The 57,419-nt window shown below is 65.5% G+C and carries 51 protein-coding genes (1 of these 51 running past the window's edge); 36 read left to right on the top strand and 15 right to left on the bottom strand.

Going from position 1 to position 57,419, the window contains the following annotated elements; translation table 11 throughout:
- A protein-coding gene (locus JQ633_RS20625; protein WP_211986928.1) for a cytochrome c crosses the window boundary here: on the bottom strand, nt 1–169 show its 5' portion. Its footprint begins 1,052 nt before the window's first position; 169 of the gene's 1,221 nt are visible here — the first part of the coding sequence; the start codon lies at nt 167–169; its stop codon lies off the left edge, out of view.
- A 234-nt stretch (nt 170–403) separates the two neighbouring features.
- Here JQ633_RS20625 and JQ633_RS20620 point away from each other — a divergent pair, with 234 nt between their 5' ends.
- From JQ633_RS20620 to JQ633_RS20570, 11 genes are all read left to right on the top strand, one after another.
- Nucleotides 404–3,898, top strand: a complete 3,495-nt coding sequence (locus JQ633_RS20620) for an indolepyruvate ferredoxin oxidoreductase family protein (protein WP_211986927.1) — start codon at nt 404–406, stop codon at nt 3,896–3,898.
- 209 nt (nt 3,899–4,107) lie between these two features.
- Nucleotides 4,108–5,142 (top strand): DUF3592 domain-containing protein, encoded by a 1,035-nt coding sequence (locus JQ633_RS20615; protein ID WP_211986926.1) that lies wholly within the window; start codon nt 4,108–4,110, stop codon nt 5,140–5,142.
- Nucleotides 5,143–5,389: 247 nt separating this feature from the next.
- A complete protein-coding gene (locus JQ633_RS20610; protein WP_211986925.1) occupies nt 5,390–6,547 on the top strand; it encodes a thiolase domain-containing protein in 1,158 nt (385 codons plus the stop codon).
- On the top strand, nt 6,547–6,936 hold the full coding sequence (locus JQ633_RS20605; protein WP_211986924.1) for a Zn-ribbon domain-containing OB-fold protein: 390 nt from the start codon (nt 6,547–6,549) through the stop codon (nt 6,934–6,936). The genes JQ633_RS20610 and JQ633_RS20605 overlap by 1 nt, the downstream gene beginning before the upstream one ends.
- Before the next feature lie 202 nt (nt 6,937–7,138).
- A complete protein-coding gene (locus tag JQ633_RS20600) occupies nt 7,139–7,999 on the top strand; it encodes a MaoC family dehydratase (protein WP_211986923.1) in 861 nt (286 codons plus the stop codon).
- A 183-nt stretch (nt 8,000–8,182) separates the two neighbouring features.
- The gene (locus JQ633_RS20595) at nt 8,183–9,064 is read left to right on the top strand and encodes an SDR family oxidoreductase (RefSeq protein ID WP_211986922.1); all 882 of its coding nucleotides are present in this window, start codon (nt 8,183–8,185) and stop codon (nt 9,062–9,064) included.
- 90 nt (nt 9,065–9,154) lie between these two features.
- Entirely contained in the window at nt 9,155–10,111 is a 957-nt protein-coding gene (locus tag JQ633_RS20590) for a dihydrodipicolinate synthase family protein (RefSeq protein ID WP_211986921.1), read from the top strand.
- Between the two features lie 3 nt (nt 10,112–10,114).
- Nucleotides 10,115–10,909 carry an NUDIX hydrolase gene (locus tag JQ633_RS20585; RefSeq protein ID WP_211986920.1) on the top strand — a complete coding sequence of 265 codons (795 nt, stop codon included), beginning with the start codon at nt 10,115–10,117 and terminating at the stop codon, nt 10,907–10,909.
- A 203-nt stretch (nt 10,910–11,112) separates the two neighbouring features.
- Nucleotides 11,113–12,021 (top strand): DMT family transporter, encoded by a 909-nt coding sequence (locus JQ633_RS20580; RefSeq protein WP_211986919.1) that lies wholly within the window; start codon nt 11,113–11,115, stop codon nt 12,019–12,021.
- 137 nt (nt 12,022–12,158) lie between these two features.
- Nucleotides 12,159–13,130 (top strand): Bug family tripartite tricarboxylate transporter substrate binding protein, encoded by a 972-nt coding sequence (locus JQ633_RS20575; RefSeq protein ID WP_211986918.1) that lies wholly within the window; start codon nt 12,159–12,161, stop codon nt 13,128–13,130.
- A gap of 136 nt (nt 13,131–13,266) precedes the next feature.
- A complete protein-coding gene (locus tag JQ633_RS20570; RefSeq protein ID WP_211986917.1) occupies nt 13,267–15,948 on the top strand; it encodes a PAS domain S-box protein in 2,682 nt (893 codons plus the stop codon).
- A 155-nt stretch (nt 15,949–16,103) separates the two neighbouring features.
- On the opposite strand, the gene JQ633_RS20565 is transcribed toward JQ633_RS20570, so the two are convergent.
- Nucleotides 16,104–16,454 carry a GrlR family regulatory protein gene (locus JQ633_RS20565; RefSeq protein WP_211986916.1) on the bottom strand — a complete coding sequence of 117 codons (351 nt, stop codon included), beginning with the start codon at nt 16,452–16,454 and terminating at the stop codon, nt 16,104–16,106.
- Nucleotides 16,455–16,845: 391 nt separating this feature from the next.
- On the opposite strand from JQ633_RS20565, the gene JQ633_RS20560 reads away from it, so the two are divergent.
- Nucleotides 16,846–17,169 carry a hypothetical protein gene (locus JQ633_RS20560; protein ID WP_211986915.1) on the top strand — a complete coding sequence of 108 codons (324 nt, stop codon included), beginning with the start codon at nt 16,846–16,848 and terminating at the stop codon, nt 17,167–17,169.
- Between the two features lie 17 nt (nt 17,170–17,186).
- On the opposite strand, the gene JQ633_RS20555 is transcribed toward JQ633_RS20560, so the two are convergent.
- On the bottom strand, nt 17,187–17,570 hold the full coding sequence (locus tag JQ633_RS20555) for a VOC family protein (RefSeq protein ID WP_211986914.1): 384 nt from the start codon (nt 17,568–17,570) through the stop codon (nt 17,187–17,189).
- Between the two features lie 250 nt (nt 17,571–17,820).
- Between JQ633_RS20555 and JQ633_RS35225 the strand changes: the two genes are divergently transcribed.
- The gene (locus JQ633_RS35225) at nt 17,821–18,453 is read left to right on the top strand and encodes a hypothetical protein (RefSeq protein ID WP_249159509.1); all 633 of its coding nucleotides are present in this window, start codon (nt 17,821–17,823) and stop codon (nt 18,451–18,453) included.
- Nucleotides 18,454–18,669: 216 nt separating this feature from the next.
- Entirely contained in the window at nt 18,670–19,197 is a 528-nt protein-coding gene (locus JQ633_RS20545; protein WP_211986913.1) for a hypothetical protein, read from the top strand.
- Between the two features lie 104 nt (nt 19,198–19,301).
- Here the strand turns inward: JQ633_RS20545 and JQ633_RS20540 are convergent, their stop codons facing one another.
- The 5 genes from JQ633_RS20540 to JQ633_RS20520 form a co-directional block, all read right to left on the bottom strand.
- A complete protein-coding gene (locus JQ633_RS20540) occupies nt 19,302–19,730 on the bottom strand; it encodes a hypothetical protein (RefSeq protein WP_211986912.1) in 429 nt (142 codons plus the stop codon).
- Nucleotides 19,731–19,889: 159 nt separating this feature from the next.
- Nucleotides 19,890–20,636: an SDR family NAD(P)-dependent oxidoreductase gene (locus JQ633_RS20535; RefSeq protein ID WP_211986911.1), complete on the bottom strand. Its 747-nt coding sequence runs from the start codon at nt 20,634–20,636 to the stop codon at nt 19,890–19,892.
- A gap of 57 nt (nt 20,637–20,693) precedes the next feature.
- The gene (locus JQ633_RS20530; RefSeq protein ID WP_211986910.1) at nt 20,694–21,428 is read right to left on the bottom strand and encodes an SDR family oxidoreductase; all 735 of its coding nucleotides are present in this window, start codon (nt 21,426–21,428) and stop codon (nt 20,694–20,696) included.
- Between the two features lie 105 nt (nt 21,429–21,533).
- The gene (locus tag JQ633_RS20525) at nt 21,534–23,372 is read right to left on the bottom strand and encodes an IlvD/Edd family dehydratase (protein ID WP_211986909.1); all 1,839 of its coding nucleotides are present in this window, start codon (nt 23,370–23,372) and stop codon (nt 21,534–21,536) included.
- A gap of 209 nt (nt 23,373–23,581) precedes the next feature.
- The gene (locus JQ633_RS20520; protein WP_211986908.1) at nt 23,582–24,610 is read right to left on the bottom strand and encodes a LacI family DNA-binding transcriptional regulator; all 1,029 of its coding nucleotides are present in this window, start codon (nt 24,608–24,610) and stop codon (nt 23,582–23,584) included.
- 207 nt (nt 24,611–24,817) lie between these two features.
- Between JQ633_RS20520 and JQ633_RS20515 the strand changes: the two genes are divergently transcribed.
- From JQ633_RS20515 to JQ633_RS20435, 17 genes are all read left to right on the top strand, one after another.
- The gene (locus tag JQ633_RS20515; protein WP_211986907.1) at nt 24,818–25,885 is read left to right on the top strand and encodes an ABC transporter ATP-binding protein; all 1,068 of its coding nucleotides are present in this window, start codon (nt 24,818–24,820) and stop codon (nt 25,883–25,885) included.
- 80 nt (nt 25,886–25,965) lie between these two features.
- Nucleotides 25,966–27,285: an ABC transporter substrate-binding protein gene (locus JQ633_RS20510; RefSeq protein ID WP_211986906.1), complete on the top strand. Its 1,320-nt coding sequence runs from the start codon at nt 25,966–25,968 to the stop codon at nt 27,283–27,285.
- A gap of 107 nt (nt 27,286–27,392) precedes the next feature.
- Complete coding sequence (locus JQ633_RS20505) at nt 27,393–28,352, top strand: carbohydrate ABC transporter permease (protein ID WP_211986905.1); 960 nt, start codon at nt 27,393–27,395, stop codon at nt 28,350–28,352.
- 65 nt (nt 28,353–28,417) lie between these two features.
- A complete protein-coding gene (locus JQ633_RS20500; RefSeq protein ID WP_211986904.1) occupies nt 28,418–29,341 on the top strand; it encodes a carbohydrate ABC transporter permease in 924 nt (307 codons plus the stop codon).
- Between the two features lie 52 nt (nt 29,342–29,393).
- Entirely contained in the window at nt 29,394–30,380 is a 987-nt protein-coding gene (gene denD, locus JQ633_RS20495; protein WP_211986903.1) for a D-erythronate dehydrogenase, read from the top strand.
- A gap of 28 nt (nt 30,381–30,408) precedes the next feature.
- Nucleotides 30,409–31,365, top strand: coding sequence for a sugar kinase (locus JQ633_RS20490; RefSeq protein WP_211986902.1), 957 nt, complete (start codon nt 30,409–30,411; stop codon nt 31,363–31,365).
- The gene (eda, locus tag JQ633_RS20485) at nt 31,362–32,012 is read left to right on the top strand and encodes a bifunctional 4-hydroxy-2-oxoglutarate aldolase/2-dehydro-3-deoxy-phosphogluconate aldolase (protein ID WP_211986901.1); all 651 of its coding nucleotides are present in this window, start codon (nt 31,362–31,364) and stop codon (nt 32,010–32,012) included. The genes JQ633_RS20490 and eda overlap by 4 nt, the downstream gene beginning before the upstream one ends.
- Before the next feature lie 45 nt (nt 32,013–32,057).
- Nucleotides 32,058–33,227: an acetyl-CoA acetyltransferase gene (locus tag JQ633_RS20480; RefSeq protein ID WP_211986900.1), complete on the top strand. Its 1,170-nt coding sequence runs from the start codon at nt 32,058–32,060 to the stop codon at nt 33,225–33,227.
- Nucleotides 33,227–34,759: a class I adenylate-forming enzyme family protein gene (locus JQ633_RS20475; RefSeq protein ID WP_211986899.1), complete on the top strand. Its 1,533-nt coding sequence runs from the start codon at nt 33,227–33,229 to the stop codon at nt 34,757–34,759. The genes JQ633_RS20480 and JQ633_RS20475 overlap by 1 nt, the downstream gene beginning before the upstream one ends.
- A gap of 56 nt (nt 34,760–34,815) precedes the next feature.
- Nucleotides 34,816–35,019, top strand: a complete 204-nt coding sequence (locus tag JQ633_RS20470; protein WP_211986898.1) for a hypothetical protein — start codon at nt 34,816–34,818, stop codon at nt 35,017–35,019.
- 158 nt (nt 35,020–35,177) lie between these two features.
- The gene (locus tag JQ633_RS20465) at nt 35,178–35,498 is read left to right on the top strand and encodes a hypothetical protein (protein WP_211986897.1); all 321 of its coding nucleotides are present in this window, start codon (nt 35,178–35,180) and stop codon (nt 35,496–35,498) included.
- A 197-nt stretch (nt 35,499–35,695) separates the two neighbouring features.
- The gene (locus tag JQ633_RS20460; protein ID WP_211986896.1) at nt 35,696–36,898 is read left to right on the top strand and encodes a CaiB/BaiF CoA transferase family protein; all 1,203 of its coding nucleotides are present in this window, start codon (nt 35,696–35,698) and stop codon (nt 36,896–36,898) included.
- Between the two features lie 24 nt (nt 36,899–36,922).
- Nucleotides 36,923–38,089 carry an acyl-CoA dehydrogenase family protein gene (locus JQ633_RS20455; RefSeq protein ID WP_211986895.1) on the top strand — a complete coding sequence of 389 codons (1,167 nt, stop codon included), beginning with the start codon at nt 36,923–36,925 and terminating at the stop codon, nt 38,087–38,089.
- Between the two features lie 16 nt (nt 38,090–38,105).
- The gene (locus tag JQ633_RS20450) at nt 38,106–39,242 is read left to right on the top strand and encodes a thiolase family protein (RefSeq protein ID WP_211986894.1); all 1,137 of its coding nucleotides are present in this window, start codon (nt 38,106–38,108) and stop codon (nt 39,240–39,242) included.
- Nucleotides 39,239–39,598 carry a Zn-ribbon domain-containing OB-fold protein gene (locus JQ633_RS20445; RefSeq protein WP_211986893.1) on the top strand — a complete coding sequence of 120 codons (360 nt, stop codon included), beginning with the start codon at nt 39,239–39,241 and terminating at the stop codon, nt 39,596–39,598. Before JQ633_RS20450 ends, JQ633_RS20445 begins: the two co-directional genes overlap by 4 nt.
- Before the next feature lie 523 nt (nt 39,599–40,121).
- On the top strand, nt 40,122–40,649 hold the full coding sequence (locus JQ633_RS20440) for a carboxymuconolactone decarboxylase family protein (RefSeq protein WP_211986892.1): 528 nt from the start codon (nt 40,122–40,124) through the stop codon (nt 40,647–40,649).
- Between the two features lie 33 nt (nt 40,650–40,682).
- A complete protein-coding gene (locus tag JQ633_RS20435) occupies nt 40,683–41,396 on the top strand; it encodes a class I SAM-dependent methyltransferase (protein ID WP_211986891.1) in 714 nt (237 codons plus the stop codon).
- A gap of 132 nt (nt 41,397–41,528) precedes the next feature.
- Here JQ633_RS20435 and glsA read toward each other — a convergent pair whose 3' ends face one another.
- The 4 genes from glsA to JQ633_RS20415 form a co-directional block, all read right to left on the bottom strand.
- A complete protein-coding gene (gene glsA / locus JQ633_RS20430; RefSeq protein ID WP_211986890.1) occupies nt 41,529–43,388 on the bottom strand; it encodes a glutaminase A in 1,860 nt (619 codons plus the stop codon).
- Nucleotides 43,389–43,410: 22 nt separating this feature from the next.
- The gene (locus JQ633_RS20425) at nt 43,411–45,474 is read right to left on the bottom strand and encodes a TRAP transporter permease (RefSeq protein ID WP_211986889.1); all 2,064 of its coding nucleotides are present in this window, start codon (nt 45,472–45,474) and stop codon (nt 43,411–43,413) included.
- Nucleotides 45,475–45,524: 50 nt separating this feature from the next.
- Nucleotides 45,525–46,688: a TAXI family TRAP transporter solute-binding subunit gene (locus JQ633_RS20420; RefSeq protein ID WP_211986888.1), complete on the bottom strand. Its 1,164-nt coding sequence runs from the start codon at nt 46,686–46,688 to the stop codon at nt 45,525–45,527.
- 153 nt (nt 46,689–46,841) lie between these two features.
- Nucleotides 46,842–47,063, bottom strand: a complete 222-nt coding sequence (locus JQ633_RS20415; protein ID WP_211986887.1) for an acetyl-CoA carboxylase biotin carboxyl carrier protein subunit — start codon at nt 47,061–47,063, stop codon at nt 46,842–46,844.
- Between the two features lie 148 nt (nt 47,064–47,211).
- Between JQ633_RS20415 and JQ633_RS20410 the strand changes: the two genes are divergently transcribed.
- A complete protein-coding gene (locus JQ633_RS20410) occupies nt 47,212–48,186 on the top strand; it encodes an IclR family transcriptional regulator (RefSeq protein ID WP_211986886.1) in 975 nt (324 codons plus the stop codon).
- The gene (locus tag JQ633_RS20405) at nt 48,116–49,675 is read left to right on the top strand and encodes an acyl-CoA carboxylase subunit beta (protein WP_211986885.1); all 1,560 of its coding nucleotides are present in this window, start codon (nt 48,116–48,118) and stop codon (nt 49,673–49,675) included. The genes JQ633_RS20410 and JQ633_RS20405 overlap by 71 nt, the downstream gene beginning before the upstream one ends.
- A 94-nt stretch (nt 49,676–49,769) precedes the next feature.
- On the opposite strand, the gene JQ633_RS20400 is transcribed toward JQ633_RS20405, so the two are convergent.
- Nucleotides 49,770–50,933 carry a patatin-like phospholipase family protein gene (locus JQ633_RS20400; RefSeq protein WP_211986884.1) on the bottom strand — a complete coding sequence of 388 codons (1,164 nt, stop codon included), beginning with the start codon at nt 50,931–50,933 and terminating at the stop codon, nt 49,770–49,772.
- A 221-nt stretch (nt 50,934–51,154) separates the two neighbouring features.
- Here JQ633_RS20400 and JQ633_RS20395 point away from each other — a divergent pair, with 221 nt between their 5' ends.
- The 3 genes from JQ633_RS20395 (at nt 51,155) to JQ633_RS20385 (ending at nt 54,497) form a co-directional block, all read left to right on the top strand.
- Nucleotides 51,155–51,937 carry an acetoacetate decarboxylase gene (locus JQ633_RS20395; RefSeq protein WP_211986883.1) on the top strand — a complete coding sequence of 261 codons (783 nt, stop codon included), beginning with the start codon at nt 51,155–51,157 and terminating at the stop codon, nt 51,935–51,937.
- Nucleotides 51,938–52,103: 166 nt separating this feature from the next.
- Entirely contained in the window at nt 52,104–53,123 is a 1,020-nt protein-coding gene (locus JQ633_RS20390) for a transporter (protein ID WP_211986882.1), read from the top strand.
- A 24-nt stretch (nt 53,124–53,147) separates the two neighbouring features.
- A complete protein-coding gene (locus JQ633_RS20385) occupies nt 53,148–54,497 on the top strand; it encodes a carbohydrate porin (protein WP_211986881.1) in 1,350 nt (449 codons plus the stop codon).
- Nucleotides 54,498–54,505: 8 nt separating this feature from the next.
- On the opposite strand, the gene JQ633_RS20380 is transcribed toward JQ633_RS20385, so the two are convergent.
- Nucleotides 54,506–55,810 (bottom strand): MFS transporter, encoded by a 1,305-nt coding sequence (locus JQ633_RS20380; protein ID WP_211986880.1) that lies wholly within the window; start codon nt 55,808–55,810, stop codon nt 54,506–54,508.
- A gap of 114 nt (nt 55,811–55,924) precedes the next feature.
- On the bottom strand, nt 55,925–57,121 hold the full coding sequence (locus JQ633_RS20375; protein ID WP_211986879.1) for an acetyl-CoA C-acyltransferase: 1,197 nt from the start codon (nt 57,119–57,121) through the stop codon (nt 55,925–55,927).
- Between the last annotated feature and the right edge of the window lie 298 nt (nt 57,122–57,419).

The raw sequence follows: 57,419 nt of genomic DNA, 5'->3' as shown, positions 1-57,419 counted from the left end.
ACGGTTTTGCTGGATCGGCGGTGTGGCAGCTCGCGCAATCTCCCGCGGTCGTGAGCGCCTTGCCGCGCGCAATCACGTCCTCGGACGATTCGGCGGCGCCTGCGCGAGGCGCCAATACGGCGCATGACAGCAGGGCCGCCAGTGCAACGGTGGCCGCTCGACACCGCATCCTTCCGTCCTCCGCTCCACAGGACGCGTTACGCCATTTCGCCGCAGGCCCGTCCTGCGACAGAAACCGAAACGGCGCTCCGATATTCCCGGCACGATGTTGCGATTTTCGAGGACCGGGCTTCATTGCTCAGAATTGTGCTGCGCGAGGCGGAAAATCCGACATAGACTGGTTCTAACAAGCTCGGATGACTAGCTAAAACTGACTAGTCGCGGCCAACGAACAGAGGGCTAAATGGGTATCAACCAGGGTCCTATCAGTCTCGATCAGAAATACACCCAGGGCAGCGGTCACGTTTTCCTGACCGGCATTCAGGCGCTGGTCCGCCTGCCCATGGCGCAGATCAGGCGCGACCGTGCCGCAGGCCTCAACACCGCGGGCTTCGTCTCCGGCTATCGCGGTTCCCCGCTCGGCGGTTATGACCAGCAGCTGTTCGCAGCGCGCAAGCATCTCGAGCAATACAACGTCAAATTCCAGCCCGGTGTGAACGAGGATCTCGCGGCCACCGCGATCTGGGGCTCGCAGCAGCTCGGCCTGTCGCCCGGCGCCAAATACGACGGCGTGGTCGGCATCTGGTATGGCAAGGGCCCCGGCGTCGACCGCTGCGGCGACGTGTTCCGTCACGGCAATGCCGCCGGCTCCGCCAAGCATGGCGGCGTGCTCTGCCTTGCCGGTGACGATCACGGTGCAAAGTCCTCCACCGTCCCGCATCAGTCCGACCACGCCTTCATCTCCGCACTGATGCCCTACCTCTACCCCTCCAGCATCCATGAAATGATCGAGATGGGCCTCTTGGGTATCGCGATGTCGCGCTATTCGGGCTGCTGGGTCGGTATGAAGGTGATCACCGAGACGGTCGAGACCACGGCCGAGATCGATCTCACCGACGAGATGACGCCGTTCATTATTCCGAGTGATTTTGAGCTGCCGCCGGGCGGCCTCAACATCCGCTGGCCCGACGACCGCTTCGAGCAGGACCGGCGATTGCAGGACTACAAGGGCTTCGCCGCGATCGCCTTCGCGCGCGCGAACAAGGTCAACCGCATCACCATGGATTCGCCGAACGCGCGCTACGGCATCATGGCGTCCGGCAAGAGCTATGAGGATATCCGCCAGGCGCTGCGCGAACTCGGCATCACGCCGGAGATCGCCGCCAAGATCGGCATCCGCCTCTACAAGATCGGCATGCCCTGGCCGCTGGAGCCGGAAGGCGTGCGCAACTTTGCCGTCGGTCTCGAGGAGATCTTCATCGTGGAGGAGCGCCGCGAGATCGTCGAGAACCAGGTCAAGCAGGAGCTGTTCAATTGGCGCGACGACGTGCGCCCGCGCATCGTCGGCAAGATGGACGATCACGACAAGCGCTTCCTGACCTTCGCCGCCGAGCTCAGCGTCGCCTCGCTGGCGAGCTCGCTCACCGAGCGGCTGCTTCGGCTCAATCTCAATCCCGAAATCGCGGAGATGCTGCGCGCCAAGGCCGACTGGTTCAACGGCCGGCAGTCGAGCCAGATGCAGGCGACGGCTCCGGTCAGCCGCACGCCGTATTTCTGCTCGGGTTGTCCGCACAACACCTCGACCAAGGTGCCGGAAGGCAGCCGCGCGCTGGCCGGCATCGGCTGCCACTTCATGGCACTGTGGATGAACCGCTCGACGGAGACGTTCACGCATATGGGCGGCGAGGGCGTGCCGTGGGTCGGCGTGGCCCCGTTCACCAACGAGAACCACATCTTCGCCAATCTCGGCGACGGCACCTACTTCCATTCCGGCATTCTGGCGATCCGCCAGGCGGTCGCCTCCAAGGCCAACATCACCTACAAGATCCTCTACAACGACGCCGTCGCGATGACCGGCGGCCAGCGCCACGACGGCGATCTGTCGCCGCAGCAGATCACGCAACAACTTCACGCCGAAGGCATCCGCGAGATCTACCTGGTCTCGGAAAATCCCGACGCCTATCCGGCCGACACCATCGCGCCGGGCGTGAAGCTGTTCCATCGCGACGAACTCGAGAACGTCCAGAAGATGTGCCGCGACACCAAGGGCACGTCGGCGATCGTGTTCGTGCAGACCTGTGCCGCCGAGAAGCGCCGCCGCCGCAAGCGCGGCCTGATGGAGGATCCGCAGCGCCGCGTAATCATCAATCCAGCGGTCTGCGAGGGCTGCGGCGACTGCTCGGTGCAGTCGAACTGCATCTCGGTCGAGCCGCTGGAGACCGAGCTTGGGCGCAAGCGCACCATCAACCAGTCGACCTGCAACAAGGACTACTCCTGCGTAAAGGGCTTCTGTCCGTCGTTCGTCACGGTCGACGGCGGCAAGCTGCGGCAGCGGGCGCCCGCCGAGCTCGGCGATATCGGCGCCTTGCCGGAGCCGGCCTCGAAGCCCGCGCTCGACCGGCCCTACAACATCGCGGTCGGCGGCGTCGGCGGCACCGGCGTGCTGACGATCGGCGCGCTGCTCGGCATGGCCGCGCATATCGAGGGCAAGGCCTCGATGATCCTCGACATGTCCGGGCTGGCGCAGAAGGGCGGCGCGGTGCTGAGCCACGTCCGGCTCTCCGAGCACACCGCCGACGTGACCTGCTCGCGCATCGTGACCGGTACCGCCGATCTCGTGCTGGCGGCCGATGAGGTGGTGGCGGTCTCCAAGGACACCATCTCGCTCTGTGATGCGAACCGCACCGTCGGCATCATCAACAGCCACGTGATCCCGACCGCGGATTTCATCTTGAACCGCGACTTCAACTTCCAGAGCCGCAAGGTCAACAGCGTGCTGGAGACCGAGCTGCGCAAGGACTCTGCGTTCTTCGACTTCACCAAGCCTGCCGAGACGTTGCTTGGCGACTCCATTGCCACCAACATGATGATGATGGGATTTGCCTACCAGCGCGGCCTGCTGCCGCTGTCGGCCGAGGCGATCGAGAAGGCGATCGAGGTCAACGGGGTCGCCATCAAGATGAACACCGAGGCGTTCCGGCTCGGACGCCTCGCCGCAGTCGATCCGGCGCGGCTGGCTTTGATGATGAAGGGGCAGGATGACGAGGTCGCCCCGCCGAAGTCGCTGGATGCGATGTCGCTCGACGAGATCATCACCCATCGCATGGGGCTATTGACCGACTACCAGAGCTCGCGTCTCGCAAAACGTTATCGCAAGCTGGCCGACCAGGTCCGCGATGCCGCCGGCAAGGGCGGCTATGGCGAGGCGCTGCCGCGCGCGGTCGCGATCAACTACGCCAAGCTGCTCGCCTACAAGGACGAGTACGAGGTGGCGCGGCTGTTCACCGACGGCCGTTTCGAGAAGCAGCTGCGCGACCAGTTCGAGGGCGAGTTCAAGTTCAACTTCAATCTCGCGCCGCCGATCCTCGGCGGCGGACTCGATGCACAGGGCCGGCCGAAGAAGCGCGCGTTCGGCTCGTGGATGATGTCGGCATTCAAGATGCTGGCAAGGTTCCGCTTCCTGCGCGGCACGCCGCTCGACGTGTTCGGCTATCACGCCGACCGCAAGGTCGAGCGCGATCTGATCGCAGGCTACGAGAAGGACGTTGCGACGGTGCTGAACCTGCTGTCGCCGCTCAATCACGACATCGCGGTCGAACTGCTGTCACTGCCCGATCGTATCCGCGGCTACGGTCCGGTGAAGGAAAAGGCGATCGCGGAGGCAAAGGTTCGCTACGCGCAACTCGCCGCCGACCTCGCCAACCCGCCGCCGGCGCCGCGGCAGATGGCGGCGGAGTAGGGGAGCCGCAAATTCGATGTCGTCCCGGCGAAAGCCGGGACCCGTTACCGCGCGGCATGCTGTTGCGTGACGCTGGGGTCACGTCTCACTCTCACAACACAATTTTTGCGAGGAACCAGGTTGTCGTCGGCCAAGCAAAGCAACTTGCGGTAACGTCGCACGGCGGATAGAGATGTGCGCAAGGAGCAACCTTCGGATGCAGGTGCGGCATGACGTTACGTGGCTTTCTGATTCTAGGCTTCATCGTGCCGGCGCTGACGGTGTTGGGCCTTCACTGGAATCAGCGGGACATCGAGCGTGTCATGCGCGATGGCTATGTCACGACAGGGACCATCACGTCGGCGGACGAAACGCCATCCCGGTTTCCGTTTTCGTTCGACCACGGATGGCCCCGCTACGTCGACGAACATTTGTCGATCGGAGTACGGTGGACTGGAAAAGATGGGATTGAACGCACGCGGGCGGGCATTGGGGTGAGCAGTGCGTTTGCGGCGCGCATTTTGGTGGGCAATCAAGTCAGGCTTGTCCCAGTGGCCATTCGTGCCATTGACGAGGATTCGTCGCTCCCGGTGATCATTGAGGATGCGAGCGAGCGGTTACAGCATATCCGGTCGCAGTCCGGCTTCATGGAGCAATTGACGGTGTTGCTCGCCGTCTTGCTGGTGGCGGTAATTGGCTGGCAAAAATGGTCGGCGCGAAGGCACGGCCTCGGCCCTGCGGAAATTGAGGAAAGGCAACGACGCCCATTTCCCGTCTATCTGGCGCTGATGACGGCGATGCTAATTCCGTTTGGAGCCTACATGCTGGTCAGCTCCTATCTGGAGCAGCGGGCCGCCGCAGAGATGCTCGACCACGGCGACGAAGCTACTGCGGATATCACGCGCGCGGTCGCTGAGGTGCACAAGGCCGGAGATGCCCCCAGTTACCTCGTCACGTTGGCGTGGACCGACAAGGCCGGTCAAAGGCAGACGTTCGGACCAACTCATATCAGCGCGGGGTTCTGGCGACAGATTACGCGCAACGACGTCCAGACCGTCACGCAGACGAAGATCCGCTACCTCAACGGCAGGCCGGACGCCCGCCCCCTGATCTTGGGCGACGCGGCCGAGCACCTCGCTCAGGATCGTGTCGGCGTGACCGGCGGGGCGGTTTTCCTTGTCCTTGGTCTGATCCTGGCCGGACTGACCGTGCGGCGTTTTCGCGCGAACCCGAACGCTGTTTCGTTGCCAGCTGGCAGAATGTAACCATGGTCGATACAGACGCGCCTCGCGCCGTGTCCGCGATGAGCACTTCGATTGCAACGGTGATCCACAGCGCCTTGGCCACTCGTCGTTTCCATGCAACCGGGCTCCAATACGATTTCCGATCATAATCGTATCGGTTCTTGCCTCGTCACCCGGTCTCGCCTGACGGAATATTTCCGCGCTTGCCAAGGTCTCGCGGGCGGTTCAGAAAAACGCTGGAGATGAAGAAACGCCAGCGGAGAGCGATTTGACCATCAAGGGCAAGGCCTACATTGCCGGGATCTACGAACATCCCACCCGGCACGCACCCGATAAATCAACAGCACAGCTTCACGCCGAGGTCGCCAAGGGCGCGATCGAGGATGCCGGGCTGACCAAGGACGACGTCGATGGCTATTTCTGCGCCGGCGACGCGCCGGGCGGGCTGTGGCCGATGGTCGATTACCTCGGCCTCAACACCAAGAAGCTGCGCCACGTCGATTCCACCGAGACCGGCGGCTGTTCCTATCTGATCCATCTCGGCCACGCCGCCGAGGCGATCGCCGCCGGCAAGTGCTCGGTCGCGCTGGTCACGCTGGCGGGCAAGCCGCGCACCGGCCCGATGCCGGCGCGCGCGTCCGGCGCCGAGGCTGATTTCGAATTGGCTTACGGGGCTACCACGCACAATGCCTATGGCATGTGTGCCATGCGCCATATGCACGACTACGGCACCACCTCCGAGCAGCTCGCCTGGATCAAGGTCGCCGCCTCGCACCACGCGCAGTACAATCCGCATGCGATGCTCAAGGAAGTCGTCACCGTCGAGGACGTGCTGAACTCGCCAATGATCTCGGATCCGCTGCATCGGATGGATTGCTGCGTCGTCACCGACGGCGGCGGCGCGATGATCGTCACTACGCCGGAGATTGCCAAGAGCCTGAAGAAGCCGCTGGTGCGGCTGATCGGTCATGGCGAGGCGATGAAAGGCCCGCGCGGCGGCAAGGATCTCGACCTGACGTATTCGGCCGGCGTGTGGTCCGGTCCGCGTGCCTTCGAGGAAGCGGGCGTGACGCCGAAGGACATCAAGTACGCCTCGATCTATGACAGCTTCACCATCACCGTGCTGATGCAGCTCGAGGACCTCGGCTTCTGCAAGAAGGGCGAGGGCGGCAAGTTCGTCGCCGACGGCAATCTGATCTCGGGCGTCGGCAAGCTGCCGTTCAACACCGATGGCGGCGGCCTCTGCAGCAACCATCCGGTCAACCGCGGCGGCATGACCAAGATTCTCGAAGCGGTGCGCCAGCTGCGCGGCGAGGCGCATCCCAAGGTGCAGGTGAAGAACTGCGACCTCGCGATCGCCCACGGCACCGGCGGCCTGCTCGGCGTTCGCCACGCCGCCTCAACCTGTATTCTGGAGCGTGCGTGATGTCTGAAGCGAAGAAGTACAATGCCCCGGTGACCAACCCGGAGACCGCGCCGTTCTGGGAAGCGGCCAAGGCGGGCAAGTTCATGATCAAGCGCTGCACCACCTGCGGCGAGGCGCACTATTTTCCGCGCGCGATCTGCCCGTTCTGCTTTTCCGACAAGACGGTGTGGGAGGAATCGAGCGGCGAAGCTGTGGTCTACACCTACAGCCTGATGCGGAAGTCGCCGACCGGTCCTTACGCGATCGCCTATGTGACGCTGAAGGAAGGTCCGTCGCTGCAGACCAACATCGTCGATTGCGATCTGGAGAAGGTGAAGATCGGCCAGAAGGTGAAGGTGGTGTGGAAGCCGACCGACGGCGCCCCGCTGCCGTTCTTCACGCCGGCCTAGAAAGTACCTTCCCCCCTTGTGGGGGAAGGTGGCAGCGAAGCTGCCGGATGAGGGGTATCTCTCCGCGTCAAGAGTTTCTCTGCGGAAGCAACCCCTCACCCAAGTGAGTTCGAGGTGCTGCCGGTGTAGCCCTCTCCCACAAGGGGAGAGGGCGCTGTAACGGGCACCGCGCTGTAAGAAGAAATTCGGGGAGAGAACGACAATGCCGATCGTGTACGAACAGCTGATGGCCCTGAAGAACCTCGGCCAGAAATACAGCTACGCCGACCGTGACGTGATGCTCTACGCCTATGGCATCGGCCTCGGTGCCGATCCGATGGACGAGAAGGAGCTCGCCTTCGTCAACGAGGGCGTGCTGACGCCGCGCCCGCTCAAGGTGGTGCCGACCTTCGCCTCGGTCGCGGCCTGGGGCGCCGGCCCCGGCGAGATGAACCTCAACCGCGTGATGGTCGTCGACGGCGAGCGCGACATCACCTTCCACAAGCCGTTCGCGACCGCGGCCCATATCACCGCCGACTCCACGGTGCTCGACGTGTTCGACAAGGGCAAGGACAAGGGCGCGGTGATCCGCCACCAGACCGTGCTGAAGGACGAGAAGGGCGACAAGCTCGCCACGCTGGTGGCCTCGCGCTTCGCCCGTGGCGACGGCGGTTTTGGTGGCCCGTCGGACGGCCAGCCCGAGCCGCACAAGGTGCCGGAGCGCGCACCGGACCAGATCGTCGACATCACGACGCGGCCGGACCAGGCGCTGGTCTACCGGCTCTGCGGCGACCGCAATCCGCTGCACTCAGATCCGGAGTTCGCCAAGAAGGCCGGCTTCCCGCGGCCGATCCTGCACGGCATGTGCACCTACGGCATCACCTGCCGCGGCGTTCTGCAAACTTACGCTGACTACGATCCGTCCGCCTTCAAGCAGCACGTGGCGCGGTTCTCCTCGCCGGTGTTTCCCGGCGAGACCGTGACCATGGAGTTGTGGAAGGACGGCAACGTGGTGTCGTTCGAAGCCAAGGTGAAGTCGCGCGGCGTGACCGTGATCAAGAGCGGCAAGACGGTGCTGGCGTAGCCACGCGCGGCGGCCGTCGCCTCCCTCGCCCCGCTCTGGCGGGGAGAGGGCGGGGTGAGGGGCTCTCACCGCGAGTGTGATCGTGGAGAGACCTGTACCCCCTCACCCGGATCGCAAGGGCGATCCGACCTCTCCCCGCAGGCGGGGAGAGGTGAAAGAAAAAGAACAACGGAGAAAACGACGATGGGATTACTCGACGGCAAGGTGGCGCTGATCACGGGCGCCGGCGGCGGACTTGGTGAAGCCTACGCGCAGCTGTTCGCGCGCGAGGGCGCGGCGGTCGTCGTCAACGATCTCGGCGGACCGCGCGATGGCTCCGGCTCGGACACGTCGATGGCCCAGAAGGTAGTCGATGCGATCAAGGCCGAGGGCGGCCGTGCCGTTGCCAACGGCGCCGACATCTCGACGCTGGCCGGCGGCCAGTCGGTGTTCGACGACGCCATCAAGCATTTCGGCCGCGCCGACATCCTGGTCAACAATGCCGGCATCCTGCTGGACGAGACCTTCCACAAGGCCAAGGAAGCCAACTGGGACAGGGTGATGAAGGTGCATCTCAAAGGCACCTTCTGCTGCACCCAGCCGGTGTTCAAATGGATGCGCGACAATGGCGGCGGCGTCATCGTCAACACCTCCTCGACCTCGGGGCTGATCGGCAATTTCGGCCAGACCAATTACGGCGCGGCAAAGGGCGGCATCTGGGGCCTCTCCAACGTGCTGGCGATCGAGGGCCGCAAATACAACATCCGGATCTGGACCCTGGCGCCGGGCGCGCTGACCCGCATGACCGCGGACCTGCCGCGCTACAAGGAGAACCCCGGTGCGGCGCTTGGCCCCGACGGCATCGCGCCGGCCGTGCTCTACATGGTCAGTGACCTCTCCGGCGACCAGACCGGCAAGGTGCTCGGCGTCTCCGGCCCGCGTGGCGTCCGCGAGATGCGGATGATGGAAATGGAGGGCTGGACGCCGCCATTCACCGGATGGAAGGCCGAGGACATCGTGACCCACGCCAAGGAGATCTTCTTCTCCGAGGAGGAGATCAAGAAGTCGGCGCGGCGGTTCAAGTAGAGCGCGGATTCCGGGTGCGGCCCATCCCCGGAGCGCAATGGCGCATCGGGGGATGAGGCTGTATAGAGGGCGGGAACAAACGAGGCATCCATGACAAAACTGACCGCCCAGGCCGCTGGAACCTTCGCCATCGCGCCGACCCCGTTCCATGACGACGGCCGTATCGACGAGGCCTCGATCGACCGTCTCACCGATTTCTACACCGATGTCGGCTGCGACGGCGTCACCGTGCTGGGCATCCTGGGCGAAGCGCCGAAGCTCGACGCGGCGGAGGCCGAGCAGGTGGCGCTGCGCTTCGTCAAGCGTGCCAAGAAGCTGCAGGTGATCGTCGGCGTCTCGGCGCCGGGCTTTGCCACGATGCGTTCCCTGGCGAAGAAGTCGATGGATGCGGGCGCCGCCGGCGTCATGATCGCGCCGCCGCCGCATCTGCGCACCGACGACCAGATCACGGGCTATTTCAAGCAGGCGCAGGAAGCGATCGGCGACGACATTCCCTGGGTGCTGCAGGATTATCCGCTGACGCTCACCGTCCAGTTCACGCCCGCCGTGATCCGCAAGATCGTGATGGACTCGCCGTCCTGCGTGATGCTCAAGCACGAGGATTGGCCGGGCTTGGAGAAGATCTCCACGCTGCGCAACTTCCAGAAGGACGGCTCGCTGCGGCCGCTTTCGATCCTGGTCGGCAATGGCGGCCTGTTCCTCGATTTCGAGATGGAGCGCGGCGCCGACGGTGCGATGACCGGCTACGCCTTCCCGGAGCTGCTGATCGACGTCGTCAATCTCTCCAAGGCCGGCAAGCGCGACGCCGCGCATGACCTGTTCGACGCGCATCTGCCGCTGATCCGCTACGAGCAGCAGCCGGGCGTCGGCCTCACGGTGCGCAAATACGTGCTGCAGAAGCGCGGCATCATCTCCTCCAGCGCGCAGCGCAAGCCGGGCGCCGTGATCACGCCGCAGGCGAGGGCGGAGGTTGATTACCTCCTGTCGCGGGTGGCGCGCGTCGACCGCCGCGCCAATCTGCAGCCGCAATCCAGCGCGGCGGGCTAGGTCATGGCCGAGATCGCAGCGACCCGTCCCGCGTCCACCGTGCTGCTGCTGCGCGACGGGACGTCCGAGATCGAAATTTTCATGATGGTCCGCCATCACCAGATCGAGTTCAACTCGGGCGCGCTGGTGTTTCCGGGCGGCAGCGTCGACAAGAACGACAAGGAGATCGCGGCATCGGCCGCGCTCTATTCCGGCGGCGAGGGGCTCGACGCCGATGCGCTCGGCTTCCGCATTGCCGGGATCCGCGAGACGTTCGAGGAGAGCGGCATCCTGCTGGCGCGGCCGAACGGATCGTCCGAGCTGGTCGACGCCAGGCGCGCCGACGAGCTCGCGCTGGCGCACCGCACCGCGCTGAACGAAGGCAAGATCACCTTCCAGCAAATCCTGGCCGACAACAGCCTCGTGCTCGCGCTCGACGCGCTGGTGCCCTATGCGCACTGGATCACGCCGGAGGGCATGCCGAAGCGGTTCGACACCTGGTTCTTCCTCGCCGCCGCACCGCCCGAGCAGCTCGGCGCCCATGACGGCAAGGAATCCACCGACTCGATCTGGGTGTCGGCGCGCGAGGCGCTGGCAGGCGGGGAGACCGGCCGCTTCAAGCTGCCGTTCCCGACCACGCGCAACCTGATCCGGCTCGGCAAGCAGCCAAACGTTGCGGCCGCGCTGGCCGACAGCAAGGGCATGTCGATCGTCACCGTGATGCCGGTGATGACCAAGACCGCCACCGGCCGCCAGCTCCGCATCCCCAAGGAGGCCGGCTACGACGGCGAGGTGTTCGACGTCGGCGCGATGGGCTGACCGCTCCGTCATCCTGAGGTGCGAGCCTCTTCGGCGAGCCTCGAAGGATGCACGGCCCGGCCGGTGGCCGTCGATCCTTCGAGGCTCGCTCCGCTCGCACCTCAGGATGACGGGTCGCTGTCCTCACACTTCGGTCGAGGCCGAAGGATTGTCTTGGACTGGCGATGTAGCTTCCGTCTGACCCATCGAGACGGAATCCCCGCATGTCCACAACCCCACGCCAGCCCGGCATGGCCTTCGAGCTCGCCCTGCTGCTTGCGCTTGCCACCCTCTGGGGCGGCTCCTACACCTTCATCAAGCTCGGCGTCGCCACCATCCCGCCGATCACGCTGATCGCGGCGCGCACCGCGATCGCGGGGCTGCTGCTGCTCGTCATCATGCGCGTGCGCGGCGTCACCATGCCGACTGACAGCGCGACCTGGCGCCGCTTCATCTTCCAGGCCTGCCTCAACAGCGTGATCCCGTGGACGCTGATCGCCTGGGGCGAGCGCTTTGTCGATGCCGGGCTGACCACCATCCTCAATTCGGCGTCGCCGATCTTCACCTTCCTGTTCACCGTCATGATCACCCGCCACGAGGCGGCGAGCCCGCGCAAGCTGTTCGGCGTGGTCGCCGGCATGGCCGGCATCTGCATGATCGTCGGCGTCGATGCGTTCCGCGATCTCGGCACCGGCATCGTGGCCGAGGTCGCGATCGTGGCCGCCACCATCTGCTACGCCTGCGCCGCGATCTTCAGCCGCGGCTTCAAGGGGCTCGATCCGATGGCGCCGGCGGCCGGCTCGCTGCTCGCGGGCGCGGCGATCCTGATCCCGCTCAGCCTCGCCGTCGAGCGGCCGTGGACGCTGTCGCCCTCGACCAGCTCGCTCGCGGCGCTGCTCGCGCTCGCGGTGTTCTCGACCGCGATCGCCTTCGTGATCTACTTCCGCCTGATCCAGACCCTCGGCTCGGTCGGCACCACGGCGCAGGCTTACTTGCGGGTGCCGATCGGGGTTGCGCTCGGCGTCACCTTTCTCGGTGAGCGGCTGAGCCCGACGGCGTGGGTCGGGCTCGCGTGCGTCGTGATCGGGGTTGCCGCGATGACGATTCCCGTGCGTAGGACAATCACAGCCTGAGGTCATCGCCGCGATGACGATTCCGATGCGGAAGACAGCAGCGGCCTGAAGTTTCGTCTGCCGAAACCCGTGCCTTGCTGCCCACGGCCAATCCCTGCATCCTGCCTGCAACGAAAAACAAGGTGGGAAACAGGGCGATGCTTCGGCGGTTCGGACTCATTGTCGGCATGTGCGTGGCCGTGCTGGCCACCACGGGCACGGTGCGCGCGCAGGATTATCCGACCCGGCCGATCCGCATCGTCATTCCCTATGCGCCGGGCAGCGTCGCCGACGTGTTCGCGCGGATCATCGCGCAGGATATGCAGGAGCAGTGGAAGGGCACGATCGTCGTCGAGGCCAAATCCGGCGCCAACGGCTCGATCGCGGCCGAGGAGGTCGCGCGCGCAGCCCCGGACGGTTACACATGGCTGCTGGTGACCACCTTCTTCACCGCGAGCCCGGCGCTGAGCACGCAACTGCGCTGGGACCCGGTCAAGGACTTCATCCCGGTCGGCCAGATCTGCCAGGCGCCGAACTTCTTCATTGTACCGTCCTCGCTGCCGGTGAAGACGGTCGCGGAATATGTCGCGCTGGCGAAAGCAAAACCGGGCACGCTGAACTACAGCCATCCCGGCAAGGGCTCGACCGGGCATCTCGGCTTCGAGCTGTTCAAGCGGCTCGCCGGGATCGACGTCACCGCGATCGGCTATCGCGGCTACCCGCAGATGGTGCCCGATATCGCCAGCGGCCTGATCACCTCGAGCTTCCTGTCGGCCAACCAGGCGCTGGCCCAGGTGCAGTCCGGCACCATCCGGATCATCGGCGCGATCAGCGACGGCCGCTCGAAGTATTTTCCTGACGTGCCGACCATGGCCGAGCAGGGCTATGCCGAGGCGCAGGTCACCCCGTGGTTCGGCTTCGTAGTGCCGGCAGGCACGCCGCAGGCTGTGGTCGAACGCATCAGCGCGGCGCTGGAAACCGCGCTCGCCTCCGCCGCGGTGCGGCAGAAGCTCGACGTCGCCGGCTGCGAGGCCAAGAGCGCCCCGCAGCGGCAATTCGCCGATATCATCAAGGCTGATGTCGCGGTCTGGGCCAAGGTGGTCAAGGAGGCGGGGATTCCGCCCGACTGACGGCGGACCGGGCCTGTCAGATCTCGGGGGGCTGGTGACCTGAATCATACCATCTGTCGCGTTGGCGCTGCAGCATGTTCCCTACGGCCCGTAATTTCCCGTATATTGGCTTCGACAGGAGCCTGGCCTCGATCACATGACCGCTGAATTGCCGCCGAATTCGCCAGAGCCGCGAGCATTTTCCCTCTCGATCGGCCAGCTCACCTTCGGCAGCTTCCTGCTGGTGCTGGCTGTGATCATCATCACATCCACAGCCAGCGTGATCGCGATCCGCCACATCGACACGACCTTCGCCGAGCTGCAGCGGCTGCAGAGCGTCGGCGACATCGCCGAGGATATCGACCGCCGGATGAACGAACTGCGGCTGGCGGCGCGCGACTTCGTCACCGAGCCCGGCACCCAGTCGGCCCAGGTCGCCGAAGCCGCCCAGTCGCTCAGCGAGATCCTGAAGAAAACCCGCATCGAGCTTGCCCCCGAGCAGCAGGACATGATCGACGGCGTCACCCAGCGGCTTGCGACCTATCGCGGCGGCATCGAGCGCATCTCGGCGCTGCTCAGCCGCCGCGCCGAGCTGGTCGCGGCCCTGCCGCCGCTGCGCGATGCCTTCGACAAGGCGGCCGCTGCGAGCACCGATCCAGCGCAGGCGACGGCGCTGCTGCAGACCCAGAGCCGGATCGGCACCGCTCTGCTGGCGCACAACACGTCGGCAGCCGAGCAGGCCGCGCAAAGCATGCGCACGATGACAATAACCGATCCCGCGCTGCGGACCGCGGTCGACAATTATGCCCAGGCGATCGTCGCGATCTCGGTGCGCGAGGGCCAGATCGCCGATATCGACAAGGAGGTGCTCGGCGAGGAGGGCCGGCTGATCCAGCGCGTCACCGAGCTGCTGCGTGAGCTGAGCGACCGCCGCGGTCACGTGCTGGCGCGGGATTTCGCCCGCACGCTGGCCGAGGCGAAATGGCAGAGCATCGTGCTCGGCACCGCCGGCGTGCTGATCGGCCTGTTCGCGGCGGTGCTGGTGGTTCGCCGCACCGTGCGTCCGTTGGCCAAGATCGCGGGCTCGATCCGCAAGGTCGCCGGCGGCGAGAAGAGCGCCTTCATCCCGGGCGCCGACCTCGATAACGAGATCGGCGACATCGCGCGCGCCGCCGAAGTGTTCCGCCAGACCCTGGTCGACGCCGATACGGCGCGCGAGGCCGCGCTGCGCGCGCTCGCCGAGCAGCGGCTCGCCGAGGAGAGCTATCGCAAGCTGTTCGAGGCGTCGGTCGAAGGCATCTACGTCACGACGCCGGGCGGCACGCTGCTCAACGCCAATCCCGCGCTGGCGCGCATGATGGGCTATGCCACGCCGCAGGACCTGATCAAGGGCATCGGCGACATCGCCTCCACCGTCTATGTCGATGCGCGGGCGCGCGAGCGATACCAGCGCTTGATGGAGCGCGACGGCGTGGTGCGCGACTACGAGTATCAGGTGCGCGCGCGCGACGGCACCGCGCTGTGGCTCTCCGATTCCGCCACCGTGGTGCGCAACGACGAAGGCGAAGTGATCCGCTACGAAGGCACGGTCCGTGACATCACCGACCAGAAGCGCGCCGAAGATGCGATCGCCGAAGGCCGCCGCTTGCTGCAGATGGTCATCGACACCGTGCCCGCGGTCATCAACGTCAAGGACAACGACCTGCGCTACGTGCTGATGAACCGCTACATGGCCGGCATCTTCGGCATCGAGCCGCAGGACGCGATCGGCCGGACCACCGCTGATCTGATGTCGCGCTACGGCGCGGCCAAGAGCGACGAGAACGACAAGCGTGTGCTGTCGGCGCGCCGCGAGCTCGGTTTCTACGAGGAGGAGTACAAGGATTCCGCCGGCAACATGCGGCAATGGCTGGTCAACAAGCTGCCGATCCTCGACTTGCAGGGCGACATCGAGAACATCGTCACCGTCGCGCTCGACATCGGCGAGCGCAAGCGCTCCGAGCAGGAGATGCGCAAGGCGAGGGACTCGGCCGAGGCCGCGCTGCGCAATCTGCGCGAGACCCAGAACTCGCTGATCGAGGCCGAGAAGCTCGCCGCGCTCGGCCGTCTGGTGGCGGGCGTCGCGCATGAGGTCAACAACCCCGTCGGCATCAGCCTGACGGTGGCCTCCGCGCTCGAGCGCAAGGCCGCGACCTTCGCCAGCCAGGTCGAGCGCGGCGAGCTGCGCCGCTCCAGCCTGAACGACTTCCTAGCCACGACGCAGGATGCGTCGTCGCAGCTCGTCGCCAATCTCAACCGCGCGGCCGAACTGATCCAGTCGTTCAAGCAGGTCGCCGCCGACCGCAATTATTCGGACCAGCGCAACTTCGATCTCGGCGATCTCACCGAGCAAGTCGTGATGAGCCTGCGGCCCGGGCTGCGCAAGCACAATCTGACGCTCAACGTCGATTGCGAGCCGGGCCTGATCATGAATTCCTATCCGGGCCCGTACGGCCAGGTGCTGACCAATCTGTTCCTCAACGCGGTGGCGCATGCGTTTCCCGACGGCAAGGCCGGCGAGGTCGACATTCAGGTGCGCGCGTCCGGCAGGGACAATGTCGAGGTGATCTTCTCCGACAATGGCTGCGGCATGAGTCTGGACGTGCGCCGCCGCGCCTTCGATCCGTTCTTCACCACACGGCGCGACCAGGGCGGCACCGGCCTCGGGCTGCACATCGTCTACAGCATCATCACCACGCGCCTCGGCGGCCGCCTCGATCTCGATTCCGAACCGGGCCGCGGCACGCGCATCCAGATCATCCTGCCCCGCACCGCGCCGCTGGAGCAGGCGGCGGAGTAGGGTGTCCAAAGAGCGCTTGGTGCGGCACCGTCATCCTGAGGTGCGAGCGCAGCGAGCCTCGAAGGATGAATCGGCCCGGCCGCGGCCTGATTCATCCTTCGAGGCTCGCGAGGGCTCGGATCTCAGGATGACGGGTCTGGCCGCGACGGCATCCGCTAATTGATATCCGCGAGCTTGTGTAGCGTGGCGCCGAAGATCTGGCTTGCCTTGCCGACCAGCGCGGTGCCGCTCATGGTGCCGCGGGTGTCGGTGAAGGTGCCGGTCACGCCGATGCCGACCGGGGCCGGGCCGCCGAACAGCGGGTTCTCGGTGTCGCGCGGCGTGGTGTGGCGCTGCACCAGCACCTCGCCTTTGAAGGTGTCGCCCTTCACCGTGTAGCTGCCGGTGTAATAGAGATAGGCATCGCCGCCCAGGATTTGGCCGTCGCGAAACAGAATGACACCGCTGCCCTTGCCGACGCGCCCGTCGAGCAGGGTGACATGGATTGAATACAGCCCGTTCTTCATAACGTCCCGCTCTGCCGGCCATCCGCGCCCACGGAAAGCCGGTTGGTTTTTTATGCCAAAGCGCGCAACCTCGTGCAATGCGGCAGGTTGATTCCGGGGACGTCCGGAGTTGGTCCGAACCCTCGGTTCCTGCCAGCCGGTGTGACGGCGCGATGACGCGGACCGTGCGCGTGAATCGATTTGGCCCGCGAAATGCATGGCTCTGACTGCACTGGCCGGTGTGTGCTGGAGCAAGAAACAGATGGCAGATCGCATGGAAGCCGGCGGCGCTTCGGCGCGCCCCTGTGACGACCCTCGAACCTTGGCCCGCCCTCGCGCGGGCCGTGTGACGGCCTCACTGAGGCTCGGACCTGGATTTGGACCCGTACTTGGATTCTGGATCGGAGTAGCGATGCTGCTGGTAGCGGCATCGCAACTGGCGCAGGCGCGCGATCTCGATGGCCGCTATGCGAATTCGCCGCTCAAGCAATGGTTCGACGGCCTGCGCAGCGGTAAGGGACCATGCTGTTCGGATGCCGACGGCAGCGCGGTCAGCGACGTCGACTGGGAATCGAAGGACGGACACTATCGTGTCCGCCTCGATGGCCAGTGGATCGACGTGCCGGACGAAGCGGTCGTCACCGAGCCGAACCGCGTCGGCCGCGCGATGGTCTGGCCGATCCACGGTTATACGGGCGTGACGATCCGCTGCTTCATGCCTGGCAGCATGACGTAGCGGGTAGGGATCGCCGCCTACGCGTATTTCGCGTCGCGCTCGAGCAGCTCGATCGAGATGCCCTGCGGGCCGCGGATAAAGCAGATGCGGACGCCGGGACGGATCGTGGTCGGCTCCTTCGTGAACTCGACGCCCTTGGCCTTGATCTCGGCGGCGACCGCGTCGATGTCCTTCACCGTCAGCCCGAAATGGTCGAGGCCCTGATAGGGCGTCACGGGCGGCGCGTTGACGCCGTCGCCGGCCGCAACCTCGGCAATGAACACCTTGGCGCCGCCGAGCGCGACGTCGATGCGGCCGGGGCCGCGAATGATCTCGCCGCCGAGAATGTCGCGAAGCCAGGCGGCCGTCGCTTCGGGATCGGGACTGCGCAGATGAATGTGGTCCCAGGTGACGGTTGGCATCGCGATCTCCTTGACTGTTCTTGTTGGCTGTTGTTGCGCCTTGCAGCGCTCATTCTGAAGCGGCGCAAATCTAGCTGCGAGGTACCGGCAATGCCATCCTCGCCGCAATATTGTTGTCGCGAAATGCAACCATCCTGGCGATCAGCGATTGTCTCGGCGATAGCGCCCGCAGCCGTGTACGGGCGCGGCGCACGCTTGATGGGGTTCTGTGCGCCGTTTGCTGGCGCGGGTGCCGGATGAGGGCACAGCGATGCGGTTCGGCTTGGCGTCGTTTCCAAATCGGCTTCGGGATCGGGGCCGCGCGCGTCTCGGCGCCGCGCGTCCTGGTGCGATGAGCCTTTGCGTCGGCTTTGCGCTGCCCCTGATGGCTATCGCTGGTATCACGGCATGGTTGATGCTCCCGGAGCCGAGTGATGCGGGAGACGACAGCGTCGCACCGGCCTCCGCGATCATCCGGACGGCCCAGAACGTCGAGCCCGCGCGAGCCGCCCCAACCGATGCGCCGCCCGCGGCGGCCGTGCCAGTCGCCGAGCCCGTCACGGTCGGGCTGGCGCCCGCAGCCAGACCTGACGAACCCCTGGTCGAAAAATCGCCGCTCGACGGCTTGCGGATTGCGTCCCAGTCCTGGCGGCGAGGCGGGCTCGGCTCCAAGGCGCTGGTCACCCTGACGCTGCGGAACCGCAACGATTTCGCGGTCAAGGACATCGAGATCGCCTGCGCCTTCGCCCGCCGCGACGGCCGCCATCTGACCGAGCGCAAACGCGTGCTGGCCGACCCCATCGCCATGAAGAGCCGCAAGACCTATTCCCGGATGCTGGTCGGATTCGTCAACGTCAATGCCAGTAAGGCGAAGTGTTCCGTGGTTACCGCCAGCCGCCTCTAATTCCCGCCATCTCGAAAATTTGACCGGTCTAGGTGAACCGGAATGGGCGGGCAGGAACTAACTAGTACATCGCCAGTTACTTGATGGCCCGGCAGCGCCGGATGGCGATTTTTCCGGGTTAATCATGCGCAATCGATGAAATCGGCGCGCGGTGACAGAGGTCATCGTGTGCCAAGAGTGTTGAACCGCGCCTTCGGCGCGGGGGGAGCTACCCAAATGCCAGTGGCGCGTTATTTCCTGTTCGTCGGCGGAGTCCTGCTCGCGCTGCTTTTCGCCGTTGACGCCCTGGTCCCGCAGGGGGCCATCGTCGCCAGCACCTCGCTGTCGTCTCCCGGCATCGACAAGAGCACGGTCCGGATTCACTCGACCCAGAAACTGCCCGAGCGGGTGGTGTATGACACCAGCCTGCCGACCATCGTTCCGACACAGGTCAACGCCATGGCCGCCGCGGCGCCGGCGTCCGCCCAGTCGCGCGTCCGCGACACGTTCGCCCAGTTCATTCCGGGCGACAGGAATGACGCCTCCAACAAGCCCGCCGCAGAGGCCAAGGTCGCGGAAGCCAAGCCCGAGCCGCAGACCCAGCCGGCGCCGAAGAAGCACAAGGTCGCCCGAAGCCGGCCCCACCAGCCGACCCAGCTACAGCCGACGCGCTATGCCCAGCCCGGCTTCTACCAGCAGCCTTACCGGGTCGCCCAGCAGCAGCAGCGCTTCGGCTTCTTCGGCGGCTTCGGCAGCACCTGGTAGGCCGGAACAGCAGATCAAATCGTGAAGAAGCCGCCGCGGCGAGTGCCTGCGGCGGCTTTTTCCGTTTTATTGCGTCCGATCGGATCGGCGCCGGCGAGGGCGCTTTACCGCGGCAGGCGTGGAATCTTGTCGGCAAAGCCGTTGTAGCAGGAGAGGCGCTCGTCCTCTTCCTTCAGGAAGCGGCATTCATTGACGCCCTTGGCGGGGGCGGCTTTCGCCTTGGGCTGCGGCTTGAAGATCTCGTCGTAGCAGTTCAGCCGGTCCTTGGTGGCGTCGTCGATGTCCTGGCAGGCCTGCAGCTTCTGGGCGGCCGATGACGGCGGCTGCTTGCCGGCTGCGGCGGCCTTCTCGCCCTTCTTGGCGGCCGACTTCTTGCCGACCTGGACCAGCGGTTTGTCGCCGACCATGGGCGTCGGCGAGGCTGCTGGGGCCGGCGGTGGGGCGGCCGTTCCACCAGCCGTTCCACCGGCCGTTCCTTGGGCGAATGCGGCGGCCGGAACCAGAAGCGCCAGCGCGAGGAGGATATGTCTCATGTCGAAAATGTCCGAAATGGCGTGATGACCGGAAGGATGGCGCCGGGATTCGGAAAAGCCCGGCAAGCGCCGTGGTTTAGCTCAAGTTTCACGGAAATCCTACCCTTTCCCCCGTTGCGGAGGGGGCGGCCGGGCCACTCGTACACAAGATCGCGGGGGCTAATACGTCGCGCGGCCACCGGAAATGTCGAAAACGGCACCGGTCGAGAAGGCGCAGTCCGCCGACGCCAGCCACGACACCATCGAGGCGAGTTCCTCGACCAGCACGAATCGGCCCTTCGGGATCTTCGACAGCATGAAGTCGATGTGCTGCTGGGTCATCTGGTTGAAGATCGCGGTCTTCGCCGCGGCCGGCGTCACCGCGTTGACCAGGATGTCGTGCTGCGCCAGCTCCTTGCCGAGCGACTTGGTCAGCGCGATCAGGCCGGCCTTCGATGCCGAATAATGTGCGGCATTCGGATTGCCTTCCTTGCCGGCAATCGAGGCGATGTTGACGATGCGGCCGTATTTCTGGCCGATCATGACCGGCACGATCGCCTTGCTGCAGATGAAGGGCCCGTCGAGGTTGATGCGCATCACCTTGCGCCAGTCCTCGAGCTCGGTTTCCCAGACCGGCTTGTTGGCGCCGGTGATGCCCGCATTGTTGACGAGGATGTCGATCCTGCCGAACTCGCGCAGCGTCTGGTCGCGCGCGGCGTCGACCGCGGCGGGATCGGTGACGTCGGTCTTGATCGCGATCACGCCGTCGCCGATCGCCTTCGCGGTCTGCGCGGCCAGCGGCAGGTCGAAATCCCAGATCGCGACCCTGGCGCCGGAAGCGACAAAGCGCTCGGTGATCGCGCGGCCAAATCCCTGCGCGCCTCCGGTGACGACGGCGCAGCGGCCGCCAAGATCGATCTTGTTCATGGGGTGCAATCCTTTGACGTTTTCCTCAGTGCAGCCGCGCGGGCCGGTCGACTCCCGCTAAAGCGTCCAGCCGCCATCGATGACGTGGGCGACGCCGGTTGTGAACGAGCTCTCGTCACTGGCGAGGTAGACGGCGAGTGCGGCGATTTCCTCGGCGGTGCCGAGCCGGCCCATCGGCTGGCGCGCTACGAACATCTCGAGCCCGTTGGGGCCGGCGGTCGCCGCGCGCTGCAGCATCGAGGGTGTCTCGATGGTCCCCGGGCAAATGCAATTGCAGCGGATGCCCTTGGTGATGAAGTCGGCTGCGACCGAACGGGTCAGCGCCGCGACCGCCGCCTTGGTCGCGCTGTAGACGTAGCGGTTCGGCGCCGCCTTCACTGCGCCCGCGGCCGAGGCGATGTTGACGATCGCGCCGCTGCCCTGCGCGAGCATGCCGGGCAGGAAGGCGCGGGTGGTGCGGTGCATCGACTTGACGTTGAGGTCGAACGAGAAGTCCCATGTCTTGTCCGAGCATTCGAGCAGGGTGCCGTGATGCACGAAGCCGGCGGCATTGAGCAGGATGTCGGTCTTGCCGGCGCGCTTGGCCACCGCTTCAACGGCGGCGGTGTCGCGCACGTCGAGCTTGGCGACCTCGGCGACACCTTCGCTCTTGAGCAGCGCGAGCTTGCCTTCGTCGATGTCGGTCGCGAACACGCTCGCGCCCTCGCGGGCAAAGGCCAGTGCGCAGGCGCGGCCGATGCCGACTGCCGCGGCCGTGACGAATGCGCGTTTGCCCTTCAGGCGGTCTGACATTCTCTTTCCTTTCTGGTCATTCCGCGGCGCGCGCAGCGCGAGCCCGGAATCTCGAGATTCCGGGCTCGGCCCTGCGGACCGCCCCGGAATGACGGTGGTGATGGCTTAGTGGTTATCCCGGGCGACGCCGACCTTGCCGGCGATGTCCTGGTAGCGCGTCGCGAGTTCGAGGCAGGCGCCGGTCGATTGCTGGCCGACGGTCTGGCGGTAGAGCTCCTGCCACGGCGTCTGGTTGGCCGGGTAGGGGAAGCCGCCCTTGGCCTTCAGCTCGGCGCGGCGGGTGCGCAGCTCGTCCTCCGAGATCATGATGTTGGCAGAGCCCTTGTTGAGATCGATGCGCACCTTGTCGCCGGTCTTCAGGATCGCGAGCCCGCCATCGGCGGCGGCCTCGGGCGAAGCGTTGAGGATCGACGGCGAGCCCGAGGTGCCGGACTGCCGGCCGTCGCCGATGCAGGGCAGGGAGAGGATGCCGCGTTTGATCAGCGCCGCCGGCGGCTGCATGTTCACCACCTCGGCGCCGCCGGGATAGCCGATCGGGCCGGTGCCGCGGATGAACAGCACGCAGTGCTCGTCGATGCCGAGCGCGGGATCCTCGATCCGCTCGTGATAATCCTCCGGTCCCTCGAACACGATGGCGCGGCCCTCGAAAGCGTTGAGGTCCTTCGGGTTGGACAGATAGCGGTCGCGGAATTCCTTGGAGATGACGCTGGTCTTCATGATCGCGGAATCGAACAGATTGCCGCGCAGCACGATGAAGCCGGCGTCCTTCACCAGCGGTTTGTCGTAGCCCCAGATCACGTCGCCGTCGGGCGCGGGCGCATCCTTGCAGTTCTCGCCCATGCTGCGGCCGTTGACGGTGAGCGCGCCCTCGTGGATGCGCTTGTGCTTGATCAATTCGCGCACCACGGACGGCACGCCGCCGGCGCGGTGATATTCCTCGCCGAGATAGAAGCCGGCCGGCTGCATGTTGACCAGCAGCGGCACGTCGTGGCCGTATTTCTGCCAGTCATCGATCGACAGCTCGACGCCGACATGGCGCGCCAGTGCGTTGATGTGGATCGGCGCGTTGGTCGAGCCGCCGATCGCCGAGTTGACCACGATGCAGTTCTCGAATGCCTGGCGGGTCAGGAAGTCCGAGGGCTTGAGGTCCTCCCAGACCATGTCGACGATGCGCTTGCCGGTCTCGTAGGCGATCTGGCCGCGCTCGCGATAGGGCGCCGGGATCGCCGCGCAGCCCGGCAGCGAGAAGCCGAGCGCTTCCGCCAGCGAGTTCATGGTCGAGGCGGTGCCCATGGTGTTGCAATGACCGACCGACGGTGCGGACGAGGCCACGATCTCGATGAACTGCTCATAGTCGATCTCGCCCGCGGCGAGCCGCTCGCGCGCCTTCCACACCACGGTGCCGGAGCCGGTGCGCTGGCCTTCGTGCCAGCCGTTCAGCATCGGGCCGCCCGACAGTACGATCGCGGGCATATTGACGGTCGCCGCCGCCATCATGCAGGCCGGCGTGGTCTTGTCGCAGCCGGTGGTCAGCACCACGCCGTCGAGCGGATAGCCGAACAGCACCTCGACCAGGCTGAGATAGGCGAGGTTGCGGTCGAGCGCCGCGGTCGGCCGCTTGCCGGTTTCCTGGATCGGGTGGGTCGGAAACTCCATCGCGATGCCGCCGGCGGCGCGGATGCCCTCGCGGACCCGGTGCGCAAGCTCGAGGTGATGGCGGTTGCAGGGCGACAGGTCATTGCCGGTCTGGGCGATGCCGATGATCGGCTTGCCGGCCTGCAGCTCCTCGCGCGTCAGGCCGTAATTCAGGTAGCGCTCGAGATAGAGCGCGGTCATGCCCGGATTGTGCGGGTTGTTGAACCACTCCTGGGAGCGGAGCTTGCGGCCGCGGCCCCTGGTGTTCTGGCCCGCGCCGTCGTGCCCGTTGGTGTGGGGTTTTGTCATTGGTTTCTCCCGCAATGCGAAGTCGCATCGGCCCGTTCAAGGGCTCTGATTTCTGCCTGTTCTACCTCGCGCAAATCGTTGCGCATTACAAACCTGTTCGATCACGCACTGGTGTGCTGATTGAGGAATTGGACCTTAGTTGAACGACTTTGGTTGCGCTATCATTTTGTCATTTCCATTTCGTCTTGATGGGTTGCTGCCGGCGCATGTCAGACGCGTCGCGTCGAGCTTTGCCGCTCCATGACACTGAAGCCGAGATCGACCACGGGCTCGGCCGGGCGGCGTCCCGCCAGCGTCTCGAGCACCATCATGGCAGCGTTCCTGCCCATTTCGTAGCGGTTGGTGCGCACGCTGGTCAGCGTCGGCACGCTCGAGGCCATGAATTCGAGGTCGTTGAAGCCGACGATCGCCATCTGGTCGGGCACCACCATGTGCCGCCGCTTGCACTCGAACAGCGCGCCGAGCGCGAGGTCGTCATTGACGCAGAACACGGCCTCGATGTCCGGCGCCTTGGCGAGCAGGTCGGCGAACAGCGTGCCGCCGAGCGTCATCGAGGTCGGCACCGCCGTCGTGACGATGAGTCGTTCGTCGAACAGCCCGGCCTCGGTCATCGCGGAGCGGTAGCCTTCAAGCCGCCGCTGCACCCGCGGATCCATGCGCGCGCCGAGGAAGCCGATCCGGCGGTAGCCCTGGTCGAGCAGGTGGGCGATGGCGGCCCTTCCTGCGTCAAAATGCGAGAATCCGATCATCATGTCGACCGGGGCGGGGCCGATCTCCATGATCTGGACGATCGGACAGTCGACCGACTCCATGATGACGCGCGAATCCGCGGTCTGGTTGATGCCGGTGACGATCAGGCCGGCCGGCTTCTGTGCCAGAAACAGACGCAGCAGGCGTTCTTCCTGCAGGATGCTGTAGCGGGTGTTGGCGAGCTGGATGCTGTAGCGGCTGCCGTCGAGCGCGTCATAGATGCCGCGCAGCACGTCGGCGAACACGTTGTTGGTCAGGGACGGGATCAGGACACCGATCACCTCGGTGCGCTGCGAGGCGAGCGCCCGCGCGGCGAGGTTGGGGACATAGCCGAGTTCTTTTGCCGCACTTTCGACCCGCGCGCGCTTGCCGACGGAGAGGGCCTCGGGATTCCTGAAGAAGCGCGACGCCGTGATCGGGCTGACGCCGGCGAGTTTGGCGACCTCGGTCAGCCGGATCTTGCCTGGCGTGATGCGCTTTCGGGCCATTTGCCGCTCATATCACAGGCAGGCCGGCGGACAAACTGATATTGACAGCGCTACCAAGCCGTTGCTAATCGAACGATTGCCAAAACCGTGTAAACTGCGGACAATAACAACAGTCCAACAGTGCCGTGCGCGCAAGCGCGGCAGAAACAAAACAGAGCGGTCGCGGCATCCGTCGTACGCCGCCGGGAACTTGAGGGAGGGAAGTGGATGTCGTCGGTCCAGATTCGCGACGTGCGGAAATCGTTCGGCAATTTTGAGGTCCTGCACGGCGTGACGATCCCGATCGAGGACGGCGAGTTCGTCGTTCTGGTCGGCCCCTCCGGCTGCGGCAAGTCGACCCTGCTGCGTATGCTGGCCGGGCTCGAGAACATCACCTCCGGCACGATCTCGATCGGCGAACGCGTCGTCAACAATGTCCAGCCCAAGGAGCGCGACATTGCGATGGTGTTCCAGAACTATGCGCTCTACCCGCACATGACGGTTGCGGACAATATGGGCTTCTCGCTGAAGCTGCGCGGCGCCAAGGCCGAGGAGATCTCGACCGGCGTCAAGCGCGCCGCGGAAATCCTGGCACTGACGCCGCTGCTCGATCGTTATCCACGCCAGCTCTCCGGCGGCCAGCGCCAGCGCGTTGCGATGGGCCGCGCCATCGTCCGCGATCCGCAGGTGTTCCTGTTCGACGAGCCGCTCTCCAACCTCGACGCCAAGCTGCGCGTCGCGATGCGCACCGAGATCAAGGAACTGCATCAGCGGCTGCGCACCACCACGGTCTACGTCACCCACGACCAGATCGAGGCCATGACCATGGCCGACAAGATCGTGGTGATGCATGACGGCATCGTCGAGCAGATGGGCTCGCCGCTCGAGCTCTACGACAAGCCGGAGAACCAGTTCGTGGCCGGCTTCATCGGCTCGCCGGCGATGAATTTCCTCAAGGGCCAGGTCAAGGTCAACGGCGCCGCCTATTTCGAGGGGCCGAACGGCGTCAAGCTGCCGCTGGCATCGGCGCCGGCCAATTCCGACGGCAAGCCCGCGGTCTATGGCGTGCGTCCCGAGCATTTCACCATCGCCGATGACGGCGCGGAGGCGGAGATCGTGGTGGTCGAGCCGACCGGCTCGGAGACCCAGGTGTTCGCCAAGCTCGGCGGCGAGCAGGTCGTCGCCGTGTTCCGCGAGCGGCATCTGTTCAATCCCGGCGACAAGGTTCGGCTGAAGCCGGATCCGTCGCTGGTTCATCTGTTCGACGACTCGACGGGGAAGCGACTCAACAGCTGACTGATTGACTGCTGCAACGGCTGACCAACAAGCCGGGCTTCAAAAAAATAATAAAAACCATTCATAGGGAGGGAAGGACGATGCACGACTTGACTCGCCGCTCGCTGCTTCAGGGCGGCACTGCGCTGGCCGCAACCGGCATGCTCACCGGGCCCGCGCTGCTTGATTTTGCCAAGGCCTGGGCGCAGAGCGCGCCGTGGAAGGCCGAGCCCGGTGCCAAGCTCACCGTGATGCGCTGGAAGCGCTTCGTGCCGGCGGAAGACGATGCGTTCAATGCGATGGTCGCAGCCTTCAAGACGGCGACCGGCACCGAGATGAACGTGTTCAGCGAGTCGTTCGAGGACGTGCAGCCGAAGGCCTCCGTCGCCGCCAACACCGGCTCGGGCCTCGACCTCGCATGGGGCCTGCACACGCTGCCGCAGCTGTTCCCGACCAAGGTTCTCAAGATGAACGACGTTGCCGACTATCTCGGCAACAAATATGGCGGCTGGACCGACGCCGCGGCCAAGACCTGCAAGCAGGGCAATGACTGGCTCGGCATCCCCGTCGCCACCGTCGGCGGTTATCTGACCTATCGCAAGTCAGCGGTGGAGAAGGCGGGCTTCAAGCAGGTGCCGTCCGACTTCCCGGCCTATCTCGAGCTCTGCAAGGCGCTCAAGAAGAACAACACGCCGGCCGGCTTCGCGCTTGGCCACGCCACCGGCGACGCCAATGCCTGGGTGCACAACATCCTGTGGGGCTTCAACGCCTGGACCGTCGACAAGGACGACAAGGTCATCATCAACTCGCCGGAGACGATGAAGGCGCTGGACTACGCCAAGCAGCTGTCGGAGACCTTCATTCCCGGCGTCGCGTCCTGGAACGATTCCTCCAACAACAAGGCCTTCCTGTCGGGCGAATTGTACCTGACCTCGAACGGCATCTCGATCTATGTCGCGGCCAAGGACGACCCGAGCAAGAAGGAGCTCGCCGAGGACATCGGCCACGCGCTGTGGCCGGTCGGCCCGATCGGCAAGCCGACCGAGCTGCAGCTCGCGGTTCCGATCCTGGCCTTCAACTTCACCAAATATCCGAATGCGTCGAAGGCGTTCATCGCCTTCATGCTGGAGAAGGAAAACTTCGAGAAGTGGCTGTCCGGCGCGCGGGGTTATCTCACCCAGACGCTGAACGCCTACGACTCGGCGCCGGTATGGACCGCCGATCCGAACAATGCGGTGTTCGGCCAGGCCTCCAAGCGCGCGCTGCCGGCCTCCGGCATCGGCACGCCCGGCGAGAAGGCGGCGACCGCGATCGCCGACTTCATCGTGGTCGACATGTTCGCGAACTACTGCACCGGCGCCAAGGACGGCAAGGCCGCGATGGCCGAAGCCGAACGGCAGCTGAAGCGGATCTATCGCTGATGTGATCGGCGCGGGCGGCATACCGCCGCCCGCGCGCGATCATTGGAATGCCATCATTGGACTTTTGCGTAGTCATGCTCATCATATGAGCAATCGGGACATCGCCTATGGCTGACATCGCCCTTGCGCCGCGACGTGCGAAAACCGAAATCCGCGAAGCGACCGCCTGGGAGCAGCTGCGCCACAACAGGAACTGGCTCGGCTTCTGGTTCATGCTGCCGGCGTTGGCGTTCCTGATCTTCTTCCTGGCTTATCCGCTGGGGCTCGGGATCTGGCTGTCCTTCACCGACACCCGTATCGGCCGCGTCGGCCATTTCATCGGAACCGAGAACTATGAGTGGCTATGGGACGACGCCATCTTCTGGCTGTCGGTGTTCAACACGCTGATCTACACCTTCATCGCCAGCGCGATAAAATTCGCGGTCGGGCTCTATCTTGCGCTGCTGCTCAACGAGCGCATGCCGTTCAAGGCGCTGCTGCGCGCCGCGGTGCTGATCCCGTTCATCGTCCCGACCGTGCTGTCGGCGCTGGCGTTCTGGTGGATCTTCGACTCCCAGTTCTCGATCATCTCCTGGTCGCTGAAGCATCTCGGGCTGATCACCCAGAACATCAATTTCCTCGGCGACACCACGTGGGCTCGCATCTGCGTAATCTTCGCCAACATCTGGCGCGGCGTGCCGTTCGTGGCGATCACGCTGCTGGCGGGCCTGCAGACCGTGCAGCCGTCGCTCTATGAAGCGGCAACGCTCGACGGCGCCTCGCGGTGGCAGATGTTCCGCTTCATCACCTATCCGTTGCTGACGCCGATCATCGCCGTGGTGATGACCTTCTCGGTGCTGTTTACCTTTACCGACTTCCAGCTGATCTGGGCGATGACCCGCGGCGGCCCGGTCAACGCCACCCATTTGATGGCGACGCTGTCCTATCAGCGCGCGATCATCGCCGGCCAGCTCGGCGAGGGCGCCGCGATCTCGAGCGCGATGATCCCGTTCCTGCTCGCTGCGATCATGGTGTCCTGGTTCGGTCTGCAGCGCCGCAAGTGGCAACAGGGAGAGAGCAATGACTGATCCCTGCTGCGTCGCTTTTTTGTTGGCGCGAACGGGGCAGGCCCCGCGCGCGCAGGGAGAGAGCAATGACTGATCTTCCTGCTCAGAAAGTCGATCTCAAGTCCATCCTGTCGACGCCGGCGCGCGTCGACAACAGCGAGGGCATGAGCTACCTGCAGTCGGTGCCGCGACGGATCGTGACGCTGTACATCCCGCTGTCGATCATCGTCGTGATCCTGCTGTTCCCGTTCTATTGGATGGGGCTGACGGCGATCAAGCCGGACGAACAGCTGCTCGACCTCGACAAGTACAATCCGTTCTGGACCTGGAATCCGACCTTCAAGCACATCCACAAGCTCTTGTTCGAGAGCTACTATCCGCACTGGCTGTGGAACACGATGTATGTCGCGGTCGGCGCTACCGTGCTCTCGATCATCGCCAGCGTGCTCGCGGCCTATGCGATCGTGCGGCTGCGCTACAAGGGCGCCAATCTGGTCGGCGGTCTGATCTTCCTGGCCTACCTGGTGCCGCCGTCGATCCTGTTCATTCCGCTGGCGACCGTCGTGTTCCAGTACGGCCTGTTCGATTCGCCGCTGGCGCTGATCCTGACCTATCCGACCATCCTGATCCCGTTCTCGACTTGGCTGTTGATGGGCTACTTCAAGACCATCCCGTTCGAGCTCGAGGAATGCGCGCTGATCGACGGCGCCAGCCGCTGGCAGATCCTGATCAAGATCGTGCTGCCGCTCGCCATTCCCGGCCTGATCTCGGCCTTCATCTTCTGCTTCACGCTGTGCTGGAACGAGTTCATCTACGCGCTGACGTTCCTGCAATCGACCCCGAACAAGACGGTGCCGGTCGCCATCGTCAACGAGTTCGTTGACGGCGACATCTATCGCTGGGGTTCGCTGATGGCAGGGGCGCTATGCGGCTCGCTGCCGCTGGTTATTCTTTACGCCTTCTTCGTGGAGCATTATGTCTCGGCGATGACGGGCGCCGTGAAGGAATAGCGCGCAAGGCCCCGCGTCTGAATTCGAAGAAGAGAAGAAAAGGAGCAGGGTCGTGCACATTCTGATTCTGGGCGCCGCCGGCATGGTCGGCCGCAAGCTGACCGAACGCTTGCTGCGCGAGGGCCGGCTCGGCAACCGCGACATCGGCACGATGACCCTGCAGGACGTGGTCGAGCCGCAGAAGCCCGCGGGCGCGAAGATCCCGGTCAAGGTGGTCGCCTCCGATTTCGCCGATGCCGGCGCCGCCGCGCCGCTGATCGCCGAGCGCCCGGACGTCATCTTCCATCTCGCCGCGATCGTGTCGGGCGAGGCGGAGGCCGAGTTCGACAAGGGCTACCGCATCAACCTCGACGGTACCCGCTATCTGATCGACGCGATCCGCGCGGTCGGCGGCGGCTACAAGCCGCGCCTGGTGTTCACGTCCTCGATCGCGGTGTTCGGCGCGCCGTTCCCGGAAAAGATCGGCGACGAATTCTTCCACACGCCGCTGACCAGCTACGGCACCCAGAAGTCGATCTGCGAGCTCCTGATCAACGACTACACCCGCAAGGGCCTGCTCGACGGCATCAGCATTCGCCTGCCCACGATCTGCGTGCGGCCGGGCAAGCCGAACAAGGCGGCGTCCGGCTTCTTCTCCAACATCATCCGCGAACCGCTCGCCGGCGAGGAGGCGATCCTGCCGGTGTCCGAGGACGTGCGGCACTGGCACGCCTCGCCGAAATCGGCGGTCGGCTTCCTGGTCCACGCCGGCACGATGGACCTCAACGCGATGGGCCCGCGCCGCAATCTCAGCATGCCCGGAATGTCGGTCACCGTCGGCGAGCAGATCGCAGCGCTGGAGCGCGTCGCCGGCAAGAACGTCGTGGCGCGCATCAAGCGGGTGCCCGATCCGACCATCATCGGCATCGTCTCGGGCTGGCCGCGCGATTTCGTCGCCGACCGCGCGCTGAAGCTCGGCTTCACCACGGCCGAGAAGACCTTCGACGACATCATCCGTATCCACATCGAGGACGAGCTCGGCGGCAAATTCGCCGCCTGAGCGTGATCCGGCGAGCGCGGCACTTGAAATGACCCGGGTTGCCTGCATCGGCGAGTGTATGATCGAGCTGCGCCAGGGGCCCGGTGCGCAGCCCGGCGGTCTGTACTCGCGCGGCTACGGCGGCGACACGCTCAACACCGCGGTCTACCTGTCGCGGCTCGGCGTCGACGTCGATTACATCACCGCGCTCGGCGACGATGCGCTGAGCGACGAGATGATCGCTGGCTGGGCCGCGGAAGGCATCGGCACCAAGCGGGTCGCGCGGCTGCCCGGCAAGCTGCCGGGGCTCTACATGATCCAGACCGACGACAAGGGCGAGCGGCAGTTCTTCCACTGGCGCGACAGCGCGGCGGCGCGCAGCCTGATGGATCTGCCCGAGACGGATGTGATCCTCAACTCGCTCGCGACCTATGACCTCGTCTATCTCTCGGCCATCACGCTCTCGATCCTGCAAGAGGAGGGACGCGAGCGGCTGATGGCGGCGCTGACGCGGGCGCGGCTGCTCGGGACCCGGTTTGCGTTCGACACCAATTTCCGCGCCCGCGGCTGGCCCGACCTGAGCGTGGCACGGAAGGTATTCAGCAGTGCGTTCGAAACCGCCGATATCGTGCTCGCCTCTACCGAGGATCTGGGGCCGCTCTATCCCGGCGAGAGCAAGACCGCTCTGCTGGCCGGCATCTCCAGCCCCGAGGTGGTGCTGAAGCTCGCCCAACCCGTCTGCATCCTGCGCCATGCCGGCGGCTCGAGCGAGGTGAGGGCGGAGCCGCTGACGAAGCCGGTGGTCGATACCACGGCGGCCGGCGACAGCTTTGCCGCGGCCTACCTTGCCGCGCGGGTCGGCGGCGCCGAGCCGGAGGACGCGGCGCGCGCGGGCCACCGGCTTGCCGGCGTCGTCGTGTGCTATCCCGGCGCGATCATTCCACGCTACGCCATGCCGCCGAAGAAGACGCTGCGGCCGGCAAACTCCCGCAAGGCTTCGCAATGACCGAGACCGTGAAACAGCAGCACATGGCCGACCTGATCCGGCAAGCCGTCGTGATCCCGGTGCTGACCATCGAGCGGTTGGAGGACGCCGTGCCGCTCGCCAAGGCGCTGGTCGCCGGCGGCGTGCGCACGCTGGAGGTGACATTGCGCACCGCGGTCGCGGCCGAGGCGGCCAAGGCCGTCATTGCCGAGGTGCCGGAGGCCATCGTCGGGATCGGCACCATCCTCAACGGCGACGATCTGGCGCGCGCCGAGGCGCTCGGCGCCAAATTCGGTATCAGCCCCGGTGCGACGCCCGAGCTGCTGAAGGCCGCCGCGTCGAGCCGGCTGCCGTTCGCGCCGGGCATCGCGACTGCCTCCGAACTGATGCAGGCGCTGGCGTACGGCTTCGACGTCGTGAAATTCTTTCCGGCCGAGCAGGCCGGCGGTATCAAGGCACTGCGGGCGCTCGCCGGGCCGTTCCCGAACGTCAGGGTGTGCCCGACCGGCGGCATCGGTGAGGCCAACGCGGCAACCTGGCTCGCCGAGCCGAATGTGCTGGCGGTCGGCGGCTCCTGGCTGTGCCCGGCCGCCGATATCCGCGCCGGCAATTGGGCGGGCATAACCGCCATGTGCGCACAGGCGATGAAATCGCTGAAATCGGCCTGAAGGTGGGTTACATAACTCCCCGAACAGGAACAGGGAGATATGTCCATGACAGCCAGCATCGTCGGTTGGGCGCACACGCCTTTCGGTAAGTTCGACGCGGAGACCGTCGAGGGACTCGTCGTCAAGGTCGCCAACGAGGCGCTGGCTGATGCCGGGATTGCGGCCTCCGACGTCGACGAGATCATGCTCGGCCATTTCAACGCCGGCTTCTCGCCGCAGGATTTTACCGCCTCGCTGGTGCTGCAGGCCAATCCTGCGCTGCGCTTCAAGCCGACCACGCGCGTCGAGAACGCCTGCGCCACCGGTTCCGCCGCCGTGCACCAGGGCATTCGCGCCATCGAGGCCGGCGCCGCCAAGGTCGTGCTGGTGGTCGGCGTCGAGCAGATGACCCGGACGCCGGGCCCGGAGATCGGCAAGAACCTGCTGAAAGCGTCGTATCTGCCTGAGGACGGCGACACGGTCGGCGGCTTTGCCGGCGTGTTCGGCAAGATCGCGCAGGCCTATTTCCAGAAATACGGCGACCAGTCGGACGCGCTGGCGATGATCGCCGCCAAGAACCACAAGAACGGCGTCGCCAATCCCTATGCGCAGATGCGGAAGGATTTCGGCTTCGAGTTCTGCCGCGCCGAGAGCGAGAAGAACCCGTTCGTCGCCGGCCCGCTGAAGCGCACCGACTGCTCGCTGGTGTCCGACGGCGCCGCCGCGCTGGTGCTGACCGACGCCGAGACCGCGAAGACCATGGGCAAGGCGGTGAACATCCGCGCCACCGCGCATGCGCAGGATTTCCTGCCGATGTCGAAGCGCGACATCCTGCAGTTCGAAGGCTGCACCACGGCCTGGCAGCGCGCGCTGCAGAAGGCCGGCCTGCAGCTCTCCGACCTCTCCTTCGTCGAGACTCATGACTGCTTCACCGTCGCCGAGCTGATCGAATATGAAGCGATGGGCCTGACGCCGAAGGGGCAGGGCGCGCGCGCGGTCATGGAAGGCTGGACCCAGAAGGACGGCAAGCTGCCGGTCAATCCGTCCGGCGGCCTCAAGGCCAAGGGCCATCCGATCGGCGCCACCGGCGTCTCGATGCACGTCATGACCGCGATGCAGCTCACCGGGCAGGCGCCTGAGGGCATGCAGCTCAAGGACGCGCAGATCGGCGGCATCTTCAACATGGGCGGCGCCGCCGTCGCCAACTACGTCTCGATCCTCGAGCCGGCGAAGTAGTGAACATTGCCGAATGGCTGGCAGCGACGGCGCGGGCGCGTCCCGACGCACCGGCGCTGCTGACCGGCTTCGACCTCGACGCCGACTACGCGACTTTCGCCCGCCGCGCCGCCTCGATCGGGGCGGCGCTGGCGCGTGATCACGGTATCGGCGCCGGCGACCGCGTCGCGCTGTTCGCGTCGAACTGCACGCAATATCTCGAATGCCTGTACGGCATCTGGTGGATCGGCGCCGCGGCGATCCCGATCAACGCAAAGCTGCACGGCCGCGAGGCGGCGTGGATTTGCGGCAATGGCGGCGCCAAGCTCGCCTTCGTGTCCGATGACACGATCGGCGCGCTGACCGAAGCCGGCGACGATAGTCCCGCCGGCATGACGATGCTGTCGGTCGACAGCGATGCGTACAACACCATGCGAAACGGCGAGGGCGTGCCGTCGCCGCTGCCGCGCGAGACCGATGATCTCGCCTGGCTGTTCTACACCTCGGGCACGACAGGCCGGCCCAAGGGCGTGATGCTCAGCCACGGCAATCTGCTTGCCATGTCGCTGTGCTATCTCGCCGACGTCGATCCGGCGACGCCGAGCGACGCCTCGCTCTACGCCGCGCCGATTTCGCACGGCGCTGGCCTCTACAATTTCCCGCATGTCCGGATGGGCGGCCGGCACGTGGTGCCGGATTCCGGCGGCTTCGATCCGGACGAGGTGCTCAATCTCGGCCGCCAGCTCGACAATGTCGTGATGTTCGCCGCGCCTACCATGGTGCGCCGGCTGGTCGACGCCGCGAAGAAACGCGGCGTGAACGGCGAGGGGCTGCGCACCATCATCTATGGCGGCGGGCCGATGTATACGGCCGACATCAAGGACGCGATCGCGACCATGGGCCAGCGCTTCGTGCAGATCTATGGCCAGGGCGAGTCGCCGATGACCATCACCGCGCTGTCGCGCGACTGGCACCGCCGCAGCGATCACCCGCGCTATCTGGAACGGCTGGCTTCGGTCGGCACGGCGCAGAGCGTGGTCACCGTGCGGATCACGGACAAGGACGGCAGGCCCTTGCCGGCAGGCGAGGCCGGCGAGATCGAGGTCAAGGGCGCAACCGTGATGCTCGGCTACTGGAATAATCCGAAGGCCAATGCGGAGACGCTGAAGGACGGCTGGCTGCGCACCGGCGATGTCGGCCGGCTCGACGCGAACGGTTTTCTGACGCTGTCGGACCGCTCCAAGGACGTCATCATCTCCGGCGGCACCAACATCTATCCGCGCGAGGTCGAGGAAGCACTGCTGACCCATCCCGACGTCCGCGAGGTTTCGGCCATCGGTGTGCCGGATCCGGAATGGGGCGAGATCGTCGTCGCCTGCATCGTTCTGGAGCAGGGCGCGAGCGCCGACGACGGCAAGCTCGACGCGCATTGCCTCGGCTCGATCGCTCGGTTCAAGCGGCCGAAGCAGTATGTCTATCTCGATGCATTGCCGAAGAACAATTACGGCAAGGTGCTGAAAACCACGCTGCGCGAGATGATGGCGAAGGGATAGGCCGCAGAGCCCGGCCGCGCTAGTCTTGCGAATGCCTGCCACCCGGAGAATGGACCATGGGTATCGAAACCTCGCTGTCGCTGTCCGAACTGAACGATCGCATCGCGATCCTGCGGGACAATATCAGGCAGCTGATCGAGCAGGCCGCGGGTGCCTCCGGAGCCGAAGTCGAGGAGCGGATCTCCGAACGCCTCGAGCAGCAGAACGCGGAGCTGGAGAAGTTGCTGAACGCGCGCGAGGCGATGACGGGCGGCGGGTAGTGCCGTAGGTCAGTAATCAGCACGGGGTGCCGCCGTTGCGGCAGGCTATGCATCGGAAAACGAGTCCGTCGAATGGTGCAACTTTAGATTGTGATTTCCGAATGTTTGCGCTTTACTCTCCTTGCCGGCGTTTGCCGGTATTTTGAGGGGAGTGTTTCATGGCGAGTAATTCCGACGAAGGCGAATTCAAAGCCTGGCTCGACAAGATGCCGGGCGCGGACAACACCTTGCATGTGACGGGCAGCGTCACCGTCCCGACTGGCGGATACAGGGTGTCGCTCGTCGAGGCGGTGCCGCAAGGGATCAACCCGAAGATACTGATCCTGGAGGTGAAGAAGGTGCCGCCGACCGGTGCCGTCATCCAGGTGATTACTCACGTCCCCGTCCGATACGACAAGCCGCGCAGTCCGGAATATACCGACGTGACGATCCGCGGCGACGGCGACGAATTCACCATTCCGGTGGAGATTGTCCAATAATCCATGCCACCGCGATTCCTGGCGGGCGGAGCGCGCAGGCGCTCTGCCCGCGCGGATTGCGGGAGCCGGAATGCCGGCCGGAACAATCTGATCGTGGACGTTCTGCGCATGCGGCCATACCCCGGCCGCCCTTGATCTTCCCGAAGGCCTCCCGTTACTAGGTCCATAACCAGAACCATTCGGGAGCGAACAGGACGATGGGACCTCTGCAGGGCATCAAAGTCGTTGATATGACGACCGTGCTGATGGGACCCTATGCGACCCAGATGCTGGGCGACTACGGCGCCGACGTCATCAAGGTGGAGTCGCCCGACGGCGACGTGACCCGGCAGATCGGGCCGACGCGGCATCCCGGCATGGGGCCGGTGTTCCTCAACACCAACCGCAGCAAGCGCTCGGTCTGTCTCGACCTGAAGAAGCCGGCGGGGCGCGAGGCCGTGCTGCGGCTGATCGCGAAGGCCGACGTGCTGGTCTACAACGTCCGCCCGCAGGCGATGGCGCGGCTGCAACTCGGCTACGATGTGGTCGCGCAGATCAATCCGCGCCTGATCTATGCCGGCGTGTTCGGCTTCGGCCAGGCGGGACCGTATGCCGCAAAGCCGGCCTATGACGATCTGATCCAGGGCGCCACCGCGCTGCCGGCGCTGATGGCGCAAACCGCGGATGGCGTGCCGCGCTACGTGCCGAACGCGCTGGTCGACCGCATCGTCGGCCTCACTGCCGTCGGCGCGATCTGCGCCAGCCTCGTGCATCGCGACCGCACCGGGCAGGGCCAGCGCGTCGACATTCCGATGTTCGAGACCATGGCCGGCTTCGTCATGGGCGACCACATGGGCGGGCTGACCTACGACCCGCCGCTCGACAAGGGCGGCTACGCGCGGCACCTGTCGCCGGACCGGCGGCCGTACAAGACGCTGGACGGCTACATCTGCGTGATCGTCTACAACGACAAGCAGTGGGAGAATTTCTTCAAGGCCACCGGCCGCGACGACCTGCGCAGCGATCCGAAATTCTCGACCTTCGCCGGCCGCGCCAACAATATCGACGTCGTCTACGCCGAGCTCGCGCGCATCCTGCAGACCAAAACCACGGCCGAGTGGAACGAGATTCTGGAAAAGGCCGACGTGCCGGTCATGCCGATGCACGATCTCGAAAGCCTGCTGCAGGATCCGCATATGGTCGCGACCGGCATGTTTCCCGTCGTCGAGCACCCGACCGAGGGCCGCATCCGCAGCATGAAGGCGTCCGCACGCTGGTCGGAGACCGAGGTGGAGCCGAGCCGGCTGGCGCCGCGGCTCGGCGAGCACAGCGCGGAGATCTTGCGGGAGGCCGGTTTCTCCGACGACGAGATCGCGGCGATGGTCCGCGACGGTGTCGTCAAGTCCGCTGCCGGCGCGTAAAGTTACGGCATAGGAGCACGACAGATGGATTTTGCACTCTCGGCCAACCAGGAATCGATCCGCGATGCCGTCGCCAAGATCTGCACGCGTTTCGACGACACCTACTGGCTGAAGAAGGACAAGGAGGGCGGTTTCCCGGCCGACTTCCACCGCGCGCTGGCGGACGCCGGCTGGCTCGGCATCTGCATCCCCGAGGAATACGGCGGCGCCGGTCTCGGCATCACCGATGCGGCGATCATGATGCGCACGATTTCCGAATCCGGCGCCGGGATGTCCGGCGCCTCCGCCGTGCACATGAACGTGTTCGGGCTCAATCCGGTCGTCGTGTTCGGCACCAAGGAACAGTGCCAGCGCATGCTGCCGCCGATCATCGACGGCCGCGACAAGTCCTGCTTTGCCGTTACCGAGCCGAACACCGGCCTCAATACCACCCAGCTCAAGACCCGCGCGGTGCGCCAGGGCGACAAATACATCGTCAACGGCCAGAAGGTGTGGATCTCGACCGCGCAGGTCGCCAACAAGATCCTGCTGCTGGCGCGCACCACGCCGCTGGAAGAGGTGCGGAGCCCGACCCACGGCCTCAGCCTGTTCTACACTGACTTCGACCGCAAGCGCGTCACCGTGCACGAGATCGAGAAGATGGGCCGCAAGCCCGTCGATTCCAACGAGCTGTTCTTCGAGAACTTCGAGATCCCGGTCGAGGACCGCATCGGCGAGGAAGGTCGCGGCTTCGAATACATCCTGCACGGCATGAACCCCGAGCGCATCCTGATCGCCGCGGAAGCCGTCGGCCTCGGCCAGATCGCGCTGAAGAAGGCGTCGGACTACGCCAAGGGCCGCATCGTGTTCAACCGCCCGATCGGCATGAACCAGGCGATCCAGCATCCGCTGGCGAAATGCTGGATGGAGCTCGAGGCCGCCTGGCTGATGGTGCTGCGCGCGGGCTGGCAATACGACCAGAACCTGCCCTGCGGTCCGGCGGCGAACGCGGCAAAATATCTCGCGGCGGAAGCCGGCTTCCATGCCTGCGAGCAGGCGGTGATGACCCATGGCGGCTTCGGCTACGCCAAGGAGTACCATGTCGAGCGCTACTTAAGGGAATCGCTGATCCCGCGCATCGCCCCGATCAGCCCGCAGCTGATCCTCAGCTTCATCGGCGAGAAGGTGCTCGGCCTTCCGAAGTCGTATTGATGATGGTTGTAGCACCATGAGCTTCGTCACCGGCGTCGGCCTCACGTCTTATGGCAAGCACGAGGGTCTGTCCTCGCTCGACCTGATGAGCAAGGCGGCCGAGCTTGCGATCGCCGATGCCGGGCTGAAGCGCGCCGACATCGACGGCATCCTCTGCGGCTATTCCACGGTGTCGCCGCACATCATGCTCGCCACCGTGTTCGCCGAGCATTTCGGCATCCGCCCCGCCTATGCCCATGCCGTGCAGGTCGGCGGCGCCACCGGGCTTGCGATGACCATGCTGGCGCATCACCTCGTCGATGCCGGGGTCGCCAAACACGTGCTGGTGGTCGGCGGCGAGAACCGGCTCACCGGGCAGAGTCGTGATGCCTCGATCCAGGCGCTGGCCCAGGTCGGCCATCCCGATTACGAGGTGACGCTCGGCCCGACCATCCCGGCCTATTACGGCCTGGTCGCGACCCGCTACATGCATGAATACGGCCTCACGCAGGAGGACCTTGCCGAGTTCGCCGTGCTGATGCGCAAGCACTCGCTGACGCATCCCGGCGCGCAGTTCCACGATCCGATCACGGTGGCCGACGTGATGGCCTCCAAGCCGGTGGCGATGCCGCTGAAACTGCTCGACTGCTGTCCGGTGTCCGACGGCGGCGCGGCCTGCGTGATCAGCCGCGAGCCGACCGGCGAGAAGCAGGTCCGCGTGCGCGGCTGCGCCCAGGCGCACACGCATCAGCACATTACGGCGGCGCCGGCGTTGAGCGAGCTTGGCGCCGAGATTTCGATCGCCAAGGCGAAGCAAGCCTCGGGGATCGCGATCCCGGACGTGCGTTACGCGGCGGTCTACGACAGCTTCACGATCACGCTCGCGATGCTGCTTGAGGATCTCGGTCTCGCCGAGCGTGGCGAGGCGGCGGCGCGCGTGCGCGCCGGCTATTTCAACGGCGATGGCGAGATGCCGCTCAACACGCATGGCGGATTGCTCAGCTACGGCCATTGCGGCGTCGGCGGCGCGATGGCGCATCTGGTCGAGACCCATCTGCAGATGACCGGCCGCGCCGAGAACCGTCAGGTCCGCGACGCCTCGGTTGCGCTGCTGCATGGCGACGGCGGCGTGCTGTCGTCGCATGTCAGCATGTTCCTGGAGCGCGTGCGATGAGCGGAATGATCGCCGACTGGACCAAGGGCGCGGAAGCCATCGTCTACCAGACCTGCAACGCCTGCGGCGCGCGGCAATATTTCCGCCGCAGCTTCTGCGCTGCCTGCGGCGCGGCCGAGCTCGCCGAGCACCGCGCCAGCGGGGCAGGGACGGTCTATGCGACCTCGCTGGTGTGCCGCGCAGCGACGCCGGAGACGCGGGCGCATGTGCCCTACAACATCGTGCTGGTCGATACCGACGAGGGCTTTCGCATGATGGCACATGGCGACAACGATCTTGCTATCGGCGACAAGGTCGCTGCGCGTTTCACGCAATTCGCGGGACGGCTGGTGCCGTATTTCGCAAAGGTGAAATAGCCGAAACGGTTGCGAGCCATCCGGCCGGCGCAAGGCGCGGCCGGATGGCAGGCTGCGCGAAGCAATCCATGACTGAACGGGGGAGCATGGATCGCCTCGCCGCGTCAGCGCAGAATTGCCTGGCAATTCTGTCGCTGAACTCTTGCAATGACGGAATTTACGCGTAACCGGGCGGCCGTCACCGCCAATAGAGCACGACGCTGGCGATGACGAGCATTGCCGTCACCGCCAGCGCTTGCGCAAGCGCTTCCGAGGCCGCCCTCTTGGTGGCTTCCTTCATGCGTTTCCCCTAGACTTGGGCGTGACTCATCGTTGCGCGTACAGCGCGCAAGACGGCCAGATTTTTCTACTCGGAACACCCCGCGACGAGTATTCGCTTTGATGAGTCCCCACTCAGCGAATATCGACGGTAGCAGGGTCGTCTGCGATTGCGGCGGCAATTTGACTCGCGTGTGTTGCTCCCGCGACGGCCGGCGGATACTGTCCCAATCCGAAAGAACAACAGCAACATCAAGGTTGGGAAATGGCCCGCATCGACTACTCCGATCCCGCAGCGGCAAGCCCGCGCACCCGCGAGATCCTCGACAAGAACCGCAACGCCAACATCTTTCGCATGATGGCGCATTCGCCGAGTTACTTTGAACAGTACTGCCGGCTCGGCGGCGCGATCCGCCACAAGGGCGAGCTCGATCCCGTCGTGCGCGAGCTTGCGATCACGCGCACCGGCATTCTCTGCGAGGCGCCGTACGAGATCGTCGCGCACAAGCGGATCGGCAAGAATGTCGGCGTCACCGACGAGCAGAATGCGGCGCTGGAGAACTGGCAAGCCGCCACCTGCTTCGACGAGGTGCAGCGCGCCGCGCTCGCCTTCACCGACGAGATCGTCAAGCTGAAGAAGCCGACCGACGCGACCTTCAAGGCGATCGCCGCGAAGCTGACGCCGGCGGCGCTGATCGAGCTGCAGCTCTCGGTTGGCTTCTACATCATGACCTCGAAATTCCTCGAGACCTTTGAGATCGACCTGCAGCCGGTGACGGAAGTGGTGAGCTAGACCGCTTGCTCCGGCGCCGTTCGGGATCGTGTGATGGACAACGGCTGGGACGCTTCGGCACAGGCCTGGATCGAGTCGCAGGGTGAGCGCGGCGACTGGGGACGCGAGCACGTGCTCGATCCCGTCATGCTTGACCGGATCGGACGCGGCCGGTTCGGCAACGCGCTCGACGTCGGCTGCGGCGAGGGGCGCTTCTGCCGGATCCTCAAGACAGCCGGCGTCAGTCCGATCGGCATCGAGCCGACGGCCGCCTTGCTTGACGCGGCGAGGCAGCGCGATCCGTCGGGCGACTATCGGCGCGGCCGCGCCGAACAGCTCGAATTCGCCGACGCCAGCTTCGATCTGGTGGTCAGCTACATCACGCTGGTCGACATCCCCGATTTCAGGTCGGCGATCCGCGAGATGGCGCGGGTGGTGAGGCCGGGCGGTTCGCTGCTGATCGCAAATCTCACCGGCTTCACATCGGCCGGCGCCGAGCAGGGCTGGATCAGGGACGAGGCAGGGCGGCGTCTGCATTTCCCCGTCGATCGTTATCTCGAAGAATTTTCCATGTCGTTCGCTTGGGCCGGAATCCGGATCGAGAACTGGCATCGTCCGCTGTCGGACTACATGACGGCGCTGCTGGAGCAGGGCCTGCAACTGACCTTCTTCGCCGAACCGGCACCAGTGTCCGGCGACGAAGCCCACCAGGCGGACTTCCGCCGCGTGCCATGGTTCGTCGTCATGGAATGGCAGCGCCCGGCATAAGGTGGCGGTCCAGCCTTCTTGGCCTCGCCCCGCGTGCGGGGAGAGGCCGGAGCGCATGCAGCGAAGCGGAATGCGATCCGGGTGAGGGGGAGCCTCCGCGAGTCCAACCCTTGGAGAGGAGAGAGAGAGCCGCTAGCCCGACGTCAGCAGATCGACCTTTGCATTCGCCACGATCAGGCGGTCGGCGAGAAGCTGCGCGAGGTTGCGCATGATCCGCTCGCAGGCGGGCGGATGCTGGGCGCGGAATCGCTCGAAGTCCGCAATCGTGATCTCAAAGGCGGTCGCGGACATATCGGCGACGACGTTCGCGGATCGTTTCGGCTCCAGCAGGGCCATCTCGCCGAACGCCATGCCGGCGGTCAGCGTCGCGAGGCGGACGCCGTCGGGCAGGGTGACATGCACCACGCCGCTGCGCAGGAAGAACACCGACGTTGCCGCGTCGCCCGCGGCAATGATCGTCTCGTGCGGCTGGTAGGTTCTGACGGTGCAGAGCGCGGCGAAATCGCCGAGCGCCGCCTCGTCCAGCCCGGCGAGCAGCGGCTGCTCGGAGAGCTCGGTGGTCTCGACGAAGTCGATCGAGCCGCCATAGCGGTAGACGATCTGGTCCTCGGCCCATTCGATCGCGGTGTCGAGCAAATAGAAATCCCTGATATTGCCGAGCCGGCTGGTCCATTCGCTAATCGTCGTCCACTCCCGCGACGTCCGCTTGATCCCGGAGAGGATCACGGTGACGCCGAGCGCGGCGAGCTCCTGGAAGGCCTCCGCCACCAGCCGCGCGCCGGCGCGCGTCGTTGCGGTGACGCGGCGCAGGTCGAAGATCACGAATTCCGGCCGCGGCCCGCCGCCGAGCCGACGCGAGACGTAGTCGACGTTGGAGAGCGACAGCGTGCCGACCAGCTCGATCACGCGCACCTCCTGGAAGTGCTTCGCCAGGATTTCCTGCTCCTGCGGGCGCCGCACCCGGCGCGACGGGTTCTTGCCGATATTGTAGTCGGCGATGATGCTGTGGCGGGCGTCGTCGCTGCGGTTCAGCATGTGCAGGTCGTAATGCGCCGACAGCGCCTCGCAAACCTTGATGCCGCGCACGCTGTTGCCGTGCTTGTCGAGCTTCGGCGAATAGCTGCCGAGCCCGAGCCGCGCCGGCAGCGCCGCCAGAATGCCGCCGCCGACGCCGCTCTTGGCGGGAACGCCGACGCGGTAGATCCATTCGCCGGCATAGTCGTACATGCCCGACGACGTCATCACCGACAGAGCGCGGGAGATCGCGTAGGGCGTCATCACCTGTTGCTCGGTCAGCGGATTGATGCCGCGGTTGGCGAGCGTCGCCGCCATCACCGCAATGTCGCGCGCGGTGACCAGGATGGCGCATTGCCGGAAATAGACGTCGAGCACGTCAGGCACGTTCTCGGCGATCACGCCGTTGGTGCGCAGCAGATAGCCGATCGCCCGGTTGCGGTCGCCGGTCGCGCTCTCCGACGCATAGACCGCTTCGTCGACGCCGAGCTCGCGGCCGGCGAAACGGCTGAGCGCCTGCCGGATGAACTCGAACGCGCCGTCACCCTTGGCGGTGTGTATCAGGCCGGAGCAGGCGATCGCGCCGGCATTGACCATCGGGTTGAAGGGGTGGTTCTCGGCATTGAGCCGGATCGAGTTGAAGGGATCGCCCGACGGTTCGACGCCGATCACGCTTTCCACCCGCTCTGCCCCGAGCGTATCCAGCGCCAGCGCGAACACGAACGGCTTCGACATCGACTGGATGGTGAAGGGGACTTTGGTGTCGCCGACCTCGTAGACGTGACCGTCCAGCGTCGCGAGGCTGATGCCGAAATGGGCAGGATCGGCCTTGCCCAGCTCGGGGATATAGTCGGCGACGGTGCCGCCGTCCTCAGGCAGGAAATCTGCGTAACAGGCGTGCAGAAACCGCAGCAGCGGCGGCTGCGCGCTGATCCAGTTGACGGTGCTGGCGGTGACGGGCGGAGGCGATTGTTTCATCGCCTCCTGTTGTGCAACGCAATCAGGGCGCGCGCAACTGGTTCGGAACCAGTGCCTGACGACGGATCAGCACCAGCGCGAGCAGGACTGTGGGCGCGAGGATCGCGAGCCCGAGTAGCATTATCTGCAGCTGCGACAGCGGGTTGATGCCGCCGCCGGGCGTTGCGATCACGAAGCCGCCGATCACCAGCAGCACCCGCAGCGGCCATTCCAGCGGCCCGGTGCGGCTGAGGTCGCCGACGAAGGCTTGGTAACCCTGAATGCCGCCGCAGATGAACAGCGTGCCGAAGGCCGCCAGCGCCATCAGGCCGAGGCCGGCGAGATAGGGGCTCGGCCCCTGCAGCACCAGCGCCGGGTTCAGCACGAAGAAGAACGGGATGAAATAGATGATGCTGCCGACCCACATCGATTCCCACCCGGTCTTCATCGCCGGCGAGCCGGCGATGCCGGCCGCGGCGAAGGATGCGATCGCGACCGGCGGCGTGATCGAGGACAGCATGCCCCAATAGAAGATGAACATGTGCACCGCCATCCGGTTCAGCCCGAGCTTCTCCAGCGCGGGCGCCACCAGGATGGCGAGGAAGATGTAGCAGGCGGTCGTCGTCAGTCCGAGGCCGAGGATCAGGCTGGTCAGCGCGCACATCACGAGCAGCAGGAACGCATTGTCGCCGGCGAGCGTCAGCAGGTCGTTGGCGAGGCTCGAGACCACGCCGGTCATCGAGAAGGCGCCGATCAACAGGCCGCAGCCGGCGAGGATGCCGACCAGCTCGACGAAGGTGCGGCCGTTGACCTCGAGGAATTTCGCGATCGTGCCGAGCGTCCAGCGCGTGTCCTTGGAGAACAGCTGGTTCAGCACCAGGAGCAGCGCGGTCGCGTAGAACGGCGCGTGGCTCTCGCGCTTGAAATAGAGCAGCATCACGATCAGCAGCGCGATGACGAAGACGTAGTACCAGCCGTCCCTGATCGTATCCATCACCCGCGGCAGCTCGGAGCGCGGAATGCCTTTCAGGCCGTGGCGCGCGGCATAGGAATCGACCTGCATGAACAGGCCGATGTAGTAGAGCGCGGCCGGGATGATCGCGGCGACTGCGACCTCCGCGTAGCTGACATTGAGGAACTGCGCGATCACGAACGCGGTCGCGCCCATCACCGGCGGCGCCAGCACCGCGCCGGTCGAGGCGCAGGCCTCGATCGCGCCGGCATAGGAGGCACGAAAGCCGCTCTTCTTCATGACCGGGATCGTCATGGTGCCGGCGGTCAGCACGTTGGAGATGATCGAGCCCGACATCATGCCGAGCAGGCCGGAGGCAAAGATGCAGACCTTGGCCGCGCCGCCGCGGAAGGTGCCGCACAGCGCGAAGGCGATGTTGATGAAGAACTTTCCGGCGCCGGTCATCATCAGCGCGGTGCCGAACACCAGGAAGCCGATCACGGTGTCGGCAAACGCCTGGATCGGAATGCCGAGCAGGCTTTCGCCCGACAGCACGTGATAGGCCGTGGCCTGGTCCAGCGTCAGCTGTGAGCCCCTGAAGGGACCGAGCCAGCTGGCCTCGGCGAACAGCGGATAGACGGTGAACGGAAACACACTGAGCAGCAGGCTCCAGCCGCCGGTGCGGCGCAGCGCCTCCATCAGCATCGCCCACATCACGAGGCCGGCGATGATGACGTTGCGCGGCGCGCCGTCGGACTCCCAGCCATACTGCGCCGCCTTGCGCACGTTCATCATCAGCCAGATCGAGGCCGCGAACGTGGCGAGCGCGAGCACGAGGTCGTACCAGGGAATCCGATTCAGCGGCGCGCCTTCCGTTCCCGGGAAGATCAGGAAGGTGAAGGGTAGCATCAGCGCGATCAACAGGTAGAAATATTCGGTGTTGAGCTGGGTGTAATCGATGAAGAAGCGCAGTGAGAATTGCTGGTTGATGCACAGCAGGATGGTCGCCGCGGTCGCGGCCACCAGCGCCCAGCGCCAGCCGCCGCGCAGGGTGCGGACACGCGTGACCTCGGCCTCCTGCAGATTGCCGAGGCCGGCATGCGGATCTTCGAACTCGACCTTCTTCGCAGGCGCAGCCGTGGCGCTATCGGGCATTACGCATCCCCCAATGCTGTTCGTTTATTTTGGCTGCAGTCTAGCAGGACTTATTCGAAGCCATCAGGCATGTTGGCCTTGGCAAGCGCCGCGGCGCGCGCCTTCATCCAGCCCTCGAGGAAGGCCTTGTCGTCCGAGGGCGGATTGGACTTGCCGTAGTCGGCCCAGGCGGCGGCCAGCGTTTCCTGGCGCTTGTAGAGGGCGTTGTTGTGCGCCTCCTGCTCGTCGGTCCATTGCCCCGCTTCCTTGAGTGCCTTCACCGCACCGGGATGCACGGGGACGACCCAGTTCTTGGTCTGGCGGTGGGCGCCGAGCCCGCCGGCGCCCGGCGCGCTATCCTTGTAGGCGTCGTAATTGACGATCATCGCCTTGGTGATCGCATAGACCTGGTCGGCCGGTTGCGCGGCGTAGGCGACGAAGATCGGGTAGGGGTAGTTGCCGAGCTGGAGCGGCTTGTCCGCCGAGATGCCCGCGCCGCAGGTCGCAAGCTGCGGGAAGAAGAACGAGCCGACCTTCTTCACCCGCGCCCAGCCTTCCTTGTCGCTGGCGGGCAACTGCGGCCACATCAGGCCGCGCGGTGAAGTCTCGGCTTCCTTGGCGGGGCCGGTGATGGTGGTGCCGAACGCGGCGTCGGTATCGTTGTTGATGAGGCCCTTCCACATCGCGCCGTAGCTGGCGAACTCGACGATCTTGACGTCCTTCTGGGTGAGGCCGCCGAACGCCAGCATCGCGAGTGAGTTCTGGTTCAGCGCGGGCGAGCCGACCACGAAGCCGACGCGCTTGCCCTTGAGGTCCTTCATCTCCTTGACGCCGGCATCGGCGGCGACGCCGAGCGCGCCGCAATTGCAGTCGACCGACGACAGCAGCAGTTGCAGCGGCTGTGGTCCCCATTCCTTGGCGCCGAACTCGAACACGCCTTCCTGCGCGAAGTAGGTGCCCGATCCCATCGCCGAGGAGACCGCACGCTTGGCGCGCAGCGGGGCGAGGCGCGCGACGTCGTTGCCGGCCGGCAGCACGCGAAGATCGGTGCCGTATTTGTCCTTCATCATCTTGCCGACGGCGACCGCGATGTTGAAGCCGGCGGTCCCGGTGTCATAGGCGGTCACCGCCATGGTCGGCGGCAGCTTGACGTCGTCGGCCGACACAGGCGCGGCTGAAAGCGTGGACAGGCCAGCGAGAAGGGCAGGCGCGAGCGCCAGCAGCCGATGCATCATACTTCCTCCCTTTTGTTTCGCTGTGCGAAACTTTTTCGGCCGGGATGATTGCATCGCGAATTCGCGATGGCAACGCTACCTCCGACGCATGCCGGCCGTTTTCGGCCGGTCCATCACGGGACAGATTGTCGCGGCAGCGAGGAGGGCGCAGCCTCAGGTCTCGACGATCGCGACCGCCTGTCCCTCGGCGATCACGTCGTCGATTTTGACCAGAATCGACTTGATTTTGCCTGCTGTGGTCGATGTGACCGGGATTTCCATCTTCATCGCTTCGACGAACGCGATCTCGTCGCCGTCGCCGATGCGGCTGCCGGCTTCGACGGGAAGCGCGCAAATGCGGCCGGCAACTTCGGTCACAACCTTGATCTCTGGCATTCCACTCTCCGATACCGTCTTGCGGAAATTTCATCCGGCGAACGGCTTTTTGTTGTGGCGGCAGATTGCCTGAGGTAGCTTCATCTGCAAGTGGAATTTTATTCCGCATGACGGAATGGAGCCAAGATAAAAACGGAGCCAATAAAATATGGGACGGCGCTCGGAACGGCTTAGCAGGCAGGGAATGCTCGCCAGCGAGACTGGTGATGGTGATGTGATCCAGGTGGTGTCGCGGGCCTTCGACGTGCTGCGGTGCTTCGAGGGGCACGAGGCGCGGCTCGGCAATCTCGAGATCTCCAACCGCTGCGGCTTGCCGCGCTCGACGGTGTCGCGCCTGACGCACACGCTGACGCGGATGGGACAGCTCGTCTATCTGCCGCGCGATCAGAAGTATCGCATCGGCCCGAGCGCGGTGGCGATGAGCACCTCGATGATGAAGGGGCTGCAGCTGCGCAACCTGATCCGGCTGCGTCTGCAGGACGTCGCCGATCAATTGCCTGGTACGGTGGGCTTCGTCATCCCCGACCGCTTTCATCTCGTCTATCTCGAATTTGCCCGCGCCGCGAACGCGCTCGGCCTGCACGAGGCCACCGGCAGCCGCATCTCGATGGCGACCACTGCCGCCGGCCACGCCTATACTGCTGCGCTCGATCCGGTGATCGGCGATGCGCTGATCGCCGAGATGGAAGGCGAACTGCCGGAGGGCGCGAAAATCCTGACGCCGCGCATCGAGGCCAACCGCCGTCATCTGCAGGAGCACGGCTATGTCGTCGCCTGCGGTCTGTGGAGCCCGCACATCAACGGCGTCGCCGTGCCGATGTGGTCGCCGCAGTATCAGACCTATGTGGTCACCACGATCGGCCTGCTGTCGGCGATGTATGACGAGGCGCGGCTGCACCGCGAGGTTGCGCCGCAGATGGTCGAACTCGGCGCTGCGATCGGCAGCCTGCTCGAAGGCGCCGACGGCGACATCTTCGCCAATCGGATTGAGCGCAAACCGCTTCCGGTGACGGTCCATAACAACAATAAAATCATCAACACGGAGGCACGGAATGAACTGGAAGCCGGAACTCGACGACCTCGCCCGGCGCGAAGCGTTCGCGCGGGAGATGGGAGGCGTTGACAAGGTCAAGCGGCAGCGTGACCAGGGCCGGCTCACGGTTCGTGAGCGTATCGACGGGCTCGTCGACCAGAACAGTTTTCACGAGATCGGCGCCATCTCCGGCATCGCCGAATACGACGAGAACAACGAGCTCAGGCACCTGACGCCGGCGAACTGCGTGTTCGGCCGCGCCAGGGTGGACGGCCGCACCGTGGTCGTCGTCGGCGACGATTTCACCGTGCGCGGCGGCTCGGCCGATGCGTCGATCTCCGCCAAGCCGCTGATGGCCGAGGAGATGGCGCACGACTTCCGTCTGCCGATCATCCGCGTGATCGAGGGCTCCGGCGGCGGCGGTTCAGTGAAGACCATCGAGACGCGCGGCGCGGCCAATCTGCCTGGCGGCGTCGGCGGCACGCGCTGGTACTGGTACACGACCGCCAATCTGGCGCGGGTGCCGGTCGTTGGTCTCGGGCTCGGCTCGGTCGCCGGCCTCGGCGCGGCGCGGCTCGCGGCGACGCATTACTCTGTCATGACCAAGAGCTCGGCGATGTTCGTCGCCGGCCCGCCGGTGGTGAAGCGTCTCGGCCAGGATCTGACCAAGCAGGAGCTCGGCGGCGCCGATATCCAGACCCGCTCCGGCGCGATCGATCAGGCCGTCGAGACGGAGGAAGAGGCGTTCGAGTGCGCAAAACGCTTCCTGTCCTACCTGCCGTCGTCGGTCTACGAGCTGCCGCCGACTATTGCCTGCAACGACGATCCCGAGCGTGCCGAGGAGTCGTTGATGAAGGCGGTGCCGCGCAATCGCCGGCAGGTCTACAAGATGCGCCCGATCATCGATGCCGTCGTCGACAAAGGCTCGTTCTTCGAGGTCGCCAGCAATTTCGGCCGCCCGATCATCACCGGCCTCGCGCGTATCGAGGGCAGGGCGGTGCTGCTGCTGGCGAGCGATCCGTTCCACTACGGCGGTTCGTGGACCGCGGACGCCTGCGCCAAGGTGGTGCGCTGGGTCGACTTCGCCGAGACCTTCCATCTGCCGGTGGTCTACCTGATGGACTGCCCTGGCTTCATGATCGGGCTCGAGGCCGAGAAGTCCGCCACCATCCGCCACGGCGTGCGGGCCATGGCGGCGGTGAACCAGAGCACCGTGCCCTGGTGCACCATCATCATCCGCAACGCCTTCGGCGTCGCCGGCGTGGTGCACCAGCCGGCCAACCGCTTCTCGATGCGCTACGCCTGGCCGTCGGCCTATTGGGGCTCGCTGCCGCTCGAGGGCGGCATCGAGGCGGCCTATCGCGCCGAGATCGACGCGGCCGCCGATCCTGCGGCGAAGCTGCAGGAGATCGAGGACCGCCTCAACAAGCTGCGTTCGCCGTTCCGCTCGGCCGAGAAGTTCTGGGTCGAGGAGGTGATCGATCCGCGCAAGACGCGCTCGCTGCTCTGCGAGTTCGTCCGTCTCGCCGAGCCGATCCGCGAGGTCGGGCCGCCGCGGAACATGTCGACGCGGCCGTAGGCCTCTAACACCGTCATTCCGGGATGGTCCGAAGGACCAGACCCGGAATCTCGAGGTTCCGGGTTCATGCTTCGCATGCCCCGGAACGACATTCTCAATCGCTCTCCCGATGCACGTCGTGGATCACGATGCCCATGCCGCTCTCGGGCATCTTGATCCAGTCGCGCCGCTTCAGCGAGCGCTTGGTGTCCTCGTGTCCGCTCGCCCAGTGCTCGCGCATCGAGGTGCCGGAGAATTCGTGGTCCTTGGCGTCGCCCTCATAGGCCTTCTGCTGATAGATCAGCTGCAGCAGCGTGATGCCGGGCAGCCGGCTGTTCGCCTTCTTGAGCTGGCGCTCATCGTCCGACAGCTGATCGTCGGGAATCTTGCCGAGCGCGTTGTGCAGGGCGGTGCGCAGCGCGTAGGTCTTGCGATAGACGTCGGTGTTGTAGCGGGTGCGCGAGGAATACATGATGTCCTTGTGGCGGGCCATCACGTCCTGGATGTCGCGCGGCAGCGCGCCGCGCGCCGAGAACAGGTCGACCTGGAACACCAGCGAGTTGGCGTTGTCCTCCTGGTCGAGCAGATGCTGCAGCGGCGTGTTGGAGACGATGCCGCCGTCCCAGAAATGATCGGTGCCGACCTTGATCATCGGCAGCGCCGGCGGCAGCGCGCCGCTGGCCATGATGTGCTCCGGTATGATCTCGTCATGCGCGTTGTCGAAATAGATGAAGTTGCCCGACAGCACGTTCACCGCGCCGACCGCGAAACGGATCTTCTTGGAATTGATGCGGTCGAAATCGACCAGCTCGAGCAGCGACTCCTTGAGCGGCGTGGTGTCGTAATAGCTGGTCGCGGTGCGCGCGCCCGCCGGGCTGAGCCACGGATTGGTCGCATGCGGGGTGAAGAAGCCGGGCTGGCCCAGCGTCGTGGTCATCCATGAGCTGGTGAGGTTGCGCGCCTTGCGGAAGATGTCGCCGTCGGGCGTGTAGTGCCAGATCTTGCGATTGGTGATGCGGTCCCAGAATATGTGCAGCCGCTCGAGCCGCTTCTCCGGCGGATTGCCGGCGATGATCGCCGAGTTGATCGCGCCGATCGAGACGCCGCACACCCAGTCCGGCTCGATGTTGGATTCATGCAGCGCCTGATAGACGCCGGCCTGATAGGCGCCGAGCGCGCCGCCGCCCTGCAGCACGAGCGCCACGCGATCGCAACCTTCGGGACGCCAGCCGGGCGTCGCGTGATCGATGTCATCGAAATGAGGGGACCGCGCATCCATAATCACACACTCCAAAATTTGCGGCGAGAATTCAGCCCGCCGATGACGCGGTGATGACAAACGCGGCCCATGCGCATGGCGCGTCCGGCATGCCTGCCTGCATGGTTAGCATCGGCCTCGGCCGCGTCACGCCGGTCATCCGGCTGACGGAAATCCCTCACATCGCTGTCAATCTCGGCCGCTAGCTTCCCGCGCAATATTTCAAGCAGGGGGTTATTGCGATGCGCAGGGAAGATCTGCTCAAGCTTCCATCGATGCCGGCTGCCGGCCCGAGCTATCCGGCCGGTCCTTATCGTTTCATCGATCGCGAATTCCTCGTCATCACCTACGAGACCGATCCCGAGCTGATCCGCGCCGGGCTGCCCGAGCCGCTGGAGCCGATCGAGCAGCCGATCGTGCATTACGAATGGATCAAGATGCCCGACAGCTCCGGCTTCGGCAGCTACACCGAGTCCGGCCTCGTGATCCCGGCGCGGCTGCGCGGTGAGGACGTCAACTTCGTCTGCCAGATGTATCTCGACGATGATCCGCCGATCGCGGCCGGCCGCGAGATCTGGGGCTTTCCGAAGAAGTACGCCCACCCCAAGCTCGAGATCGTCAAGGACACGCTGACCGGCACGCTGGAATACGCCGGCCAGCTCGTCGCCATGGGCACCATGGGCTACAAGCACGAGAGCATGGCGGGCAATGGCGACGTCACCCGCGCGACCTTGTCGAAGACGCAGATCAATCTGAAGATGATCCCCGGCGTCGACGGCCATCTCGAGATCTGCCAGCTCGTCGCGATCAACCTGACCGACATCGTCGTCAAGGGCTCCTGGATCGGGCCGGGCCGTCTGCATCTCGTGCCGCACGTCAACGCGCCGGTCGCGGATTTCCCGGTCAGGCGTGTCGTCGGCGCGCATCATTTCCTCGCCGACCTCACGCTGCCGTTCGGCCGCGTGGTGCACGACTACAACAAGGAAGCCGAAGCGGCGGCGCCGACCGGGCTCGCGGCGGAGTAGGCCGGTCGCTGACATAAAACTGTAACAGGCGCGTCCTCCTATGCTGCGACAGAGGGACGCGCCTGACTGGTTTTGCGCGTGTGCGGGGTATTGAGCATGTCATTTCGCGCGATCGCCTTTGTGATTTGCTTTGCGAGTTTGTCGGTAAATTCGTTGGAGGTTGGCCATGTTGGCTAATCCGCCTCCCGCCAATGTCACGTCTCTGCTGACGCCGGGGACGGTGCCCGGGCTGGTGTGGGCGTTCCGTCTGCATCATGACGGCAGCGCCGAGCCGCTGCCGATCGATGCCCCCATCGAGCCGAGCCACGACGGCCGGCTCTGGCTGCACTTCAACCTGACCGACGTACGCACCCGGGCATGGCTCGCCACCCTGCACATTCCGCAGCTCGCGCGCGACCTGCTGCTCTCGAACGACAACTACCAGCAGATCCACATCGTCGACCATTGCGTCTACGGCGTGTTCTCCGATCTGGTGCGGGACATCAACGAGGCGACGCGCGAGACCGGCTTCCTGCGCTTCGCGATGACCGAGCGGCTGTTGATCAGCGGCCGCCATCAGGCGCTGTGCGCGGTCGATGCAACGCGCCGCGTGCTCGAGGGCGGCCATCGCGTCGACAGCGTCGCTTCGCTGCTGGAGAAGATCGTCGACGAGATCGCTGACACCATGGACCGCATGGCGGACAAGATAGGCACCGATCTCGATGCGATCGAGGAGCAGGTGCTCGCCAACGACACCGGATCCGAGCTGCGCGGCAATCTCAGCAAGATGCGCCGCACCTGCGTGCGGCTGCACCGCCAGCTCGCCGGCCTGCGCGTGCTGTTCCACCGGCTCGAGCAGAAGAACACCGACGATCTCTCGCCGGCGCTACGGTTGCAGGCCGGCAAGCTGGCGCAGCGGCTCGACGGCCTCGACCACGACATCGTCGAACTGCACGAGCGCAGCCGCCTCCTGGAGGAGGAGCTGCGCTTCAAGCTGGAGGAGGAGAGCAACAAGCATCTGCATGCGCTCTCCGTCGTCACCATGATGCTGCTGCCGCCGACGCTGGTCACCGGCATCTTCGGCATGAACACCAAGGGATTGCCGCTGACCGAGAACGAAAGCGGATTTCTGGTCGCGGCCGGCCTGCTGGTCGGCTCGTCGCTGCTGGCCTATCTGATCATGCGGCGGCTCGGTATCGTCAAATAGCGCGAGCGTACCGCGATAACAGCCATGTGCAGAGGCCTCTTCCGCGCAACATTGGTGTCCGCGGCGCTCGCGATCTGCGCGCCCGCGATGCCGGCGCGCGCCGAGGACAAGCCCATCGCCGACCGGATCGCGGATGCGCGCGCCGCGCTGGAGGAGGCCGGCTACCAGTTCAGCGCGACCTATATCGGCGAGGGGTTTGCCAACGTCCGGGGCGGTGTGAGCAACGGTGCGGCCTATACCGGCCGTCTCGATCTCGGCACCACGATCGACCTCGAGAAGGTGATGGGTTGGACCGGCGCGACCTTCCACGCCAACATGTTTCAGATCCAGGGTGACGGGCTGTCGCGGGGCTACGTCGGCAATCTGTTCCTGGTGTCCGGCGTCGAGTCGCTGCCCGCGACGCGGCTCTATGAACTCTGGATCGAGCAGAAGCTGCTGGACGGCAGGCTCGCGATCCGCTTCGGCCAGCAGGGCTCCGATGTCGAATTCATCGACAGCCAGTACGACGACATCTTCATCAACTCGGCGCTCGGCTGGCCCGGCATTACCGGCGTCAACCTTCCGACCGGCGGACCATCGCCGGCGCTTGCCGTGCCCGGCATCCGCATCAAGGCGGCCCTGACCGACCGTCTCACCGCCTATCTGGGCCTGTTCGACGGCTCGGCTGCGCCGCCCCAGGCAACCGTGGACCCGCAAATCGCCAACCCGCACGGGATCCTGTTTCGCGTCAATGATCCGCCCTGGTGGATCGGCCAGCTCAAGTACAAATTCGACATCGGGGAGAGCAAGCTTCCGGCGACGATCACCGGGGGCGCCTGGTATCACATGATGTCGTTCGCCGATCAGCGCTTCGGCGCCGACGGCCTGTCGCTCGCCGATCCGAACAGCTCCGGGGACCCGCTTTGGCTACGGCGCAACAACGGCGTCTTCATGGTCTATGAGCAGCTGCTGGCGCGCGCCAAGCCGGATGCCGACAAGGGCGTCGCGTTCTTCATGCGCGCTGCGGTCAACCCCTCCGACCGCAACCTGATCAGCGCCTATGTCGACGGCGGCTTCCTGTTCGCCGGCTTCAGCGAGAAGTATCCGGACGACCGGCTCGGCATCGCCGGGATCTTCGGCAAGATCTCCGCCGCCGCCCGCGCGCTCGACCGCGATACGCAGATCTTCACCGGCACGGCGTATCCGATCCGCGACTATGAAGCGGTGCTCGAGATCACCTACCAGCACGTCGTCAACGCCAATCTGACGATGCAGCCGATGTTTCAGTACATCGCCCATCCCGGCGGCGGCGCGGTCGATCCCTACGATCCGACGCAGACGCATCGGATCAAGGACAGCATCGTGTTCGGCATGCGCACGATCCTGTCGTACTGAGCGCTGGCTCAGGCCGCGGCCGGCTTCGGCTCCGCCGCGGGCTTCGGCTGCGGCCGTGTGATCGCGAGCGCGATCAGCGCGGCGAACACGCAGAGCGCACCGGCGATGAAGAACGCCGGCAGGTAGCTCTGATAGACCGTGCGCGACAGGCCCGCACCGAACGCCGCGGCGCCGGCGCCGAGCTGGTGGCCGGCGAAGATCCAGCCGAATACCAGGTTGGCACGCTCGGCGCCGAAGCGCTGCGCGGTGAGCCGCACCGTCGGCGGCACCGTCGCGATCCAGTCGAGCCCGTAGAACATCGCGAACAGCGACAGGCCGTAGAACGAGAAATCGGAGAACGGCAGGAACAGCAGCGACAGGCCGCGCAGGCCATAATACCAGAACAGCAGCCAGCGATTGTCGTACCGGTCCGACAGCCAGCCCGAGACGATGGTGCCGAAGAAATCGAAAATGCCCATCGCGGCGAGCAGGCTCGCGGCCTGCACCTGCGGAATGCCGAAGTCGAGACACATCGGGATCAGATGGACCTGGACCAGGCCGTTGGTCGAGGCGCCGCAGACGAAGAAGGTCGCAAACAGGATCCAGAACACCGACGACTTCGAGGAGTCGCGCAGCGTGCCGAGCGCCGCCGCCATGATCGGCGTATTGGCCGGCGGCGGAGCGGGCAGCGGCGCGGTGCCCGCGTCGCCGAACGGGCGCAGGCCGACATCGCTCGGCCGGTCGCACATCACCATCAGCACGGCAAACGCCGCGACGGCGAGCATGACGCAGACGAGGCCGAGCGCGACGCGCCAGCCGTAGCGTTCGGTGAGGGTGGCGAGCAGCGGCAGGAAGGCGAGCTGGCCGGTGGCGACGCTCGCGGTGAGGATGCCGACCACGAGGCCGCGGCGCGCCACGAACCAGCGCGCGGCGATGGTCGCGCCGAGCACCAGCGCGGTCATGCCGGTGCCGATCCCGATCACGACGCCCCACAGCAGCACCAGCTGCCAGACCTGCGTCATGCCGAGCGAGGCGAGCAATCCGCAGACCACGATCAGCTGCGCGGTCAGCGTCACGTTGCGCAGGCCGTAGCGGTTGAGCAGCGCGGCGGCGAACGGGGCCATCAGCCCGAACAGGATGAAGCGGATCGACAGCGCCGAGGAGATCTCGGCGGTCGACCAGCCGAACTCCTTCTGCAGCGGCACGATGAAGACGCCGGGCGCGCCGACGGTGCCGGCCGAGATCAGCGCGGCAAGGAGGGTGACGCCGACCATCACCCAGCCATAGTGGATGTTGCGGCGGGCGAGGGAGGAAGCAAGCCAGTTCGAGATCATTGGGCCCCGGATGAATGTCGCAAAGGGATCGGTTCGTGATGCCTAATATGTCACGAGGGCGCTATGTCTAAAATGACATAGTTCCCTCGTTTTCGGACTCGGACGCAATACGGTTTAGTTCGTCACCCGCTCCACCGCGATCGCGGTGGCTTCGCCACCGCCGATGCACAGGGCGGCAACGCCGCGCTTGAGGTTCTGCGCCTCCAGCGCGTGCAGCAGGGTCACGATCAGCCGCGCGCCGGTGGCGCCGATCGGATGACCGAGCGCGCAGGCCCCGCCGTTGATGTTCAGCTTCTCTCTGGGAATGCCGAGGTCGCGCTGCGCCGCCATCGCGACCACCGCGAAAGCCTCGTTGATCTCGAACAGGTCGACATCGCCGACGCTCCAGCCGACCTTGTCGAGCAGCTTGCGGATCGCCGGGATCGGCGCGGTGGTGAACCACTGCGGCTCCTGGCTGTGGGTGGCGTGACCCTTGATCTCGGCGAACACCGGCAGCCCGTCGCGATCCGCCAGCGAGCGCCGCGCCAGCACCAGCGCCGCGGCGCCGTCGGCATTGGCCGAGGAGGCGGCCGGCGTGATGGTGCCGTTGGCGCGGAACGCAGGCTTCAGGCCGGGGATCTTGGCCGGATCGACCTTCAGCGGATGCTCGTCATTGCCGATGATGCGGGGACCGGCCTTTTCCTGCAGCGTGATCGGCGCGATCTCGGCCTTGAAGGCACCGCTCTCGACCGCCTTGCGGGCGCGGCTCAGCGTCTCCATCGCGTAAGTGTCCTGGTCGGCACGGGTGAACTGATAGGCCTCCGCGGTCGCCTCGCCGAAATCGCCCATCGAGCGGCCGGTCTCGTAGGCATCCTCCAGCCCGTCCATCATCATGTGGTCGATGATGCGGTCGTGGCCGGCGCGATAGCCGCCGCGTGCCTTCTGCAAGAGATACGGCGCGTTGCTCATGCTCTCCATGCCGCCGGACACCACGATCTCGGCGGAGCCGGCCTTGATGATGTCGTGGCCGAGCATGGTCGCCTTCATGCCGGAGCCGCAGACCTTGTTGACGGTGGTGGCGCCGGTGGCATCCGGCAGCCTGGCGCCGCGCGCCGCCTGGCGGGCGGGGGCCTGGCCCTGGCCGGCCGGCAGCACGTTGCCCATGAAGACCTCGTCGACCCGCTCAGGCGCAAGCTTCGCCCGCTCGAGCGCCGCGCCGATCACATGCGCACCGAGCTTGTGCGCGGCGAGCGGCGTGAGGTCCCCCATGAAGCGGCCGAGCGGGGTGCGGGCGGCGGAGAGGATGACGACGGGATCGGTGCTGGTTGCCATGGCAGGACTCCTTCAGTGCCGGCGATGTAATTGAATTATATCCATCATATGATGCGCTGCAAAAAATGCAATCGCCGCAGGCATGAGAAATTGTCGTGGTCGCATGAGACGGCGCGGGAGGCTGTGATCTGGATAGAGCCTCCCACCATGTCGTCCCGGCCTTTGCCGGGACGACCCTGCGTTTGTTGTGCGATCGCCAGCCACACAACGCGGCGTCATCACCCGGCTTGATGTTCAGCCCGGGGACATGACCGACGGGTGTTCGGGGACATAGCCGACACTTGTTCCGCTTACCAAG

Source organism: Bradyrhizobium tropiciagri, assembly GCF_018130505.1.
GTDB classification, from domain to species: Bacteria; Pseudomonadota; Alphaproteobacteria; order Rhizobiales; family Xanthobacteraceae; genus Bradyrhizobium; species Bradyrhizobium tropiciagri_B.
The sequence above is the reverse complement of the archived record's forward strand: the minus strand, read 5'-3'. Positions and strand labels throughout refer to the sequence as shown.

Bases quoted from the DNA above. Each gene is read 5' to 3' on its own strand.
- JQ633_RS20600 (WP_211986923.1), top strand. From the start codon at position 7,139: ATGCCGATCGTGTACGAACAGCTGATGGCCCTGAAGAACCTCGGCCAG.
- JQ633_RS20575 (WP_211986918.1), top strand. From the start codon at position 12,159: ATGCTTCGGCGGTTCGGACTCATTGTCGGCATGTGCGTGGCCGTGCTG.
- JQ633_RS20410 (WP_211986886.1), top strand. From the start codon at position 47,212: ATGGGACGGCGCTCGGAACGGCTTAGCAGGCAGGGAATGCTCGCCAGC.
- JQ633_RS20390 (WP_211986882.1), top strand. From the start codon at position 52,104: ATGTTGGCTAATCCGCCTCCCGCCAATGTCACGTCTCTGCTGACGCCG.
- glsA (WP_211986890.1), bottom strand. From the start codon at position 43,388: ATGAAACAATCGCCTCCGCCCGTCACCGCCAGCACCGTCAACTGGATC.
- JQ633_RS20455 (WP_211986895.1), top strand. From the start codon at position 36,923: ATGGATTTTGCACTCTCGGCCAACCAGGAATCGATCCGCGATGCCGTC.
- JQ633_RS35225 (WP_249159509.1), top strand. From the start codon at position 17,821: ATGCGGTTCGGCTTGGCGTCGTTTCCAAATCGGCTTCGGGATCGGGGC.
- JQ633_RS20555 (WP_211986914.1), bottom strand. From the start codon at position 17,570: ATGCCAACCGTCACCTGGGACCACATTCATCTGCGCAGTCCCGATCCC.
- JQ633_RS20505 (WP_211986905.1), top strand. From the start codon at position 27,393: ATGGCTGACATCGCCCTTGCGCCGCGACGTGCGAAAACCGAAATCCGC.
- JQ633_RS20530 (WP_211986910.1), bottom strand. From the start codon at position 21,428: ATGTCAGACCGCCTGAAGGGCAAACGCGCATTCGTCACGGCCGCGGCA.
- JQ633_RS20450 (WP_211986894.1), top strand. From the start codon at position 38,106: ATGAGCTTCGTCACCGGCGTCGGCCTCACGTCTTATGGCAAGCACGAG.
- JQ633_RS20395 (WP_211986883.1), top strand. From the start codon at position 51,155: ATGCGCAGGGAAGATCTGCTCAAGCTTCCATCGATGCCGGCTGCCGGC.
- JQ633_RS20585 (WP_211986920.1), top strand. From the start codon at position 10,115: ATGGCCGAGATCGCAGCGACCCGTCCCGCGTCCACCGTGCTGCTGCTG.
- JQ633_RS20380 (WP_211986880.1), bottom strand. From the start codon at position 55,810: ATGATCTCGAACTGGCTTGCTTCCTCCCTCGCCCGCCGCAACATCCAC.
- JQ633_RS20540 (WP_211986912.1), bottom strand. From the start codon at position 19,730: ATGAGACATATCCTCCTCGCGCTGGCGCTTCTGGTTCCGGCCGCCGCA.
- JQ633_RS20615 (WP_211986926.1), top strand. From the start codon at position 4,108: ATGACGTTACGTGGCTTTCTGATTCTAGGCTTCATCGTGCCGGCGCTG.
- JQ633_RS20500 (WP_211986904.1), top strand. From the start codon at position 28,418: ATGACTGATCTTCCTGCTCAGAAAGTCGATCTCAAGTCCATCCTGTCG.
- JQ633_RS20425 (WP_211986889.1), bottom strand. From the start codon at position 45,474: ATGCCCGATAGCGCCACGGCTGCGCCTGCGAAGAAGGTCGAGTTCGAA.
- JQ633_RS20400 (WP_211986884.1), bottom strand. From the start codon at position 50,933: ATGGATGCGCGGTCCCCTCATTTCGATGACATCGATCACGCGACGCCC.
- JQ633_RS20595 (WP_211986922.1), top strand. From the start codon at position 8,183: ATGGGATTACTCGACGGCAAGGTGGCGCTGATCACGGGCGCCGGCGGC.
- JQ633_RS20385 (WP_211986881.1), top strand. From the start codon at position 53,148: ATGTGCAGAGGCCTCTTCCGCGCAACATTGGTGTCCGCGGCGCTCGCG.
- JQ633_RS20465 (WP_211986897.1), top strand. From the start codon at position 35,178: ATGGCGAGTAATTCCGACGAAGGCGAATTCAAAGCCTGGCTCGACAAG.
- JQ633_RS20545 (WP_211986913.1), top strand. From the start codon at position 18,670: ATGCCAGTGGCGCGTTATTTCCTGTTCGTCGGCGGAGTCCTGCTCGCG.
- JQ633_RS20460 (WP_211986896.1), top strand. From the start codon at position 35,696: ATGGGACCTCTGCAGGGCATCAAAGTCGTTGATATGACGACCGTGCTG.
- JQ633_RS20440 (WP_211986892.1), top strand. From the start codon at position 40,122: ATGGCCCGCATCGACTACTCCGATCCCGCAGCGGCAAGCCCGCGCACC.
- JQ633_RS20470 (WP_211986898.1), top strand. From the start codon at position 34,816: ATGGGTATCGAAACCTCGCTGTCGCTGTCCGAACTGAACGATCGCATC.
- JQ633_RS20490 (WP_211986902.1), top strand. From the start codon at position 30,409: ATGACCCGGGTTGCCTGCATCGGCGAGTGTATGATCGAGCTGCGCCAG.
- JQ633_RS20535 (WP_211986911.1), bottom strand. From the start codon at position 20,636: ATGAACAAGATCGATCTTGGCGGCCGCTGCGCCGTCGTCACCGGAGGC.
- JQ633_RS20520 (WP_211986908.1), bottom strand. From the start codon at position 24,610: ATGGCCCGAAAGCGCATCACGCCAGGCAAGATCCGGCTGACCGAGGTC.
- JQ633_RS20590 (WP_211986921.1), top strand. From the start codon at position 9,155: ATGACAAAACTGACCGCCCAGGCCGCTGGAACCTTCGCCATCGCGCCG.
- JQ633_RS20415 (WP_211986887.1), bottom strand. From the start codon at position 47,063: ATGCCAGAGATCAAGGTTGTGACCGAAGTTGCCGGCCGCATTTGCGCG.
- JQ633_RS20580 (WP_211986919.1), top strand. From the start codon at position 11,113: ATGTCCACAACCCCACGCCAGCCCGGCATGGCCTTCGAGCTCGCCCTG.
- JQ633_RS20375 (WP_211986879.1), bottom strand. From the start codon at position 57,121: ATGGCAACCAGCACCGATCCCGTCGTCATCCTCTCCGCCGCCCGCACC.
- JQ633_RS20560 (WP_211986915.1), top strand. From the start codon at position 16,846: ATGCTGCTGGTAGCGGCATCGCAACTGGCGCAGGCGCGCGATCTCGAT.
- JQ633_RS20515 (WP_211986907.1), top strand. From the start codon at position 24,818: ATGTCGTCGGTCCAGATTCGCGACGTGCGGAAATCGTTCGGCAATTTT.
- JQ633_RS20405 (WP_211986885.1), top strand. From the start codon at position 48,116: ATGAACTGGAAGCCGGAACTCGACGACCTCGCCCGGCGCGAAGCGTTC.
- JQ633_RS20620 (WP_211986927.1), top strand. From the start codon at position 404: ATGGGTATCAACCAGGGTCCTATCAGTCTCGATCAGAAATACACCCAG.
- JQ633_RS20565 (WP_211986916.1), bottom strand. From the start codon at position 16,454: ATGAAGAACGGGCTGTATTCAATCCATGTCACCCTGCTCGACGGGCGC.
- JQ633_RS20480 (WP_211986900.1), top strand. From the start codon at position 32,058: ATGACAGCCAGCATCGTCGGTTGGGCGCACACGCCTTTCGGTAAGTTC.
- JQ633_RS20525 (WP_211986909.1), bottom strand. From the start codon at position 23,372: ATGACAAAACCCCACACCAACGGGCACGACGGCGCGGGCCAGAACACC.
- JQ633_RS20445 (WP_211986893.1), top strand. From the start codon at position 39,239: ATGAGCGGAATGATCGCCGACTGGACCAAGGGCGCGGAAGCCATCGTC.
- eda (WP_211986901.1), top strand. From the start codon at position 31,362: ATGACCGAGACCGTGAAACAGCAGCACATGGCCGACCTGATCCGGCAA.
- JQ633_RS20570 (WP_211986917.1), top strand. From the start codon at position 13,267: ATGACCGCTGAATTGCCGCCGAATTCGCCAGAGCCGCGAGCATTTTCC.
- JQ633_RS20435 (WP_211986891.1), top strand. From the start codon at position 40,683: ATGGACAACGGCTGGGACGCTTCGGCACAGGCCTGGATCGAGTCGCAG.
- JQ633_RS20420 (WP_211986888.1), bottom strand. From the start codon at position 46,688: ATGATGCATCGGCTGCTGGCGCTCGCGCCTGCCCTTCTCGCTGGCCTG.
- JQ633_RS20510 (WP_211986906.1), top strand. From the start codon at position 25,966: ATGCACGACTTGACTCGCCGCTCGCTGCTTCAGGGCGGCACTGCGCTG.
- JQ633_RS20605 (WP_211986924.1), top strand. From the start codon at position 6,547: ATGTCTGAAGCGAAGAAGTACAATGCCCCGGTGACCAACCCGGAGACC.